Genomic DNA, 55763 nt, shown 5'->3' with positions numbered 1-55763 from the left:
CGGCGGGCGTGGCGGCGGCAGCGGTCGTCCTGCCGCTCACCAGGACCGTGCAGCACCACACCGACCAGGTGCTGGAGGTGTGGCTGATCCTGGTGGCCACGCTGTCCGCGGCCCGGGTCATCGCGGGTCTGGTGCAGACGTTCACCCAGTCCCGCTCGGGCGTGGCGGGCTCGGCGACCATCTTCGTCAACATCACCCGGGTGCTGGTGCTGGCGATCGGCTTCCTGGTGGTGCTGCAGACCCTCGGGATCTCCATAGCGCCGCTGCTCACCGCACTGGGCGTCGGCGGCCTCGCGGTGGCCCTCGCCCTCCAGGACACGCTGGCCAACCTGTTCGCCGGCATCCACATCCTCGCCTCCAAGACCGTCCAGCCGGGCGACTACATCCAGCTGAGCAGCGGCGAGGAGGGGTACGTCGTCGACATCAACTGGCGCCAGACGACGGTCCGCCAGTTGTCCAACAACCTGGTGGTGATCCCCAACGGCCAGCTCGCCAAGGCCAACATGACCAACTACACCCGGCCCGAGCAGCGGCTCACGGTGCCGGTGCAGGTGGGGGTGAGCTACGACTCCGACCTGGAGCAGGTGGAGCGGGTGACCGCCGAGGTGGTCGAGGAGGTCATGCACGAGGTCGGCGGCGCCCTGCCGGACCACGAGCCCGCGATCCGCTTCCACACCTTCGGCGACTCCCGGATCGGCTTCACGGTGATCCTCGGCATCGGCGAGTTCAGCGACCAGTACCGGATCAAACACGAGTTCATCAAGCGCCTGCACCGCCGCTACCGCGAGGAGGGCATCCGCATCCCCTCCCCCGTCCGTACCGTCGCCATCCAGCAGGGCACCCTCCCGATCCCGCAGCAGCGCAGCGCGGAGGAGGTGCCCCGGAGGGCCGCGGACTAGGGGGTGCCCGGCGGATCTTGGTGGAGGGAAGCCACGGCACGGTTCTGACCCAGGTGAGCGGGGTCTGGTGCGTCGAGATGCAAGGCGGAGGAGGGAGTCGACGATGGGGGCGCCCCCGCGCGAGCGAAGCCGAGCGTGGGGGAGTCGGCGACCGACGACAACGCCGCAGATCGGCGTGCCGGACCCCGCGTCTGCGCCAAGATCCGCCGGACACCCCTAGGGCGGGCGTCGCGAAGGCGGAAGCCGACGCGGAAGCCGACGCGGACGCAAAGCGGAATGCCGGTCACCGGCGCGGTCTCCGCTCGGCGGGGCGGCGGCCGAGGCGATCGCCGAGCCGGGTTCGAGGGTGGAGGCGGCGGCCGGGGCAGAAACCGGAAGCCGGCCCGAGGCGCCGCCCGGCGCCGAGAGCGACCACCCCGGCGGCGGTCCGCAGCATGGCCGGAAACCGCCGAAGGCGGCGGCCGGCCGCCGCCGCGAGACGCCGGGGCCGGCGCGGGGGCCGGTCGCCGTGACGCAAGCGGAAGCCGGCCGGTCCCGGCGGCCGGGCCCGGGACCGGCCGCCGGGACCGACGCGGAGGGCGGGGCTGAAACCGGGGCCGGGGTGATCGACGGGGCGGACCGTATGCTCGTAGCGGTATGACCGATTCACCCGATCCCCGCCCGATCGACCGGCGCCTGGACGCCCTCGCCCGCCAGCCGTTCCGGGCGGGATTCCACCTGCGCGGGCGGGACCGGGCCACCGCCGAGCTGAAGGGGCCGGCCACCATCCGGTGGCACGCCTATGACCTGGTCGCGCGGCGTCTCGCACCGGCCGCGCCGTACAAGGACGGCAAGCAGACGCCGTACCGGGGGCACCCGGTCTTCGTCGCCCAGCACGCGACCGCCACCTGCTGCCGGGGCTGTCTGTCCCGGTGGCACGGCATCCCCCGGGGCCGGCAGCTCACCCGCGCCGAGCACGTGTACGTGGTGGAGGTGATCTGCCGCTGGATCGAGCGCGAGATGACCGGCGGGTCCGGCGGGACAAGCGGAACCGGCTGACCGGGCACGGGGCCGGTCGGCGGAAAACAGTGTTCCCGGGGGCCACCCCTGTCGAGACCGCCCCCGGCACGAGATATCTTGATGTCGAGCAATGTTGCAGACGTGGAGCGGAGCACCCGGTGACTGACTCGACCATCATCTACACGTACACAGACGAGGCCCCGGCCCTGGCGACGCATTCGTTCCTGCCGGTGGTCCGGGCGTACGCCTCGCAGGCCGGTGTGCCCGTGCAGACCCGCGACATCTCGCTGGCCGGGCGCATCATCGCCGTCTTCCCGGAGTACCTGAACGAGGACCAGCGCATCGCGGACGCGCTGACCGAGCTGGGTGAGCTGGCCAAGACCCCCTCGGCCAACATCGTCAAGCTGCCGAACATCTCGGCGTCCATCCCGCAGCTCAAGGCCGCCGTCGCCGAGCTGCAGGCCAAGGGCTACGCCCTGCCGGACTACCCGGACGACCCGAAGACCGACGAGGAGCGCGAGATCCGCGCCCGCTACGACAAGGTCAAGGGCTCCGCGGTCAACCCGGTGCTGCGCGAGGGCAACTCCGACCGCCGTGCCCCGGCGTCGGTGAAGAACTACGCCAAGAGCCACCCGCACCGCATGGGCGCCTGGACCCCCGAGTCCAAGACCAACGTGGCGACCATGAGCGAGAACGACTTCGCCGGCACCGAGAAGTCCACGGTGATCACCGAGGACACCACCCTGCGCTTCGAGCTGGTCGGCGCCGACGGCACCGCCACCGAGCTGCGCGCCCCGCTGAAGGTCATCGCGGGCGAGGTCGTGGACGCCGCCGTACTGCGCGCCGCCGCCCTGAACGAGTTCCTCGCCGCGCAGGTCGCCCGCGCCAAGCAGGAGGGCGTGCTGTTCTCCGTGCACCTGAAGGCCACGATGATGAAGGTCTCCGACCCGATCATCTTCGGTCACGTGGTGCGCGCCTTCTTCCCGAAGACGTTCGCGAAGTACGGCGAGACGCTCAAGGCGGCCGGTCTCTCCCCGAACGACGGCCTCGGCGGCATCTACAAGGGCCTGGAGAGCCTGCCCGAGGGCGCCGAGATCAAGGCGTCCTTCGACGCCGAGCTGGCCGACGGCCCGGCGCTGGCCATGGTCGACTCCGACAAGGGCATCACCAACCTGCACGTCCCCTCGGACGTCATCGTGGACGCCTCCATGCCCGCGATGATCCGCACCTCCGGCCACATGTGGGGCGCCGACGGCCAGGAGCACGACACCCTCGCGGTGCTGCCGGACCACAGCTACTCCGGCGTCTACCAGGCCGTGATCGAGGACTGCCGCGCCAACGGCGCCTTCGACCCCTCGACCATGGGCTCGGTGCCGAACGTCGGCCTGATGGCGCAGAAGGCCGAGGAGTACGGCTCCCACGACAAGACCTTCGAGATCCCGGCCGACGGCACGGTCCGCCTGGTCGACGCGGCCGGCAACGTGGTGCTGGAGCAGGAGGTCGCCGCCGGCGACATCTTCCGCGCCTGCCAGACCAAGGACGCCCCGATCCGCGACTGGGTCAAGCTGGCCGTCACCCGCGCCCGCGCCACCGGCGACCCGGCCGTGTTCTGGCTGGACGAGAACCGCGCCCACGACGCGCAGCTGATCGCCAAGGTCAAGCAGTACCTGCCGGAGCACGACACCGAGGGCCTGGACATCCGCGTCCTGTCCCCGGTCGAGGCCACCAAGCTGTCGGTGGAGCGCATCCGCCGCGGCGAGAACACCATCTCGGTCACCGGCAACGTGCTGCGTGACTACCTGACCGACCTGTTCCCGATCCTGGAGCTGGGCACCAGCGCCAAGATGCTGTCGGTCGTCCCGCTGATGGCGGGCGGCGGCCTGTTCGAGACGGGCGCCGGCGGCTCCGCGCCCAAGCACGTCCAGCAGCTCGTCAAGGAGAACTACCTGCGCTGGGACTCGCTCGGCGAGTTCTTCGCGCTCGTGCCCTCCCTGGAGCAGTACGCGACGGCCACCGGCAACACCCGTGCCAAGGTGCTCGCGGACGCGCTGGACCGCGCCACGGCGACGTTCCTCAACGAGGACAAGTCCCCGACCCGTCGCCTCGGCGGCATCGACAACCGCGGCAGCCACTTCTACCTGTCCCTGTACTGGGCGCAGGAGCTGGCCGGGCAGACCGACGACGCCGACCTGGCCAAGGCGTTCGCGCCGCTCGCCGAGGCCCTCGCGGCCGACGAGCAGAAGATCGTGGCCGAGCTGAACGCCGTCCAGGGCAAGCCGGCCGACCTCGGCGGCTACTACCGCGTCGACCAGGAGAAGGCGGACGCGGTGATGCGCCCGTCGGCCACCTGGAACGCGGCGCTGGCCTCGCTGAGCTAGTACCGGTTCGTACCGGCGCTTCGCCCCATCGCCGCGCGGTGGGGCGAAGCGCTGTCCGGGTCGGCCGGGCCGTCGACGCGGTAGAAGAAGTACCGGCTGTCGGCGAGCGGGTGGTCCACCAGCCACGCCGTGGTTCGTCCATGACCATCCCCGGCCGCCCCGCGTGTCGGGGGCATTGCGGCCGTGTGTCCTCCGTGACGTCCTCATGTCGCCCTGTGCGTAAGCCTGTTGAGCGGTGCACCCGCGTGGTTGCCTCGTGCCACGTCACCGCCTCCCGCGCACGAGGAGCACGCACCATGAGCACGCAGCCCGGCACCGACGCCTGGTCCTTCGAGACGAAGCAGATCCACGCGGGAGCCGCCCCCGACCCCGCGACCGGCGCACGGGCCACCCCCGTCTACCAGACCACCTCGTTCGTGTTCCGGGACACCCAGCACGCGGCCGACCTGTTCTCGCTGGCCGAGCCCGGCAACATCTACACCCGGATCCACAACCCCACCACGGACGTGTTCGAGCAGCGGATCGCCGCCCTGGAGGGCGGGGCCGGGGCGGTCGCGGTGGCCTCGGGGCAGGCCGCGGCGACCCTGGCGATCCTGAACCTGGCGGGCGCCGGCGACCACATCGTCTCCAGCACGGCGCTGTACGGCGGGACGTACAACCTCTTCCGGCACACGCTGGCGCGGCTCGGCATCGAGGTGTCCTTCGTGGACGACCCGGACGACGCCGAGGCCTGGCGCGCGGCGATCCGGCCCGGCACCAAGGCGCTGTTCGCCGAGTCGCTCGGCAACCCGCGCGGCAACGTGCTGGACGTGCGGGCGGTCGCGGACGTGGCGCACGCGGCCGGGGTGCCGCTGATCGTGGACAACACCGTGCCGACCCCGTATCTGCTGCGGCCGATCGAGCACGGCGCGGACATCGTGGTGCACTCGGCGACCAAGTTCCTCGGCGGGCACGGCACCGCGATCGCGGGTGTGGTGGTGGACGGCGGCACCTTCGACTTCGGCGCGCAGGGGGACCGGTTCCCGGGCTTCACCGAGCCGGACCCGAGCTACCACGGGCTGCGCTACTGGCCGGCGCTCGGTCCGGGCGCGTTCGCGGTGAAGCTGCGGGTGCAGCTGCTGCGCGACCTCGGCCCAGCGCTCGCCCCGCACTCGGCGTTCCTGCTGCTCCAGGGCGTGGAGACGCTGAGCCTGCGCCTGGAGCGGCACACCGCCAACGCGCAGGCGCTCGCCGAGTGGCTGGAGCGGCGGGACGAGGTGGCGGTCGTCCACTACCCGGGCCTGGAGTCCAGCCCCTGGTACGAGGCCGGGCGGACGTACCTGCCGCGCGGGGCCGGTGCCATCGTCTCCTTCGAGCTGCGCGGCGGCATCGAGGCGGGCAAGCGGTTCGTGGACGCCGTCGAGCTGTTCAGCCACCTCGCCAACATCGGCGACGTACGCAGTCTGATCATCCACCCGGCGTCCACCACCCACAGCCAGCTCACCGAGGAGCAGGCGGCGGCCACCGGTACCGCGCCGGGACTGGTGCGGCTGTCGGTCGGCATCGAGAACCTGGCCGACCTCAAGGCGGATCTGGAGGCCGGCTTCCGCGCGGCGAAGGGCGTGTAGGTGAACGCCGTCACCACCGCCGAGCAGGTGCCGGTCACCGGGGCCTGGCGGGCGGGCGACCCGCCCGGCCGGCGCCGGTGGCACGCGCCCGGACGGCCGCTGGCGCTGGAGGCGGGCGGTGAACTGCCCGGCCTCCGGCTGGCGTTCGAGACGTGGGGGCGGCTCGCGCCGGACGCGTCCAACGCGGTGCTGGTGCTGCACGCGCTGACCGGTGACAGCCATGTCGCCGGTCCGGCCGGGCCCGGACACCCCACGCCCGGCTGGTGGGAGCCCCTGGTAGGGCCAGGACGGCCGCTGGACACCGACCGGTGGTTCGTCGTGGCCCCCAATGTGCTGGGCGGCTGCCAGGGCAGCACCGGGCCCGCCTCGCCGCACCCGGACGGCCGCCGGGCCTGGGGCGGCGCCTTCCCCTTCCTCACCCAGCGGGACCAGGTCGTGGCGGAGGCGGGCCTCGCGGACGCGCTCGGCATCGGCCGCTGGGCGCTGGTGGCGGGCGGCTCGATGGGCGGGATGCGGGCCCTGGAGTGGGCGGCGACGTACCCGGAGCGCACCGGGGCGCTGCTGCTGCTCGCCACGACGGCGGCGGCGAGCGCGGAGCAGATCGCCTGGGCGGGCATCCAGCTCCGCGCCATCCGCGAGGACCCCCACTGGCAGGGCGGCGACTACCACGACACCGGCCGCGGCCCCCACACCGGCCTCGGCCTCGCCCGCCGCCTCGCCCACGTCACCTACCGCAGCGAACCGGAACTGGCCGCCCGCTTCGGCCGCGCCCCGCAGGGCACCGAACACCCCTGGCGGGGCGGCCGTTACCAGGTGGACTCCTATCTGGACCATCACGCGGCGAAGCTGGTGCGGCGCTTCGACGCGGCGAGCTACGTCGTCCTGACGGAGGCGATGAACGCCCATGACGTCGGCCGCTCCCGCGGCGGCCCGCGGTCGGCCCTCGCCCGCGTCACGGCCCCCACCCTGGTCGCCGGCGTCGACTCCGACCGTCTCTACCCCCTCGCCCAGCAACGGGAGCTGGCCGCGCTGCTCCCGGGCGCGGACCGGACGCGGGTGGTGGAATCGCCGTACGGTCATGACGGGTTCCTGATCGAGACGGAGCAAGTGGGAGGGCTGGTCCGCGAATTGCTGGGCTGACTCACGTGGCACTGTGATCAGGCAGACCATCACCTCACGGAGCGGCCATGACCTCCTTCGAACTCTTGCCAGGTGCCCCCGAGTCCCCCGTGCTCCTGCACGTCCCCCACTCCGCACGCGCCGTCCCCGGCGACGTCCGGGACGGGATCGTGCTGGACGACGCCGCGCTGGAGCGGGAGCTGGACCACATCACGGACGCGCACACCGCGGAGCTGGCCGAGCGGGCGGCGGGGCTCGCGGGGCGGACGCCGTGGCGGTTCGTGAACCGGTTGTCGCGTCTGGTGGTGGACCCGGAGCGGTTTCCGGACGAGCGGGAGGAGATGCTCGCCGTCGGGATGGGCGCGGTGTACACGCGGACCACGCACCGAGGGGAGCTGCGGCCCGCGGACACCGATCCGGGGCCGCTGGTCGAGCGGTACTTCCGGCCGTACGCCGAGGCCATGACGCGGGCCGTGGCCGAGCGGCTGGCGGCGACCGGGCGGGCGGTGATCGTCGACGTGCACTCGTACCCGGCCGAGGCGCTCCCCTACGAGCTGCACGGCCATGGCCCGCGGCCGCCGGTGTGCCTGGGCACCGACCCCTTCCACACCCCGCCGAAGCTGCTCGGCGCCGCCCGCGAGGCGTTCGCGCGGTGCGGGGAGACGGGGCTGGACAGCCCGTTCGGCGGGGCCTACGTGCCGCTGGAGTACTACGGCACCGATCCCCGGGTCGAGGCGCTGATGATCGAGATCCGGCGGGACACATATATGCGCGAGCCCGGCGGACCGGCCGGAGCGGGGCTCGACCGGCTCGCGGCCGCGCTGGGCGCGCTGGTCGACGCGCTGTAACCGGGACGGCCCGTACCGTGCGGCCGGGCCGGCCGGCCCCGCGCGCGCCCTCCGCCTGGAGCAGTCCGGCACGACACCCGCCGCGCCCCGCTCCATGGTGGAGGGCATGACGACCATGGAGACCAGCGCGCCCACCGGCCAGGAACCGCCTCCCGTGCGGGACTGGCCCGTGCTCGACCTGGACGGCACGGAGTTCGACCCGGTGCTCGCGGGACTGGTGGGTGAGGGTCCGCTGACCCGAATACGGCTGCCGTTCGGCGAGGGCTGGGCCTGGCTGGCCACCCGGTACGAACACGTGCGGCTGATCACCAATGACCCGCGGTTCAGCCGTGCGGAGGTCGCCCGCGGCCGGGTCACCCGGCTGGCCCCGAACTTCGCGCCCCGCCCCGGCTCGCTCGCCTGGGCCGACCAGCCGGACCACAACCGGCTGCGCAAGCCCATCGCCGGCGCGTTCACGGTCGGCGCTATGAAGCGGCTGCGCCCCCGCGCCCAGGAGATCCTGGACGAGCTGGTGGACGGGACGGTCCGCGAGGGGCCGCCCGCCGATCTGGTCGAGCGGGTGCTGGAGCCGTTCCCGTTGTACGTCGTCAGCGAGGTGATGGGCGTCCCGGACACCGACCGGGACCAGGTGCACGCCTGGACCCGGCAGATCATCTCCCTGTGCGGGGGCGCGGAGGCCGCCGACCGGGCCAAGAACGGCCTGTACGGCTGGATCACCGACATCGTCCGGGCCCGCGCGCGCAGCGCCGGCGAGGACGTCTACTCGCTGCTCGCCGGGGCGGTGGCGCGCGGCGAGATCGGCGAGGAGGAGGCCGTCGGGCTCGCCGGCCCGCTGCAGATCGGCGGCGAGGCGGTCACCCACAACTGCGGACAGATGCTCTATCTGATGCTGACCCGCCCGGAGTTGATGGAGCGCATGCGCGCCCGGCCCGGCGAACGTGGCCCGGTGCTGGACGAGTTGCTGCGCTGGATACCGCACCGCAGCACGGTCGGGCTCGCCCGGATCGCCCTGGAGGACGTGGAGATCGCCGGGCACCGGATCGCCGCGGGCGAACCGGTCTACGTCTCCTATCTGGCCGCCAACCGCGACCCGGAGGTCTTCCCGGACCCGGACCGCATCGCCCCGGACCGGGAGCCCAACCCGCATGTCGCCTTCGGCCACGGCCACCACTACTGCACCGGCGCGGTGCTGGCCCGCCTCCAGCTCGAACTGCTGGTGGGCACGCTCCTCGACCGGTTGCCGGGGCTGCGGCTCGCCGTGCCGCCCCAGGAGGTCGAGTGGCGGCGGCAGACGATGATCCGGGGTCCGCGCACCCTGCCGGTGACCTGGTGAGCCGGCCCCCTGCTCAGGCCCGCAGCCACTGCGTGACGATCACCTCCGCGCCGGTGCGCAGCCGCAGGGCGAAGGGCCCGGACGGCGGGTCGTCGCTGGTGAAGCGGCCCAGGGTGTCGACGGCGACCGGGCGGGCGGCGCCGGGCCCGCCGAGCACCTCGATCCGCGCCGGACCCGGCGGCAGCACCTGTCCGATCAGCCCGTCCTCCGTGACCTCGACGTCGACGGTGAGCGGACCCGCGCGGAAGGTCAGCATGCGCGGCGCGTCCATGACCCCGCGCACCGGCAGCGCGTCCACCAGCGAGTCGAAGGTCAGCTCGGCGATCTTCGCGTCCAGGTCGTGCAAGGCGTAGGCGTCCAGGGCGAGTTGGCACAGCGCCTCGGGCACGGGGTCGAGGACGGCCGCCGCCTGGCGCAACTCCTCCTCCAGCAACGCGTCCGCCGCGAGGGCGGCGTGCTCGTCGAGAGAGTCCTCCGTGAGGGAGTCCTCGGCGAGAGGGTCCTCGTTGAAGGCGTCCTCGCTGAAGGGGTCCTCGCTGAAGGAGTCGGGCTCGCCTGCCTCCGTCTCCTCCCGGGGAAACCGCTCGTCACCGTTCATCTCACCGTTCACGCCGCACCCCGTTGGTCCATCCGGGCCCGCAGCCGGCGCAGACAGCGCTGGCGCAGGGGGCCGATGCTGCCGACCGCGATGCCGAGCGCGGCCGAGATCTCGCCATAACTGGGCGGCGGCGAGGCGATCAGCACGCGCAGCAACTGCCGGCAGCGCTCGCCCAGTTCGTCCAGCTCCTGCCACACGCGGCGGATCCGCTCGGCCCGGTCCGCCGCCTCCTCGGAGTCGATCAGGGTCTGTTCCGGCGTACGGTCGTCGCTGGCCCGGTCCAGGACCTGCGGATCATCCGTAAGGGTGAGCCGCGTCATGCCCTTGATCACCTTCAGGCACTCGTGGCGGGCGGTGGTGGCCAGCCAGGCGCCGGTCTTGTCGGGTTCCCGGATCCGCCCCAGGTGCTGGGCGAAGCGGAACCACACGGTCTGGTAGACCTCGTGCCCGTCGGCGTCGGAGAGCCGGTGGGCCCGCACCACCGACCACACCAGCGGGCTCATGCCTTCCACCAGCGCCTTCCAGGCCGCGGCGTCCCCGTCGACGGCGGACCGGACGAGCGCGCCGACCTCTGTTCGGTCCACGGCCCCACCCCTCGTATAGGGCTCGTCATGGTACGCCGTCAAGCGGAGGGTTCCGGCGCTCACGCGGGCAGCGCCGGGGCCGGTACCGGGACGGGGCGCCAGGTGGGCGGGCGCAGCGCGCGGACCTTCGCCCCGCGTACGTCGGCCCGGCGGGGCGCCTCCGCCAGCAGCCGGGCGCCGGCCCTGCGCGGGTCGCGTTCGCGCTCCGCCGTCATCAGGGCGGCGACGAGTCCGGCGGCGACCGGGGTGGCGAAGGAGGTGCCGCTCCACTGCGCGAGCCCCTCGAACATCACCTGGTCCGGCTTGCTCCCGGTGCTCTCCCGGCCCTCGCTCAACGCGCCGGTGTGGCGCGGGAACTGGCAGGTGCAGGAGTAGTCGAAGCCGAACCGGCAGTCGTCGTAGGTGGAGTGCTGGTAGTGGTACGGCACCGGGGTGCCGAAGCCGGTGAGGGCGCTGGTGAGGCGCTCGCCGGGGGCGAAGACGCGTACCCAGCGGCCGTGGTTGCTGAAGCACGCGGGGCCCTCGCCGTCCGAGCGCAGCGCCCCGACCGACACCACGCTGTCCGCGTACTCGGGCAGGGCCGCGTAGGCGGCGGGCCAGAACGGGACGTCGCTCGCGTTGTTCCCGGCGGCCGCGACCAACAGGGTGCGCCGCCCCCGCAGTTCGCGCATGAAGGCGTCCAGGCCGAGCAGCCCGTGCGGGCCCGGGGCGGGGCTGCCCGCGGAGAGGCTGATCACGTCGGGCCAGCCGCCCCGGTCGACGGCCTCGAAGAGCCGGGTGCCGAACTCCGACTCCAGTACGGCGCCCGCATCGTTGAGGGTGCCGCGGACGGTGATGTCCGTGTTGGGCGCGACGGCCGCGAGGATGCCGGCGATGAACGTGCCGTGGCCGACGTACTGGCGCAGCAGTCCGCCGTCGTCGGTCTCGGCCTCCTGGAGGTCGCCGGTGGTGTGGGCGAGCGGCGGGTAGGCGCGGTGGTCGTGCACCAGGCCGGTGTCGACCACCAGGACGCGGACGGCGGTCCCGGGGTCGTGGACGGCCTGGGCGGCGGCCGGGTTGGGCCGCGCGGTGCGCGCGACGGGCACCGGTTCGTCCCCGGGGCAGGCGTTGACCGCGATGTGCACCACGTGGTTGCGGCCGACCAGCCGGCGTCCGTGCCGCTCCTCGGCGGCCCGCAGGGCACCCAGGGCGTGCGGCACGGCGTCGTCGCCGAGGTCGGGGGCGCCGACCCGGATGCGGGTGACCCCGCCGCGGCCGTCGTCCGGGCCCTCGCGGCGCACGTGTTCGGGCAGCAGGCCCCGCGTCTCGGTGAAGTGGGCGCGCACCGCGTCCTCGACGGCGCGGGCCTCCTCGCCGGACCGGGCGAGGACGACCCCCTTCTCGTACAGCGGATGGGCTTCGTGGTCCGGGCCCATGGCCAACGGGACGTCGGGCATCGAACGCTGGATATGGTCGAACTGCTCGCTGAATCGCTGGGGTGCCATGCCGTGTCCTCCCCCTGAAAGGCGGTGTACGAGAGTGAGAGCCGCCGGTCCGCCATCTGATACAGGCCACTACCATGCGAGGCGTGACAGCGGGAAGCGAGCCGGCCCTCCAACTGCTGCCCCTGGTGTTCGCCGACCCGGGCGAGGCGCGGGCACGCGCCGAACTGCTGCTCGAAGCCGGCCCGGCGCCGCTGGCCGCCAGCATCGCCCACCAGGTACTCGGCATCTGGCAGCGGGACTTCGGCGATCTGCGGATCGCGCTCACGCATCTGCGCCGGGCCCGGGACCTGGCCGCGCGCGCCGAGTCCGCCGACCGCGAGGCGGATGTGCTGGCGACGCTGGGGGTCGCACTGGTGCACGCGGGGCGCACCCGGCAGGGGCTCGCCGCCTTCGAGCGGGGTGTCGCGCGGGGCACCGGACACACCCGGGCCCGGGTGCTGTACCGGCGGGCGTACGTCTGGTGGGTGCTGGGCCGGCACCGGGAGGCGCTGGAGGACGTGCGGCGGGCGCTGCCGGTGCTCAGGCAGCTGCGCGACGACATCTGGACCGCGCGGGCGCTGACCCTGCGGGCCACGGTGCATCTGGCGCTCGGCGCGGTGGAGCGGGCCGACGCGGACTTCACGGCGGCGGAGCGGCTGTGGGACACCACCGGCCAGGAGCACGACAAGGCGGACGCGGTGGAGAGCCGGGGTCTGGCCGCGTTCCGCTCCGGGGACGTCCCGGCCGCGCTGCGCCTGCTGGACGAGGCCGAGGAGCGGTACGCGAAGCTCGGCACGCCCACCTACATGCTGTCGGTGCGGCGCTGCGAGGTGCTGATGGCCGCGGGGCTCGCCCCGGAGGCGCTGGCCGAGGCGGACGCGGCGATCGCCCTGCTCGACCGGATCGGCGGGCAGTCCACCCGCAAGGCCGAGCTGCTGCTGGCCGCCGCGCGGGCGGCCCGCTCGGCGGGGGACCCGCACACCGCGATCGCCCGCGCGGCCGTCGCCGTACGGCTGTTCGCGGCGCAGCGGCGGCCGTGGTGGGAGACGCACGCCCGGCTGGTGCTGATCGAGGCGCGGGTGGCGGCCGGGCGCCGCTCGGGGCGGCTGGTCGGGGACGCGGCGGCGGTGGCCGACCGGCTGGCCTCCTTCGGCTCGCCCGCCGCGCCGGAGGCGTCGCTGCTCGCGGGCCGCATCGCGCTGGCCCTCGGCTGGACGGCGGACGCGGAACGGCATCTGGCGAAGGCGGCCCGCAGCCGCCGCAACGGGCCGCCGCCGGCCCGGATGACCGGCTGGGCGGCGCAGGCGCTGCGGGCCCGCGCGGCCGGCTCCCGGCGGGGCGTCCTGGAGGCGTGCCGGCGCGGCCTGGACGTCCTGGACGACCACCGGATGACGCTGGGCGCCTCGGAGCTGCGCGCGCACGTGAGCGCCCAGGGCGCCGAACTGGCCGCGCTGGCCCAGGAGGTGAGCCTCACCCACGGCGGGCCCCGGCGGCTGCTGGAGTGGAGCGAGCGGTGGCGGGCGACCGTGCTGTCCACCCCGCCGACCCGGCCGCCGGCCGACGCGGCGCTGCTCAGCGGCCTCACCGCGTACCGGGAGATAGCGGCCCGCGCGGAGGAGGCCCGCATGGAGGGCCGCCCGGTGCCGGCCCTGGAGCGTGAACAGCGGCGCCTGGAGCGGGAGATCCGCTCCCGCACCCGCCACATCCGCGGCTCCGCCCCGCACGAGGGGACCCGCTTCGACGTGCCCCGGCTGCTGGACCGGCTCGGCGACGGCAGGCTGGTCGAACTCGCCGTCGTGCGGGGCCGGGTGCATGTGCTGCTGTGCGGTCAGGGCAGGGTGCGGCGGTTCGTCGGCGGTCCGCTCGCGGACGCGGTGGCCGAGGCGGGGTACGTCCAGGCCGGGCTGCGGCGGCTCGCGCACCCGGGGGCGGAGGCGCGGCTGCCGCTGGTGGAGGCGGCGGGCGCCCGGCTCCAGGAGCTGCTGCTCGCCGGGGCCGTGCCGCATCTGGGTACGGGACCCGTGGTGGTCGTGCCGCCGGGCGCGCTGCACCGGGTGCCCTGGGCGCTGCTGCCCGCGCTGCGCGACCGGGTGCTCAGCGTGTCGCCGTCGGCGGGCAGTTGGCTGCGCGCCCGCGAGACCGAGCCGCCCCGCGACGGCCGCACCGTGCTGGTGCGCGGCCCCGGCCTCGCCACGGGCGGCGCGGAGGTGCCCGAACTCGCCGGCCGCTACGGCACGGCGACGGTCCTGGAGGGCGACGACGCCCAAGCTCCGCGCGTGCTCGCCGAGTTGGACGGCGCCGGTCTCGCCCACCTCGCCGCCCACGGCACCTTCCGCGCCGACAGCCCGCTCTTCTCCGCCCTGCGCATGTCCGACGGCCCCCTGATCGTCCACGACTTCGAGCGCCTGGCCCGCAGCCCCTACCGCATCATCCTCTCCAGCTGCGACACCGCCCGTCTCGCCTCCGTCGGTGCCGACGAACTCCTCGGCCTGGTCACGGCATTGCTCCCGCTGGGCACGGCCGGGGTGGTCGCCAGCAGCGCCCCGGTCAACGACGCCGCGGTGGTCCCCCTGATGCTCGCCCTGCACAAGGGCCTCACCGCGGGCCTCTCACTGGCCGAATCCCTCCGCGACGCCCGCACCACCCTCCCGTCCGACCCGGTGCACCGGGCGACGGGCTGGGCGTTCGCGGCGTTCGGCGCCGCTTAGACCGGCCGGGCGGCGGGGCATCCGGCTACGCCGGTCTGTCGAGCAGGCAGGGCAGCGCCCCGCGGTCCCCGGTGCCGAGCCGCGTGTACGCGCTGTACAGATGGTTCCCCACCGTGCGCACGGACAGCGTCAGCCGTTCGGCGATCTCCCGGTTGCTCAGTCCCGCCGCCGCCAGCGCCACGATCTGCCGTTGCCGGGCGGTGAGTTCCCCGAGCACCAGCCCGGCCAGCGCGGGCGTGCGCGCGCCCTGGCAGCGGCGGGCGAGCGCGAGTGCCCGTGTGCGGGAGCGCCGCGCGGCACAGGGGTCGCGATGGACGCGTACGGCCTGCGCGTGCGCCTCCGCCGCGAAGAGCAGGTACCCGCGCTCCTCCAGAGCGGCCGCGGCGAGGTCCAGCGCGACCCCGTCCCCGCGCGCCAGCGCCTCGGCATGCCGGGCGAGCACGCTGCCGCCCGGCAGCGAACCGGCGGCCCGTCCGGGCTCACCGAGGCGTACGGCCCCGTACCGCGCGTACGCGTCGCCCTCGGCGAAGCCGTGCCGCGACTCCTCCAATTCGACGTCGGCCAGGGAGAGTTCGGTGCCGCACCCGGCATCCCCCGGCGCCCACCGCAGCCCCTCCCGCGCCCACGCCGCGGCGTCCCGCACCGCACCCCCCAGCCGGGCGAACCGGGCCCGTACGGCCGCGTACCGGGCCGGCAGCGGGCGTCCCTCGGCCACCGCCCACTCCCCCACCGGCGCGGCCACCGGCCGGACGTCCATCCGGTCCAGGCGGCTTTCCAGGAGCCGCCGTTCGGCTTCGAGTGCCGTGGCGTGACCGTCCGTGTCGCCGCTGAGCCGGCGCGCCCGCAGCCGACCGGTCACCGCCCGCAGCGCCGGTCCGTGCAGCGGGTCGGCCAGCGCGACGCCGCCCGCGTCGTCCACGGCGATCAGGCCGGCCGCCTCCAGCCGTTCGAGGGCGTCGAGGCCGAGGCCGGACAGGGGCAGCCGCCCCGGTTCGGCGAAGGCGAGGCGTTCGAGGATCTCGCGTTCGCCGGGCGCGGTGCGCTCCAGCACGGGCGCGAGGCGGGCGCGGACGGCCGAGGTGACCGGCAGCGGCCCGCGCCAGGCGCGCTCGCCGGTGCCGGGCACGGCGACCAGGTCCTCGCCCGCCGCGAGCGCGGTCACCAAGGACCGCAGCAGCCGCAGATCCCCCTGGCACAGCCGGTGCAGCCGCCGCACGGTGAGCGCTTCGAGACCGGCGGCGCCGAGGAGCCGGGCGGTGTCCTCCAGCGGCAGCGGGGCCAGGGCCAGCCGGGGCAGCAGCTCCCCGGTCCACAGCCGGGTGACCGCGCCGGGCGCCGGCGCCTCGTCGGTCGCGGCGACGACCAGCCGGGTGCGGCCGTGCACGGCCAGTTGGTGGACCAGCGCGGCGGAGGACTCGTCCAGCAGATGGGCGTCGTCCACGACGAGGAGCCGGACGCCGGACAGGGCCCGCACCGCGCCGTGCAGCGAGCCGGTGTCGGCGAGCAGGTGTGCGAAGGCCGCGAGCGGCAGGTCGCGGGCCTCCGGGGTGCCGGTCACCCGGGCGTGGTCGGTGCCCCGGACCGCCTCCGTGATCAGCCGGGTCTTGCCGCGTCCCGCCGGGCCGGTCACCACGATGCCGGGCCGGCCCGCTGCCGACGAGCCGCGCACCAGCTCCAGTTCGTCCTCCCGGCCGGTGAACGGCCAGGGCAGTTCGAGGGTCTTCGCGTGCTGTTCGTAAGTCCTCACACCCATCAGAGCTCCCGTACTCAGGTTTGATACAGGCGACTTGAGTAGCCCCCGACTCAGGCGCCCGCACCCGTGGGCCGGGCACGCTGGCCGCATGACCCGACGCCTGTGCTCGCTGGCACGGCAGCCGGCCCCGTCCTTCGGACCGGGGCTGACCGCCGAGCGGCAGGGCGCGCTGCTCGCCGGGCGGCGCATGTGGGTCAACGGCACGGTGCTGCACTACTGCTTCCTCGACGCCGACCACGACGCCTCGGTGATCCCGGTCCCCGGGACCGGGGAGCTGCGCCGGGTGCCGTGGGCGGGGGGCAAGGAGCAGCAGGACGTGGTCCGCGAGTGCTTCGCGCAGTGGGAGGCGCTCGGCATCGGCGTCGCCTTCGCGGAGGTCGGCGACCGGGGGGAGGCCGAGCTGCGGATCGGGTTCCAGGCCGGCGGGGGTTCCTGGTCGGCGGTGGGCCGCGAGGCCCTCGCGGTCGGCCGGGGCGAGCGCACCATGAATCTCGGCTGGGACGTGACCGCGCCGGGGGAGCGCGGCACGGTGCTGCACGAGATCGGGCACGCGCTGGGCCTGGTGCACGAGCACCAGAACCCCTGCGCCGGGCTGCACTGGGACGACGAGGCCGTCTACGCGGAGCTGGCGGGCCCGCCGAACCACTGGAGCCGGGAGACGGCCTACACCAACGTCCTGCGGGCGCTGGACACGGGGGAGTCCAGGGGCGCGGTGTGGGACCCGCTTTCGGTGATGGCCCTGCCGTTCGGTCCGGGGCTCGTGCTGGAGCCGGAGCAGTACCGCGGGGGGCTGTGTCCGGCCGGCCGGCCCTCGGAGGGGGACCGGGAGGTCGTCCTGCGCTGGTACCCGCCGGGCACCGCGTCCGGACCCGGCCCGCTGGTGCCGTTCCGGTCGGCGCCGCTGGGCCTGGGTCCGGGCGAGCAGGCGGACTTCGTCGTCGAGCCGGCGCAGACCCGCGACTACACCGTGGGGGTCTTCGGCGACGCCGACACCGTGCTCGTGGTCTTCGAGGAGCGGGACGGGGAGCCGCGTTTCCTCGCCGGCCACGACGACGGCGGCACCCCGGACAACGCGTCCGTACGGGTACGGCTCGTCCGGGGCCGCCGCTACTTCGTCCGCGTCCGCCTCTACTCCGCGTGGGGGTCGGGTCAGACGGCGGTGATGTGCTGGTGAGCACACGCGGACGGCACGGCCCATAGTCCGGCGCCGGGGGAGCGGGCGGGTACGTCACCCACGGGGGAGGTGACGTACCCGCCCGCGCCGGCGCCACGCGGTGCCTACGAGGCGGCCCGCTGGGCCGGGGCGGCGGAGTCGGGGTGGGCCAGGCCCAGGTGGTCGCGCAGGGTGGTGCCCTCGTAGTCGGCACGGAAGACGCCCCGTTCCTGGAGGAGCGGGACCACCTGGTCGGCGAACGGGTCGAGGCCGCCCGGGGTGAGGTGCGGGACGAGGATGAACCCGTCGGAGGCGTCCGCCTGCACGAACTCGTCGATGGAGCGGGCCACGGTGGCGGGGGCGCCCACGAAGGTCTGCCGGTTGCCGGTATTGATCACGAGGTCGCGGATGGACCACTTGTTGGCCTCGGCGAGTTCACGCCACTCGCGCGCGACGGCGAGCGGGTCCCGGTACATCCGCACCTGGGCGCGGCCCCGGGAGATGTGCTCCTCGCTCACCAGCGGATCGACCTCGGGCAGCGGGCCCTCCGGGTCGTAGCCCGACAGGTCGCGGTTCCAGACGAACTCCAGGTGCCTGAGGGCCGTGGCGCCGCTGACCTGTTGCCTGCGCACCTCGCGGGCGAGTTCGGCGGCCTCGGCGTCCGTGTCGCCGAGCACGAAGGTCGCGGCGGGCAGGATGAGCAACTGGTCGGGGCGGCGGCCGTACTTGGCGAGGCGGCCCTTGACGTCGGCGTAGAAGGCCCGGCCCTCCGCCAGCCCCGCGTACCTGCTGAAGATCGCGTCCGCGCCCTCGGCGGCGAACTCGCGGCCCTCGTCGGAGTCGCCCGCCTGGAAGATCACCGGGCGGCCCTGCGGGGAGCGGGGCACGTTGAACCGGCCGTGGATGTCGAAGTGCCGTCCCCGGTGCTCGAAGGCGCCGGCCCGGGTGTCGCGCAGGAAGGCGCCGGTGGCCTGGTCGGCGAGGATCTCGTCGGGGCCCCAGGAGTCGAAGAGTTCGCCCGCGGTGGCGAGGAACTCCCGTGCGCGTGAGTAGCGTTCGCCCTGGGGCAGGAATCCGCCGCGGCGGAAGTTCTCGCCGGTGAAGGCGTCCCAGGAGGTGACGACGTTCCACGCGGAGCGGCCGCCGGAGAGGTGGTCGAGGCTCGCGAACTGGCGGGCCACTTCGTAGGGTTCGTTGAACGTGGAGTTGATGGTGCCGGTCAGGCCGATCCGCTCGGTGACGGCTGCGAGCGCGGCCAGCACGGTGAAGGTGTCGGGGCGGCCGACCACGTCCAGGTCGTATATCTTCCCGCCCTGTTCGCGCAGGCGCAGGCCCTCGGCGAGGAACAGGAAGTCGAACTTGGCGCGTTCGGCGGTGCGCGCGAAGTGCGCGAAGGAGCTGAACTCGATGTGGCTGCCGGCGGCCGGGTCACTCCACACGGTGGTGTTGTTGACGCCGGGGAAGTGGGCGGCCAGGTGGATCTGCTTCAGCGGCTTGCTCATGGTCGTACGGTCCTCCGGCTCAGACGGCTGCGGCATAGCGGTTGGCGGGGCGGGCGAGGCCGAGCAGGCCGCGCAGGGTGTCCGCGCCGTAGGCGGTGCGGAACCGGTCCCGGCGCTGGAGTTCGGGCACCAGGTCGCGGCTGACGCGGGGCAGGTCGTGTCCGGCGACGGCGGGCCGCAGCCGGAATCCGGTCAGCCCTTCGGCCGCCAACTCCTCAAGCAAGTCCGCGAGTTCGGCGGCCGTCCCGGTGAAGATCCGGGCGTCGCTGGTGTACGGCTCCCCCGCGAGCGCGTCCAGCCGCTCGCGCCGCGCCTCGGCGGCGGCCCGGCTGTCGTCCAGGAAGACCACGAGGTCCCCGAAGACGTGCAGGGTCTCCCCCGCCCGCCCGGCCGCCTGCTGCTCGGCGCGGACCTCGGCCACGATCGCGCGGGCGCCCGCCGCGTCGTGCGGGGTGACGTAGCCGACGTCGGCCTGGCGGCCCAGCAGCCGGTACGGCACGGTGTCATGGGCGAGCGCCGTGACCAGTGGCTGCCCCTGGGGCGGGCGGGGCGTGATGGAGGGGCCCTTGACGCTGAAGAAGCGGCCCTCGAAGTCGATGTAGTGCAGCTTGTCCCGGTCGATGAAGCGGCCCGTCGCCCGGTCGCGGATCTCGGCGTCGTCCTCCCAGCTGTCCCAGAGCCGGCGCACCACCTCCACGTAGTCGGCGGCCTCGTCGAACAGGTCGGTGACCTGCCCCCGGGAGTCCGGGCTGCCGTAGTCCTCGATCCGGTCGACGGTGCGGCGGCCGAAGTGGGCCGCCTCGTTCGGCCGGGCGGTGATCTGCACCCGCAGGCCCGCGCGGCCGGTGCTGACGTAGTCCAGGGTGGCGATGGCCTTGGAGATGTGGAACGGCTCGGTGTGCGTGGCCACCACGGTCGGGACCAGGCCTATGTGCCGGGTGAGCGGGGCGACGCGGGAGGCGATGAGGACCGCGTCGAGCCGGCCGCGGACCTGGTCGGTGCGGTCGTCGGGGTCCAGCCGGTGCGCGGACTGGGGGCCGAGGCCGTCCTCGATGGTCACGAAGTCGAGCAGTCCCCGCTCGGCCTCGGCGACCAGGTCGGCCCAGTATCCGGCGGTGAACAGGTCTCCGGGGCGGGCGAGGGGCTCCCGCCAGGAGGCGGGGTGCCAGCCGGTGCCGTCCAGGGCGACGGCGAGGTGGAGGTGGTGGTCGGGATGGTCGAAAGCAGCGGCAGAGGACACGAGTCGGGCGCCTTCCTGGGTGTCCGTACGAGGGCGTGCCGGGCCGCGCCGGTGGCGGGGCACGGCGGTGGGCCGGCGCGGCGGGCCGGGAGATCCGCGCGGCCGGGGAGAGCGGGCTGAACGGGGAGCGGCGTCAGGAGCGGCAGCGCGCGCCGGCCGCGCGCCGCAGGTCCGCGCGGGACCGGGAGCACCGCACGGCGGAACAGCCCCTGACCGGGTGTTCCCGGACGTGGTCCAGGGTGTCGGGAGACGTGCCGTTCGGGGGCGCCCCGGCGAGGGAGGCGGCGGCGTCTGGGGATCGGCTCATGGCGGACTCCGGGGAAGCGCGGGCGTGAGGGGTACGACGGGCCGGGCGCGGCCCGCGGCGCGGCTCGGTGCGCACGGCGGCGCCGCACGGGAACGCGCGGGAACGCGGCGGGAGTTGGTCCGGGCGGACCGGGGCCGCGGGGCGGCGCACCCCGGCACGCGGGGTTACGGCCGGCGGGGCGGTGAGGTGGGGGTCAGCCCCGGCGGCCGCGGGCCGCGCCCGGCGCGGTACACAGCGCGCTGCTGACGCGCAGCAGGTCGACGGCGCGGTCCGCGACCAGGGCGGCGCGCGGCGGTACGCAGCCCTGGGGGCGGCTCGGGGCCGTCCTGGGAGCTGCGTACATGGCGTCACCTGTCACTGTCCGGCCCCGTGGGGCTCGCGCGAGTCGTCGTCCGGTCCGGTCGTCATTTGGGGCACCCGACGCGTCGCGAGGGCTGCCGGTCAGCGAGCCGGGGCTTGGCGCTGACGCTCATGACCGTTCTCGGGCCGAGAGTAGTCCAGTGGGCGCCGCGGATGTCAACGCCCGTCCGCCACCTGGACATCCGCGGGCCGCGCTCAGGGGCGGGAGGTGTCGGGGGAACCGGCGGTGTGGGCGGCCCAGTCCAGGATCTGCACGGCGGCTCCGGCGGCCTCCAGGCCCCGGCAGCGGCCCTGGTGGCGGCGTGCGATGCCGTCGAGGTCGAGGTGGCGGCCGAAGGCGGGGTGGGCGGCGAGCCGGCGGGCGTAGGCCCACAGGGCCCGGTGCCCGGCGACGCGCTGCACGGCGGACGCGTCGAGGTGCAGGCGGTGCACCAGGTCCAACTGCGCCAGGGCGACCCAGAGTTCGACGTCGGCCGCGGTGAGCCGGCCGTCGACCAGGTACTCCTCCCCCGCCAGCCGCCGCTCCAGGCGGTCCAGGGTGTCCAGCAGCACGTCGAGCGCGGCGGCCCGCTCGGCCGGTCCGGCACCGGCCCGCCCCGCGCGCTGGGCGGCCTCCTCGATGCCCTCGGCGCACATCCGCTCGACGGCCGCGGTCACGGACTCCAGTCCGGGCGGGTACAGGGGACCTCCGCCGGTGCGCGGGAAGCGGTCCAGGTCGCGCAGGATGTCGCGGGCGTGGGTGCTGACGATGCGTCCGGACCAGTCATCGCTGAGCGCGGGCGCGAGGGCGGGGCCCCGGTAGTGGTGCGCACTGGCCTCGTACAGCGGGCGCAGCTCGGCGTGGCCGCCGTCGTCACCGTCCGGGAGGGCGGGCAGGAAGGTGACCGGACAGCTGCCGGCCAGGCCGAGCAGGCTGTGGCCGACGGCGAGCCGGAGTCCGTCGGGACAGGCGGTGGACAGGTGGAGGCGGTAGCGGTGGGGCACGGCGTAGTGGCCGCTGCGCGCGTCCCGGCCGAGCCGGCCCCGGAAGACGGGCGCGGCGCGGTGGGCGGGCGGGACGGCGGCGAGCGGAGTGATGGACATGCGTCTCCCCGGGTCGTGGGCGTACGAGGGGCGCGTCGGCGGGAGCCGTCGGGCGGTGGCCGCGAGGGCCGGGGCGGCCGGGGTGCGCGGGCCCTGGCGCGGCGCGCGGCACGGCGCCTGGTCCGGCGCGGGGCCGGCGTCGGGCGGGAGGGCGCTCGGCCCGGGTCCGACGGCGGGCCCTGGATCAGCGCGGGTCGCCCAGGGCGCTGCAGACGCGCAGCAGATCGATGTGCCGGCGGGAGGTGAGCAGCGGGGTGCGCGTCGGCGTCCGGCCCGCTCGGCCGGTGACCGCTTCGAGGCGCGCCATGATTCCCTACCCGTTCACTAGGATTCCCTACGAGGAGTGTCGATCCCGCTCCGCGCGGCGTCAAGAGGTTGTCCACCGTCAGGGACCTGGCTGGCCGGCGGCGGTCGTTCGGGGCTCCCTCCTCAGGGCTCCCGCCCTCAGGGCTCCCGGTGCTCGCCGGCCGCCCGCTCCAGTTCCTCCGCCTCCGCCCGGGCCAGCCGCGCCTCCGCCTCGACGTCGAGGGAGCGGGTCAGCCACCAGTACAGGACGGCGGCGACCGGCAGCCCGACGAACAGGGAGATGTCCGCGCCGCCGAGCGCCTTCGCGGCGGGGCCCACGTACAGGGTGCCGACGGAGAAGAACGGCACCATGGCCGCGAAGCCGGCCAGGTAGGAGATGATCCCGTGCCGGCCCCAGCGGCCGTAGATGCCGCGGGGATCGAAGATCTCGGCGACGGCGTAGTGCCCGCGGCGCACCACGTAGTAGTCCATGAGGTTGACCGCGGTCCACGGGATGAACAGGTAGAGGACCAGCAGCAGGAAGTCGTTGAAGTCGGCGAGGAAGTGGGCGGTGGCGGCGAGCGCGCCGATCACGGAGAGCGCGGCGGTGAGGCCGAGGGTGAGCAGGCGCACGGCGAGCGTCGGCCGTACCCGCCGTACGGAGTCGATGGCGCTGATGAGGGTCAGCGAACCGCCGTACATGTTGAGCGCGGTGACGGAGACGAGGCCGAGGGCGGCGAAGAGCAGCACGATCGCCCCGAAGCCGTCGAACACCTTGTCGCCGGCGGCGTCGATCGAGGCGATGGTCTCGAAGCGCGGACCGGCCCAGGCCGCGAGCAGTGCGCCGAGCACCATCATCCAGATGCCGCCGAGCGCCGAGCCGAAGTAGGTCCAGTAGAAGGTCCTGCGGACGGTCACGTCCGGCGGGAGGTAGCGGGAGTAGTCCGAGACGTAGATGGCCCAGCTGATCTGGTAGCCGGCGACCACGCCGAACTGGGCGAGGAACGGCGTCCAGGCGAAGGCGCCGAGGTCGAAGGAGCCGGCCGGGTAGTGCAGGGTGAGCAGGATGCCGACGGTGAAGATCCCGAAGACGACCAGGAAGACGTAGGTCAGGATCCGCTCGGCCTTGTGGATGACGTCGTAGCCCACCAGGGCGATGACGAGCGCGGCCACGGTGACCGCGAGGACCCAGGGCTTCACCCCGCCGTGCACGGTGGTGTGCAGGGCGTCGGCGGCGAGGATGCCGTTGAAGACGTTGAACCCGGCGTACTGCACATAGGCGAAGAGCCACACCAGGAGCGCGCCGACATAGCCGAACTGCGGCCGCGACTGGATCATCTGCGGCAGGCCCAGCTGGGGGCCCTGGGCGGAGTGGAAGGCCATGAAGAAGGTGCCGAGGAGGGTTCCGGAGACGATGGCCAGCAGCGACCAGACGAGGTTGCCGCCGCCGGTGACGCCGATCAGCCCGACGGCCAGGGTGGCGATCTGGGCGTTGGACATGAACCACAGGGGCCCCAGGTGCCACAGCCGGCCGTGCCGTTCGTCCAGCGGGACGTAGTCGATGGACCGGACCTCGATCCCGGAAACCCCGCCCCGTGCCGACATGCCCATGCCGCCTCCCGAGCCCGCTCCGTACCACGGTGTCCCGCGCGTCACATGGTGCACCGGCGGGGCCTCGGTGACGAGACCGCGGACGGCGGCACCGCAGATATCGCGGCCGAAAAGGACCCCAAGCTCACTTTTTGCGTGCGCGGAATGCCCGGACAAGACAAGAATCGGCGATTTTGCGACAGGTGGGGGCATCACCGACCATGGCTGAGTCCCGGCGATCCCGGGACATCGGCTTGATGAGAGGCGCACCACCCATGCACGTCACCGGAACCGCTCCCCGGCCGGCTCCGGCCCCCTCGGAGACCCCCGCGGCCCCCGTCGGGGACCCCCAGGGCTCGCCCAGCCGGCACGCGCGCCGGTTCGGGCTCCCCGTGGCCACCGCGCTGGTCATGGGCAACATCATCGGCGGCGGCATCTTCCTGCTGCCCGCCTCCATCGCCCCCTACGGCACCGTCAGCCTGGTCGCCTTCGGCGTGCTGACCGTCGGCGCCATCGCCCTCGCGCTGACCTTCGGCAAGCTCGCCGCGCGCGATCCGCGTACCGGCGGCCCGTACGTCTACGCCCGCGGGGCGTTCGGCGACTTCGCGGGCTTCCTCGCGGCATGGTCGTACTGGATCACCACCTGGGTGTCGAACGCCGCGCTCGCCGTGGCCGCCGTCGGCTATCTGGACGTGCTGATCCCGGTGAGCGGTCATCGCTGGACCGCGTGTCTGGCCGCGCTGGTGATCCAGTGGCTGCCCGCGCTCGCCAACTTCGCCGGCACCCGCTACGTGGGCGCCGTCCAGCTCGTCTCCACGGTGCTGAAGTTCGTGCCGCTGCTGCTCGTGGCGGTCGGCGGACTGTTCTTCTTCGACCCCTCCCGGCTCGGGCCGTTCAACTCCAGCGGCCAGGGCGCGATCGGCGCGGTGTCCGCCTCCGCCGCGCTGCTGCTCTTCTCCTACCTCGGGGTGGAGTCCGCCGCGGTCAGCGCCGGTGAGGTCCAAAACGCCCGCCGCAACGTGGGCCGCGCCACCGTGATCGGCACCGCGGGCGCCGCGCTGGTGTACCTGCTGGGCACGCTGGCCGTGTTCGGCACGGTCGCGCACCACCGCCTGATCCACTCCACCGCGCCGTTCTCGGACGCCGTGAACGCGATGTTCGGCGGCAACTGGGGCGGCTGGGCGGTGGCGATCGCGGCCCTGGTGTCCATGACCGGCTGCCTGAACGGCTGGACCCTGCTCAGCGCCCAGACCTCGTACGCCGCCGCGCGCGACGGGCTCTTCCCGGCCACCTTCGCCCGGCGCCGCCGGGGCGTGCCGACGACCGGCGTCGCCGTCACCGTGGTCCTGGCGTCCCTGCTCACCGCCTACAACTACCTCTCCGGCTCCGGCAGGGTCTTCGAGGTGCTGGTCCTCGTCACCACCTTCACCGCGACCGTCCCCTACCTGCTGGCCACCGCCGCCCAGCTCTTCCACCTCGTCTCCGGCCGCTCCGCCTCGGTGGACCGGGGGCGGCTGGTGCGGGACGCGGTGGTCACCTCGATCGCGGCCGCCTTCTCGATCTGGCTGATGGCGGGCGCCGGCTACGCGGCGGTGTACCAGGGCGCGCTGTTCCTCTTCGCCGGCGTCCTCGTCTACGCGGTGATGACGGCCCGCCGCCACCGCACGGCCACCCCGGCCACCCAGGCCACCCCGGTCGCCCCGGTCGCCGACGGGCACACCCCGTAGCCCGACCGCGCCGGGGGCGACGGCTCGCGCCGGCTGGCAGGCTGACGTCCGCCGGCCGCGGTCACCCCCGCCGTTCGCGGGCCCGGCGGAACCGGTCCAGGCCCTCGGCCAGGCCGACCACCGGATCGGGGTAGCCGAGCGCGGCCCGCTCCGCACCGGGCAGTTTCCACGGCTCGTGGACGGCCGGGGCGGCGACGCCCCGCAGCTCGGGCACCCAGCGGTGCACGTAGCTGCCGTCGGGGTCGTGGCGCCTGGCCTGCGCGACGGGGTTGAGGACCCGGTTGGGCCGGGTGTCGGTGCCGGTCCCGGCCACCCACTGCCAGTTGAGCTGGTTGCTGGCGATGTCCCCGTCGACCAGCCAGTACAGGAAGTGGGCGGCACCGATGCGCCAGTCGACGTAGAGCGTCTTGGTCAGGAAGCAGGCGGTCAGCAGCCGGGCCCGGTTGTGCATCCAGCCCTCGTGGCGAAGCTGCCGCATCGCCGCGTCGATCACCGGGTAGCCGGTACGGCCCTGCCGCCACGCCTCGGCGTCGGCGCGCGCGGCACTCCCCGTGCGCCAGCGGTCGTCCTTGGCGCGGTAGTCGGCGCGGGCGGCGTCGGGGCGGGCGGCGAGGACCTGGAGGTGGAAGTCACGCCAGGCGAGCTGCCGTACCAGCGCCTCGGCGCCCGGTCCGCCGTGGCGGCGGGCCCGGTGCACCAGTTCCACCGGGGACAGGGTGCCGAAATGCAGATGCGCGGAGAGCCGGGAGGTGGCGTCGGCGGCCAGGTCGTCGCGGGTGTCGTCGTAGGCGTCCAGGCCCGCGCGCCAGTAGGCGCGCACCCGCGCCCGGCCCGCGCACTCGCCGCCGGCCGGGAGGGCGGGCGAGACGCCGGTGACGTCGGCGCGGGCGGGCAGCGGTTCGCCCCGCACCCGGTCCGGCACGCGCACCCGGCGCGGGGTGGCCAGCGGCGCGCGCAGCCGGGCTCGCGCCCAGTGCCGGTGGTACGGCGTGAAGACGGCGAAGTGATCGGAGGCGGCGGGAGTCAGCTCGCCGGGCGGCACGGCCACGGTCACCGCGTCGTGCACGACCAGCCGGCGCCCCTCGGACTCCAGCGCCCGCCGGAGCCGGTCCTCCCGGCGCGTGGCGAAGGCGCTGTGCGCGGCCGCCAGGTGCACCTCGCCCGCGTCCGCCTCCGCCGCCACCGCGCGGACCTGCGCCACCAGATCGCCGGACCGCACCACGAGCCGCCCGCCGCGCTCGCGCAGGGACGCGTCCAGGTCGGCCAGGCAGTCGGCGAGGAAGGCGGTGCGGTTCGGGGTGGCGAACCCGGCCGCCTCGACGGCGCGGTCGCGTACGAACAGCGGGACGATCTCGTCGGCGGCCGCCAGCGCCGCGCACAGCGGCGGGTGGTCGTGCAGGCGCAGGTCGGAGGTGAACAGGACGACCGAGACGCGCGGGGCGGTCATCTCGCCTCCGGTGGCCGGCCGGCGGCGCCGTCACCGTCGTGCTGATCCTGCCGGATGCGGGCGGCGGCGCGCACGATGTTGCGGGCCATGCCCCCGAAGACGATCGCGTGGAAGGGCGAGACGCTCCACCAGTACAGGTGGCCGAGCAGTCCGCGGGGGTGGAACAGCGCCCGCTGCCGGTACCGGACGCCGTCGTCGCCGTCGTCCACCCGCATCTCCAGCCAGGCGAGTCCCGGCAGCCTCATCTCGGCGCGCAGCCTCAGCAGCCGGCCGCGCTCGATCTCCTCCACCCGCCAGAAGTCCAGCGAGTCGCCCACCCGCAGCCGCCGCGCGTCCCGCCGGCCCCGGCGCAGGCCCACGCCGCCGACGAGCCGGTCGAGCCATCCGCGCACCGCCCAGGCCAGCGGGAAGGAGTACCAGCCGTGCTCCCCGCCGATGCCCTCGACGACCCGCCACAGGGCCTGCGGCGACACGTCCGCCGCGCGCTCCCGCACGTCCGTGTACAGGCTGCCGCCCGCCCAGTCCGGGTCGGTCGGCAGCGGATCGCTCGGGGCGCCCGGCACGGAGGCGGACGACCAGCGGGTGTCGACCTGGGCCTCGCGGACCCGCTGGAGCGCCAGGGCGACGGCCCGGTCGAAGCCGAGGGGGTGGCCGGGCGGGTTCGGCACGTACCGTTCGATGTCGTGCTCCTGGCAGACGACCTCGTGCCGCAGCGACTCGGTCAGCGGCCGCGCGATGGCGGCCGGCACCGGGGTCACCAGCCCGACCCAGTAACTGGACAGGCCCGGCGTGAGCACCGGCACGGGCACGATCAGCCGCCGGGGCAGGCCGGCCACCGCGGCGTACCGCCGCATCATGTCCAGGTAGGTGAGCACCTCGGGGCCGCCGATGTCGAAGGCGCGGCTGACGTCCGGGGGCAGCCGCGCGCAGCCCACCAGGAGGCGCAGCACGTCCCGTACGGCGATGGGCTGGATACGGGTGTGCACCCAGCGCGGGGTGACCATCACCGGCAGCCGCTCGGTGAGGTACCGCAGCATCTCGAAGCTCGCGGAGCCCGAGCCGATGATGACGGCGGCGCGCAGGACGGCGGTCGGCACGCCCGAGTCGAGCAGGATGCGGCCGGCCTCGGCCCGGGAGCGCAGGTGCGGCGACAGCTCCCGTCCGGGAACCCCGGCGGGGGTCAGCCCGCCGAGGTACACCAGGCGTCCCACTCCGGCCCGGCGGGCCTGCTCGCCGAAGACGCGGGCCGCCTCCCGGTCGGTGCGCTCGAAGCCGCGGCCCGTGCCGAGCGCGTGCACCAGGTAGTAGGCCACGTCCATGCCCGCCATCGCCCGCGCCACCGACTCCGGGTCCGTGACGTCGCCCGGGACGATCTCGACCCGGCCGGCCCACGGGTGGTCGCGCAGCTTGCCCGGGGTGCGGGCCAGACAGCGCACCCGGTACCCGGCGTCCAGCAGTTCCGGCACGAGCCGGCCGCCGATGTACCCGCTGGCCCCGGTGACCAGACAGGCCGGCGCCCCGGTCCCGGGCGCGGTCCCGGCCGCTGTTCCGTCCGCTGTCCGGTCCGCCACGGGTCCGCCCTCGTCCACGTTCGTGTCCCGGTGCGTCGGATCGCTCCCGGCTGTCTCCAGCGTGGCGGCCAGCTCACGGAAACGCGCCCGGGGCGGGTGCCGATCGGGTGACGTCCGCGGCGGCCCCGCCGGGAGGGCTGTCACTCGCTCGGTTGCAGCGGGCTCCCGTCCCCCACGCCCAGCCGCGCCTGTTCCTCCTCGACGATGCGGCGGGCCAGCTCGGTGTCCGAGACGTCGACCGCGTCCGCGCTGGCCTCGGCCACGGCACTGCGGCGCGCGTAGGCGTCGAACAGGCGGGTCTTGGCCTCCAGCATTTTCACCAGGCGTTCGTCCACGCCTCCGGTGGCGAGCAGGCGGTACACCCGCACCGGCCTGACCTGCCCCATGCGATGGGCCCGGCCCACCGCCTGGTGTTCGACGGTCGGCTTGAGCTGGGGTTCGCAGATGACGACGACGGAGGCGGCCTGGAGGTTGAGGCCGACCCCGGCCGCCTGGATCTGCGCCAGGAGCACCGCGGGGCCCGTGACGGCCGCTGGAGGCTCGGCAGTTCCGTCAGCACGTCCACCTGGTTGCGCCGCAGGTAGACGGGGGCGACGGCGTCGCGGAACGCCACCGATCCGGCCGGCGCGTCCCCCTCGCCCAGGGCGTCCGCCATCTCCCGGTGCAGCATCCCGACCAGGTCGCGGAACTCGGCGACCCGGTTCTCCATGGGGGTTCCGGTCATGAGCAGCACGCGCTCGCAGTGCTCCGCCCACCGGGCCACGGCCTGGGACCGCTTGGCCTTCGGGTTCTTCACGCAGTGGGCCTCGTCGACGACGAGGAGTCCGACCTCCGCGCCGCCCGGCGCCGGAAACCCGCGCAGCGCCTCGAACGTGGTCACCCCGACCCCGCCCCGGTCCTGCCAGTCGGCGAACGCGTCCTGCCGGTCGGGCCCGTGGAGCACCTGGACGCGCAGTGCGCTGCGGGCCTCGATCTCGCGGGTCCAGTTGACGAGGACGCTCGCCGGGCAGACGACCATGAAGTGGCTCTGCCCCTCGGCGGCGAGGTGCGCCAGCACGGCGATCGCCTGGATGGTCTTCCCGAGTCCCATCTCGTCGCCGAGTATCACCTTGCGCTGCGCGAGGACGAACCGCGCGCCGAACGCCTGGTATCCGCGCAGGGAGACCCGCCGGTGCGCGTCGGCGAGCCGCTGGGTCCGCACCCGCTCGGCGATCTCCCGCGGCAGGAAGCCCTCGGCGGCGGCCGCGTCCGGCAGCCGCCCGGAGATCTCGGCGAGCAGGCTGTAGTACTCGGCGGAGCGGAGCTCGAAGTCCACCCACGCCTCGATGCCGGACGGCGTTCCGCGCAGCAGGTCCACCGAGGTCTGGGCCAGCGTCTCGGGCAGGCCCGCCCGTTCCGCCCCGTCCACCAGCGAGCGGATCCCGGCGAGCGCCGTCAGGGCGCGCGCCCTCTTCTGCCGCCCGGCCAGCAGCATCCTGAGCCGTCCGGCGGCGGGCCTGGCGTCGGCCAGCAGCGGGCCGAGCCGCTTCGACAGGGCCGCGGCCTCGTCCACCGCGCGCCGGGCCCGCGGGCCCGCGCCCACCAGGACGTGGAGGGCCTCGACGAGCGCGGTGGTCGCCGGTTCCGGCCGGTCCACGTCGAGGTGGACGGCCACCGTCTCGTGCACGGCCTCGGACAGGCGTCGGGCGGCGGCGAGCATCTGGTCGACGGTGCGCTGCCCGACGCCGGGAATCTGGCGCAGCCGGTAGGGGCCCGCTTCGAGCACGCGGCCCACCGTGCTCAGGCCGCTCTTGTCGATGTTCCCGAGCCGCAGGCGTCCCTCGGTGACGTCCTGGAGCCGGGCGACCGGGATGGCGTCGAGTTCCCGCTGGACCGCCGCGTCGTGGATCGGCTTCAGCGCCGCCCGCACCGCTTCGACCGCCCCGGCATGGTCGCCGGCCACCGCCTGTGCCGCCTCGTACAGCCGCGCGCCGCGCGCGAATGCCTCCCGCCCGCCGTGCCCCACCCTCGTTCGCCCCCGCTCTTCGCCACCGGACTCGGGCGGAACGGCCGAAGGGCAGTTCCGGATCTCTCCGAAACTGCCCTGACCTGCGACTCCATCGAGTCGGGACGACAGGATTTGAACCTGCGACCCCTTGACCCCCAGTCAAGTGCGCTACCAAGCTGCGCCACGTCCCGTCGCGGTCTCACGCCGTTTCCGCGTGATCACGCAGGTCAACCCTACCGTATGCGCGCGGGTGCCCGGTGCCGCGGCGGGCGGGGTCACTTGATGAGGGCGTTGGCCACGACGACGACCAGACCGAGGAGGGCGTCCCCGAGGCCCACGAGGACGGCGGCGGGCCAGGGCCGTGCCGCCTGGCGGGCGGTGGTCAGGCCCAGGGTGAAGAGGATCAGGATGTTCAGGGTGAAGGCGGGGTACTCGACGCCCTTCGGGGGCCACCACCCCCAGCCCGCGCCCGCGAGCAGGAAGACCGTCGGCAGTACGGCCGCGACCAGCGGCCACTCGTTGCGCAGGGCGCGCACGCCGTCCCAGCGGCGGTGCGGGGCGCGCTCGGCGATGTAGTGGGCGTAGCCGTGGGCGAGGGCGGAGGCGAAGGCGGTCACCAGCAGCCAGAGGGCGTCGTAGCGGCGGCTCGCCGGCGTGGTGGTGCTGTAGCGGCTGAGGGCGGCGATCATCGAGCTGGCGAGGACGGCGCCGTAGACCCCGCCGAACAGGAGCGCCTCGCGGGCGCTGTGCCCGCCGGGGCCCGGCCCGCCCGCCGCCTGCCCAGGGGGGTCCGCCGCGGTCGAGTCGGCCATGTCTCCCACGATCACCCCCGCCGCGGGCGCCCGCCAGTCCGCGGCCCGACGATGTGTCCTTCGACCAGGCCCGATGCCCCACACTCTGTCGACGGCGGCGGGGGCGCGGGCCTGGCTAGGGTCGGCGCATGACGCACAGCTTCGCGCTCCACATCCCCGACGCCGAACTCGAACCCGAGCCCCTGGACCCCGGGCAGATCGTCTCCGGCAGCCCCGAGGTCACCGGGAAGGTGGTCTGGGAGTCGGCGGACGGCCGACAGCTCCGCGGGATCTGGCAGATCACCCCGGGCGTGGTCACCGACACCGAGGCCGACGAGCTGTTCGTCGTGGTCAGCGGCTCGGCGACGATCGAGTTCGAGGACGGTCCGACGCTGCGGGTCGGCCCGGGTGACATGGCGGTGCTGCGCGCGGGCGACCGTACGACGTGGACCGTGCACGAGACGCTCCGCAAGGCGTACGTCATCAACCTCTAGCAAGTGGCCGGACCGGCGATGCCGACACCCCGGTCCGTGCGGGGGCGTTGACAGTCCGCCATGTCAGGACAAAGGTGACCGGAAGAGGGGCCGGTCCCACGGCGCTGACGCGGAGAGGCTGTCATGGTGGAGGAGCTGGGTGTCGCCGTCGTCGGGTTCGGCTGGATGGGCCGGGTGCACACGCGGGCGTACGCCCGTCTCCCCCACCACTATCCCCGGCTCCCGCTGCGGCCCCGGCTGATCGCCGTCGCCGAGGAGGTGCCGGGCAGGGCCGAGGAGGCCGCCGGGCGGTTCGGGTTCGCCCACGCGACCCGCGACTGGCGGGAGGTGGCCGCCGATCCCCGGGTGCGGGCGGTCAGCGTCACCGCGCCGAACTTCCTGCACCGCCGGATCGGGGTGGCGATGGCCGAGGCGGGCAAGCACCTGTGGATGGAGAAGCCGGTGGGCCTGTCCGCCGGGGACGCCCGCGCGGTCGCGGCCGCGGCCGCGCAGGCCGGGGTGCAGGGCGCGGTCGGCTTCAACTACCGCAACGCGCCCGCCGTGGAGGCCGCCCGCGAGCTGATCGCGGAGGGCGGGATCGGCACCGTCACCCATGTGCGCATCCGGCTGTTCAGCGACTACGCCGCCGACCCGGACGCCGCCCTGACCTGGCGCTACGAGCGGGAGCGCGGCGGCAGCGGAGTGCTCGGCGACCTGGCCTCGCACGGCGCCGACCTCGCCCGTTTCCTGATCGGCGACATCACCGCGCTCACCGCCGACACCGCGCTCTTCGTCCCCGAGCGCGCCCGCCCGACCGGCGCCACCGCCGGTCACGCCCGCGCCCCGGGCGGCGCGCGCGGCCCGGTGGAGAACGAGGACTACGTCGGCTGCCTGCTGCGCTTCGCCTCCGGCGCCCGGGGCGTGCTGGAGGCCTGCCGGGTCTCGGTCGGCGAGCAGAACGCCTACGGCTTCGAGGTGCACGGCACCAGGGGCGCCGTGTTCTGGGACTTCAGGCGGATGAACGAACTCGCCGTCAGCCGGGGCACGGCCTACCAGGACCAGCCGGTGAGCACCGTGTACGTCGGGCCGGGCGCCGGCGAGTTCGCCGCGTTCCAGCCGGGCGCGGCCAACGCGATGGGCTACGACGATCTCAAGGTCATCGAGGCCTACCGGTTCGTGCGCTCCATCGCCGAGGGCACACCGTACGGCGCGACGCTCGCCGACGCGGTGCGCGGCGCGGTCGTCCTGGAGGCGATGGCCGAGTCCGCGGCCAGCGGCAACTGGGTCGCCCTGTAGGCGGGTCGCACGGCCCGCTCGCCCCTTCGTCCACCGACTCCGAGGAACGGCGGCCCTCATGCGTATCGGAATCCTCGGCCTCGGCCGCGTCGGCGCCTTCCACGCCGAGACCCTCTCCGGCCTTCCCGCCGTCGAATCGCTCGTGGTGGCCGACCCGTTCGCGGACGCCGCCGAGGCCGCCGCCGGGCGGTTCGGGGCCGAGATCGCGAGTTCGCCGCGGGCGCTGCCGGCCGCCGGGGTGGACGCCCTGGTCGTGGCGGCGGCCACGGACGCCCATCCCGCGCTGATCCGGGCCGGTGTCGAGGCCGGGGTCCCCGTCCTCTGCGAGAAACCCCTGGCCCGCACCATGGCGGAGGGCGTGGCGGTGCGCGACCTCGTGCGCGACAGCGGGGTGCCGGTCCAGATCGGCTACCACCGCCGCTTCGACGCGGGCTTCGCCGCCGCCCGGGCCGCGGTGCGCTCGGGCGAGCTGGGGGCGCTGCACACGGTGCGCTGCACGACGCTGGACCCGGCGCCGCCGCCGGCCGCGTACATCGCCGCCTCCGGTGGCATCTTCCGGGACTGCTCCGTGCACGACTTCGACGCCGTCCGGTGGGTGACGGGCCGTGAGGTCACCGAGGTGTACGCGACCGGCGGCAACCGGGGCGCCGGCCACATCAGGCGGGCCGGGGACGCCGACACCACCGGGGCGATCCTCACCCTGGACGACGGCACGATCGCGCTGGTCTCCAACTCCCGGCACAGCGGCCGGGGTTACGACGTGCGCATGGAGCTGCACGGCCTCGCCGACGCCCTCGCCGTGGGCCTGGACGAGGGACTGCCGCTGCGCTCGGCCGAGCCGGGAGTCGGCTTCCCGTCCGGCACCCCGCACACCTTCTTCATGGACCGCTTCGCGGACGCCTACCGAGCCGGACTCGTCGCCTTCACCGAGATGGCGGCCGGCACCAGGCCGTCCCCGTGCACCGTCGAGGACGCCCTGGAGGCGGGGTGGATCGCCGAGGCCTGCACGCTCTCCCGCGCCGAGCACCGGCCGGTGCGGGTCGCGGAGGTGCGGCAGGCCTGACCGGCGCGGTGCCGGTGGCCTTCGTCAGCCGCAGTACCGCACCAGCCATTCGTCCGCGTGGTACCGGTCGCGGGCCGGGTCCGGCAGGGTCGCCGGCTTGGTCTCGACCGTGTCCTCGGGACGTATCCGCTCGGGCAGGGTGCCGAAGCGGTCCCGGCGCAGCGCCGCCGCGTCTGCGGTGTCCTGTACCGTCTTCCGGGGTTCCGTCTGGTGTGTCATCCTCGTCCTCCCGTCTGCGCGGGCGCCCCCGTTCACCTCTACAACGCCCGCGTGCCCCCGGTTGGTTCCCTGCCGCGCCCGGCCCGAATCCGTCGGGGTTGCGCAGGAACGAGGCCCGGCGTCACGGCCGGCAGCGCCGGAGCAGCCCGGCGAGGACGCCCTCGGGGTCGTACAGCGGCAGCGCACCGTCGGTGACGACGCGGCGGGTGCCGGGGTCGACGGGGTCGGTCCGCGCCCACCGCGGGGTGCTGATGCCGAACTCCACCTCCAGGCCCGGGGCAAGGGTGTGGCGCCGTTCGGTGACCGGTCCCCACGCGCGGGTGCGGACCAGTTCGCCGAGGCCGAGTTCGCCGGCCCCGACCGCCCAGGCGTCGTCGGCGAGGTACGGCGCCGGGTCGGCCGTGAGCAGCACCACGTCGACGTCGGAGCCGGGGCGGGCGGCCCCGCGGGCGTAGGAGCCGACCAGGAGGAGGCCGGCGACGTCCTTCCGGTCCGCGGCCCAGCGGACGAGGCGCTGGACGAACTCCCGTACGTCGGCGAGGCGTTCGGGTGGAATCGCGCGCTGGTCCGGCACGTCCTCCGTCCGGGCCATGACGATCACGCCCCGCAGGACCGCAGGAACCGCCGCGTCCGCACCGCGATCGGCAGGGGCTTGTCCGGGTCGCACGGATACATGTCCTGCTCCACGATGGCGAAGAGATCCACCCCGAGCTTCTGTGCCGCCTCCAGCACCGGACCCAACTCCGGTACCCCGTGCGGCGGTTCGCACATGACGCCGCGCTGCACGGCGGGCCCGAACGGCACCTCGTGCGCGACCACCTCGGCGAGGACGTCCGGGTCGACCTGCTTGAGGTGCAGATAGCCGACGCGCTCGCCGTACCTCTCGATCAGCCTGACGCTGTCGCCGCCGCAGTAGGCGTAGTGACCGGTGTCCAGGCAGAGGCCGACCGCGCCGGGGTCGGTCGCGTCGAGGAAGCGTTCGACATGCGCCTCGGTGTCGAGGTGGGTGTCGGCGTGCGGGTGGACCACGATGTCGAGGCCGTACGTCTCCTTCACCCGGCGGCCCAGGCGTTCCATGCCCTGGGCGAGGTGGCCCCACTGCTCGGCCGTCAGCTCGGGCGGCTCCAGGATCTCGGCGGTCTTGTCGTCGCGCCAGAAGGACGGGATCACCACGAGGTGCCGGGCGCCCATCGCCTGGGTGAGCGCGGCGACCCGGCCGACGTGCGCCCAGGTGTCCGCCCAGACGGCGGGGCCGCGGTGCAGGGCGGTGAAGACCGTGCCCGCGGAGACCTTGAGGTCGCGGCGGGCCACCTCCTCGGTGAGCCGCGCGGGGTCGGTGGGGAGGTAGCCGTAGGGGCCGAGTTCGATCCACTCGTAGCCGGCCTCGGCGACCTCGTCCAGGAAGCGTGCCCAGGGCACCTGTCGCGGGTCGTCGGGGAACCAGACGCCCCAGGAGTCGGGGGCGGAGCCGACCCGGATGCGGTCGAGGGCGTGCGCCATGGTCAGGTGTTCCCTTCGGCAGAGGTGTCGCTCGGGTCCTCGGGCAGCCCGTCGGCGTCCACGCCGCGCACCCGGGCCAACTCATGTCTGAGCGCGTCGAGTTCGGCGCCGCCGGCCATGTGGTCGGTGAGCTCCTCGACGGTGGTGTCGGCGCGGTCGGCGGACAGTTCCAGGGTGCCGAGGCGCAGCACGCTGAAGTGGTCGCCGACCAGGTAGGCGTGGTGGGGGTTGTGGGTGATGAGCACGACGCCGAGGCCGCGGTCGCGGGCGGCGGCGATGTACCTGAGCACCACACCGGACTGTCTGACGCCGAGCGCGGCGGTCGGTTCGTCCAGGACGAGGACCCGGGCGCCGAAGTGGACGGCGCGGGCGATGGCCACGCACTGGCGCTGGCCGCCGGAGAGGGTGCCGACGGGCTGCTCCAGGTCGTCCAGGACGATGCCCATGCGGCGCAGTTCCCGGTCGGCGGTCTCCTTCATGCGGGCGATGTCCAGGCGGCGCAGCGGCCAGGGGCCCCGGGTCAGCTCGGAGCCGAGGAAGAAGTTGCGCCACACCGGCATCAGGGGGATGGTCGCCAGGTCCTGGTAGACCGCGGCGATGCCCCGGTCGAGCGCCTCGCGCGGGGTGCCGAAGCGCACCGGCCGGCCGTCCACCAGGAATTCGCCCTCGGTGTGCCGGTGCAGCCCCGAGATGATCTTGATGAGGGTGGACTTGCCCGCGCCGTTGTCGCCGAGCACGCAGGTCACCCGGCCGGCCCGCACCGTGAGGTCGACGCCGTGCAGGGCGCGGACGTTGCCGTAGGACTTGCCCGCCCGGCGCAGCTCGACCAGGGGGGTGCCGACGGGGGGCGGGGTGCCGGGGAGAAGGGCGTCGCGGGTGCCCGCTCCGTTGTCGTTCATCGGTTACCTCCGGCTCGCCGTGCGCTGTACCCACAGGTTGACCAGGACGGCGCCGAGCAGCATCACGCCGAGGAACGCCTTGAACCAGTCGGGGTTCCAGCCGGCGTAGACGATGCCCTGGTTGACCATGCCGAACATGAAGGCGCCGAAGAGCGGGCCGATCGCGCTGCCCTGGCCGCCGGTGAGCAGGCAGCCGCCGATGACCGCCGCGGCGATGTAGATCAGTTCGTTGCCGACGCCCTCGCCGGACTGCACCGTCTCGAAGGAGAACAGGTCGTGCATGCCGACGAACCAGGCGCCGAAGCCGACCAGCATGAACAGGGTGATCTTGGTGAACCGCACGGGGACGCCGACCGCGCGGGCGCTGTCCTGGTCGCCGCCGACGGCGAAGACCCAGTTGCCGTACCTGGTGCGCAGCAGCACCCAGGTGGCGAGGGCGGCGAAGGCCAGCCACCACACCACGGTGATCTTCACCTGGACGCCGCCGACGCCGAAGGAGGACGCGAAGATCCGCCTCGCCTGGCCGAAGCCGTCCATGTCGCCGATGCCGTCGGTGGCGACGTTGCCGGTGACCAGCTTGGTGACGGCGAGGTTCACTCCCTGGAGGACCAGGAAGGTGCCGAGGGTGACCAGGAAGCTGGGCAGCCCGGTCTTCACCACCATCCACCCGTTGAGGGCGCCGACGGCGAGCGAGACGACCAGGGCGGCGATCACGCCGGTCCACACGTTCAGGGTGAGCTGGTAGCTGAGCATGCTCGCGGTGAGCGCCGAGGCGATCACGGCGACGCCGGAGGACAGGTCGAACTCGCCGCCGATCATCAGCAGGGCCACGGGCAGCGCCATGATGCCGATGGTCGAGGACTGGTAGAGGACCGTGGCCATCGAGCCGCCCTGGCGGACCGCGGGCGCGGCGGCGAGGAAGAAGACCAGGACGGCGACGGCGCCGAGGAGGACGCCCACCTCGGGCCGGGCCAGCAGCCGCAGGGCGGGTGGGCGCCGGGCCGTACGGCCGTCCCGCTCGCCCGTCTCGGGTCCGGGTGCCGGCGGCGTGCCGACGGCCTGTCCGCCGCCGCTCGTCACCGGGTCCCCTTGGCGGCGAACCCGGCCACCGTGCCGACGTTGGACTTGTCGACGAAGGCCGGTCCGGTGAGCACCGGTGCGACGCCGCCGCCGCTGTAGTTCCCGTTGTACTTGTAGAGCCAGAGCGCGTCGACGGCCAGATAGCCCTGGAGGTACGGCTGCTGGTCCACGGCGAACTCGACGCTGCCGTTCCGCACGGCCCGCACGAGGTCCTTGTCCAGGTCGAAGGTGGCCACCTTGGCCTTGCTACCCGCATCGCCCACCGACCGCACCGCGGTGGCGGCGAACGGAGCACCGAGGGTGACGACGGTGTCGATCGAGGTGTCCTGCTTCAGCTTCGCCGTGACGGTCGCCCGTACGGAGGGCATGTCGGTGCCGTTGACGTACAGCGTCTCGGTGGTGCCCTTGAACGTCTTCCTCAGTCCGTCGCAGCGCTGGGTCAGGCCCACGTTTCCCTGCTCGTGCACGACACAGACGACTTTCCTGGCGCCGGCCGTGTTCAGCTTGTTCCCGAACGCCTCGCCGGCCACGCTCTCGTCCTGGCCGAAGAACTCCAGCAGGCCGAGCCGCCGCCAGTCGGCCAGTCCGGAGTTCAGGCCCACCACCGGGATGCCCGCCCGTTCCGCCTTGCCGAGCACGTCCTTCAGCGCGTCCGGCTTGGCCAGGGTGACGGCGATGCCGTCGGCCTTCTGGTCGACCGCGTTCTGCACGAGGTTCGCCTGGTTTCCCGCGTTCGGGTCGGCGGAGTAGACGAGCTTGACGTTGTCCTTGGCCGCGGCCGCCTCGGCGCCCTTGCGGACGGTGTCCCAGAAGGTGTCGCCAGGCGCCTGGTGCGTGACCAGGGCGACGGTCATCCGGGGGGTGTCCGCCTTGCCCGCGGCGGCGTCCGCCCCGGACTCCTCGGCCTTCTTGCCCCCGTGGCCGCTGGAGCAGCCCGTGAGGGCCAGCGCCGCGGCGGCGGCCACCGCCACCAGCGAAACCAGTCTGCGCGAACCCGAGCGAGAAGAGCGATCCATCGTTCTTTGCACCTCACTGTGCGTGCGACGGGAAGGGCGCTGTTGCGTCGGGAGGCGATCCAAGTCCCCGCCGGAGCCACTGTCAAGACTTTGTCCAGACATAGTCGAACCATCAGGTCCGGATGTCCGTACAAATCACGGACGAGCCGGGGACCTCACCGACCGGCGGCGACGGTGACATTTCGGGCAGGACAACTCCCGTTGCGCACCGCCCTATTGACGCCTGTGCGGTTACGAGGGTGTCATTACGGCCACACTGTTCGGTCGAGTTGGTTTATGAGCGGTTTCGACGACTCCGCGGCGATCGACTCATCCCGTGGCCGAACCCTGTATCCCTCGGGAGCCGCCATGAGTCCGTCCCATACCGGCCCGTCCGTCCCGTCTCCCAGCCGCCGCACGCTTCTGCGCGGGGCGTCCTCCGCCGCCCTGCTCGCCGGGGCCGGCGTCCCCCTGCTGTCCGCCTGCGGGGGCAGCGGTGCCGCCGCCGACCCGAAGACCGTCACCGTCGGCTCCAACGCCTCGGACGCGGTGCCGAAGAAAGCCTTCGAGAACGTCTACGCGGCCTTCCGGAAGCAGTCCGGGATCACCGTCCACGTGAACACCAAGGACCACAACACCTTCCAGGAGCAGATCAACTCCTACCTCCAGGGCACCCCGGACGACGTGTTCAACTGGTTCGCCGGGTACCGCATGCAGTTCTTCGCGGCGAAGAAGCTGGCCACGCCGGTCGACGACGTGTGGGCGAGGATCGGGGACAACTTCCCCGACGCCATGAAGAAGCTGAGCAAGGGCGAGGACGGCAAGTACTACTTCGTGCCGATGACCACCTACCCCTGGGCCGTCTTCTACCGCAGATCCCTCTTCCGGCGGCACGGCTACGAGATACCCACCAGCTGGGACCAGCTCGTCGCCCTGTGCAAGCGGATGAAGCGCGACGGCCTCGTGCCGATCGCCTTCGGGGACAAGGACGCCTGGCCCGCGATGGGCACCTTCGACCAGATCAACTTCCGGCTCAACGGGTACGACTTCCACGTCCAGTTGATGGCCGGCAAGGCGTCCTGGACCGATCCGAAGGTCAGGGCGGTCTTCGACCACTGGGCCGAGCTGCTCCCCTACCACCAGGACGGCTTCATGGGCCGGATCTGGCAGGACGCGGCCCAGTCCCTGGCGGCCGGACAGGCCGGTATGTACCTCGTCGGCTCCTTCGTCGCCCAGCAGTTCACCGACAAGTCCGCCCTGGACGACCTGGACTTCTTCCCCTTCCCGGAGATGAACCCCGCCTACGGCCAGGAGACGGTCGAGGCGCCCACCGACGGCTACATGGTGAGCAAGGCGCCCAAGAACCACGCGGGCGTGGTCAAGCTGCTGGAGTACCTGGGCACCCCGGCGGCCGAGGAGCTGTACCTGAAGGGCGACCCGAGCGTGGTGGCCGCCTCCAACAAGGCCGACACATCCGCCTACTCGCCGTTGCAGAAGAAGGCGTTCGACATGATCGGCAGCGCCAAGAACCTCACCCAGTTCATGGACCGCGACTCCCGCCCGGACTTCACCTCCACGGTGATGCAGCCGGCCTTGCAGAAGTTCTTGCAGGACCCCAAGGGCGTGGACGGCCTGCTGTCGTCCATCGAACGCCAGAAGAAGACGATCTTCACGTCCTCGTGAGCGCCCGCATGCCTACCAAGAGACGCCTGCTGACCCGCCGTGACCGGTTCACGCTCGCCTTCATGGCGGGCGTGCCCACGGTGCTGCACGTGGCCCTCGTCTGGGTCACCGCGCTCGCCTCCATCGCCCTCGCCTTCACCACCTGGGACGGCATCGGGTTCGCCGCCATCAAGTGGGTGGGCCTGGACAACTTCCGGCAACTGTTCACCGACAACCCGCAGTTCTGGCCGGCCGTCGAGCACAACGTCGTCTGGTTCGTCGTGCTGATCCTGCTCCCGACCCCGTTCGGCCTGTTCCTGGCCACCCAGCTGGACAAGCGGATCCGCTTCAGCCGGGTCTACCAGACCGCGTTCTTCCTGCCGGTCGTCATCTCCATGGCGTGCATCGGGTTCGTCTGGCAGCTCGTCTACAACCCGGACACCGGCCTGATCAACAGCGTCATCGGCGCCAACAGGCCCGGCCACTACATCGACTGGATCGGCGATCCGCACCTGAACCTGTGGGCGGTCCTGATCGCCGCGTCCTGGCGGCACACCGGCTACATGATGATCCTCTACCTGGCCGGCCTGAAGAGCGTCGACCCCTCCCTGCGGGAGGCGGCCGCCCTCGACGGCGCGAACGAGTGGCAGACCTTCCGCAGCGTCGTCTTCCCCACCCTGCGCCCGACCAACACGGTCGTCCTGGTCGTCACCGTCATCGAGGCCCTGCGCGCCTTCGACCTGGTCTTCGTCTTCAACAAGGGTTCCCAGGGAACGGAGTTGCTGTCGATCCTGGTGACGAACAACATCATCGGCGAGTCCAGCCGCATCGGGTACGGCTCCGCGATCGCCGTCGTCCTGCTGGTCATCTCCCTCGCGGTGATCGTCCCGTACCTGATCGCCACCTTCCGCAAGGAGCGGCGCGCATGAGCGGCGGCACCCTCCCGGAAAAGCGCCGCGCCCCCGTCCGTCCGGCCCGCGTGGTGCTGCACGTCTTCCTCGCCGGGACGGCCCTGGCCTGGCTCGCCCCGCTGCTGTGGGCCGTCTACTCGGCGCTGCGGCCGTACAGCGAGACCAGCGCCAAGGGTTACCTCTCCTGGCCCGACAAACTGAGCTTCGACAACTTCACGAACGCCTTCCGGCAGTCGGACATGCTGCACTACTTCGGCAACACCCTGGTGATCGCCGTACCGGCCGTCCTGCTGACCCTGTTCCTGTCCTCCTGCGTCGCGTTCTACGTCAGCCGCTTCGACTTCCGGCTGAACCTCGCCCTGCTGCTGGTCTTCACGGCCGGCAACCTCCTGCCCCAGCAGGTCGTCATCACCCCGCTGTACCGGCTCTATCTCCTGACGGACCTGCCGGGCATCACGGCGAGCGGCAAGCTGTACGACTCCGCGCTCGGCCTCGTCCTCATCCATGTGGCGTTCCAGTCCGGGTTCTGCGCGTTCGTGCTGAGCAACTACATGCGCTCGCTGCCGCACGAGCTGACCGAGGCGGCGCTGGTCGACGGCGCGTCGGTGTGGCGGCTCTACTGGCAGATCACGCTGCCGCTGTGCAAACCGGCGATGGCGGCGCTCGCGACCCTGCTGTCCATCTGGATCTACAACGACTTCTTCTGGGCCCTCGTGCTGATCTCGACCGGCGCCAACATGCCGATCACCTCGGCCCTGAACAACCTGTCCGGCGAGTACTTCACCGATCCCAACCTGGTGGCCGCGGGCTCGCTGCTGACCGCCATCCCGACCCTGCTCGTCTACTTCGTGCTCCAGCGGCAGTTCGTCAACGGGCTGACGCTCGGCTCGAACAAGGGGTGAGGGGCGGACTCGCGGTCAATGTTCAATTCACTGTTTCCAGCCCTGAATTACCCATACACAAGCCCGCTAATATGATTTACGAATTCGCCCCCTTCATCTCCCCGTCGCACTTCGGGGTGGTGAAGAGGGCGCAAATTCTGGGCCACTCATCGAATCCGGCCAGAGGTGGATCATAATTGGCCGGAGAATTCACCGGCATGGCAGCCGGACCAGCGGCAGGACATACTGGCGGCGTGCCACTCCGCTCCCGGACCGGATGGCCGGAAAGGCCGCAACGGTGGATTCGGAAACGCTGCTTTCGTCGCTGTTCACTGCCGAGGGGAAGGAAGACCCCTTTCCGGCACTGGCCGAACTGCGCCGTATCGCCCCCGTCTATTACCACGAGAAGCTCGACACCTATTTCCTGACCCGGTTCGCGGACTGCCAGCAGGTCCTCAGCGACCCTTCCTGCCTCACTCCCGACCTCATCTGGTGCGAGACGGAGTTGCCCGACTGGCGGGACCATCCGGCCGCCGTGTTCTTCTATTCCTCGCTGCTGCGCGCCAACGGCACCGACCACGTGCGGCTGCGGCGGCTGGTGGCCGACCGGTTCGGCGCCCGCCGGATCGCCGCCCTCGCGGAGCGCATCGAGTCCACCACCACCGCGCTCCTCGACCAGTTCGCCGACGCCACCCGTGACGGCGGCGCGGCCGACTTCCAGGAGATGGTGGGATACCCGCTGCCCGTGGCCGTGGCGGGCGATCTGATCGGGGTCCCGCACGCGGACCAGGACCGGTTCCACCACTACGGGCAGGACGCGAGCCGGCTGCTGGAGCCGGTGCGCACCGAGGAGGACTGGAAGCGCGCCGACGAGGCCGTGACCGCCCTGCGCGGGTACTTCGCCCAGTTGGTCGCCCGGCGCCGGCGCGAGCCCGCCGACGATCTGGTCTCCGCGCTGCTCGCGGCGCTCGGCAGCGACGACGGCAGGCTCGGCGAGAGCGAGATGCTCGACCTGCTGCTGCTGGTGTTCGTGGCCGGCTTCGAGACGACCGCGGGGCTGCTCGGACTGACCGTGCACGCCCTGCTCAGCCATCCCGCCCAGCTCGCCCTGCTGCGCGAGGACCCGGCCCTGGTGCCCAACGCCGTGGAGGAGTCGCTGCGCTGGGACACGCCCGTGCGGATGACCGAGCGGATCGCCACCCGCCCGCTGACCGTGGGCGGCGTCGCGATCCCCCAGGGCGGCAACATCACCACCGTGCTCGCCGCCGCCGGCCGGGACCCCGCCCGGCACCCGGACCCCGACGCCTTCGACGTGCTGCGGCCCGACATCCGGGTGCTCAGCTTCGGCGCGGGCGCGCACCACTGCCTGGGCGCCGCGCTGGCCCGCCTCGAAGGCGCCGCGGTCGTACGGCAGTTGCTCGCGCGCTTTCCCGCCCTGGCGCACGCCCGCCGCCCGGTGCGCCGGGACAGCATCAGCCTGCGGACCTTCACCCGCCTGCCCCTCGTCACCTCGGGCTGAGCGCCCCCGTCGGGCCGCGGCCCACAGAAGGGACGTCCGTGAACTTCCTGCACACCGAACGCGCCGTGCTGGACCGGTTGCTCCCCGGCCTGGACACCGCGCTCGCCGCTCATCCGCTCAGCGAGCTGGAGCGCGTGCCGAGCCCCGCGATCGGGGCGTTCCGCGAGGCGGGCGGCCCCGGGCTGCTGGTGCCCGCCGAGCACTCCGGCGCCGGTGCCACCGTGCTCCAGGCGGTCCGGGCGCAGCGGGCCGTCGGCGCCCGGTGTCCGTCCCTCGCGGTCGCCACCACCATGCATCACTTCTCGGTCGCCGGCCTGATCGAGGCCGCGAAGCACGGCACCGGCACCGAGGGCCTGCTGCTGACGGCCGTCGCGCGGGAACGGCTGCTGCTGGCCTCCGGGTTCGCGGAGGGCAACACCGGCCAGAACATCCTGCGCCCGCACATCAGGGCCGAACTCCGCGGCGGCCGGATGGTGCTGAACGGCAGCAAGAAACCGTGCAGCCTCTCCCGTTCGATGGACCTGCTCACCGCCTCCGTCGCGCTCACCGGGGACGACGGGGTGGAGCGGCTGGCGGTGGCGCTCGTACCGGCGAAGACCCCGGGGCTCGCCGTGCGGCCGTTCTGGGGCAGTCCGGTGCTGGCCGGGGCCGAGAGCGACGAGGTGGTGCTCACCGACGTGGAACTGGACCCGCAGATGGTCGTCGCCACCGAGGTCACGGCCGACGCGGTACCCGACTCGCTGCATGTCGCGGGCTTCCTCTGGTTCGAACTCCTGCTGACCGCCGGATACCTGGGCGTGGCCAGCGCCCTGGTCGAACGGGTGCTGGCCAGACCGGGCGGCTACGGCGGCGATCCGGCGCCGTTCCTGGTCGACGTCGAGGCCGCCATGCTCGCCGTGGAGGCCGTGGCGACGGCCATGGAGACCCAGGCGTGGGACGACACGCTGCTGGTGCGGGCGCTGCACGCCCGGTACGCGGCGCAGGACGCCATCGCCCGCACGACGCCCCGGTGTCTGTCGGCCCTCGGCGGGAGCGCGTTCATCGGCTCGCCCGACGGCACCTACCTGGCCTCGGCCGCCTCCGGTCTCGCCTTCCACCCGCCGTCGCGCCACCGCATGGCCGGGCCGCTGCGGGACCACCTCGCCGGCGCCCGGCTGCGCATCGGCTGAACCACACGGCGCGCACGGCCCCCGGCCGTCGGCCCCACCCGCTGAGGAGGTACCCATGAGGCGAGAGCGCGGCGCGGCACCGCGGCCCGGCGAACCGCCGCCCGCCCCGGCCGGAGCGCCCTACCGGGTCGAGGTCGCGGACACCGTCCACGCCGTACCGCCGGGGGTGTGGCGGGGACTGGCACCGGCGGACGACCCGCTGTGGTCCCAGGGCGTGTTCGCGGCGATGGAACGCGGCCACCTCGGCCCCGAGGGCTACCGCTACCTCCTGCTGCGCCGCGGCGGCGAGGTGGTGGCCGTGCTGCCGCTGTGCCTCTTCCCCGGGCTGCGCCTGGACGACGTGGTGGGCCCGCGCGAGCGCCGGCGGCTGCGGCCGCTGCGCGCCCTGTGCCCCGGGCTGCTGCGCGTGCCCATGCTGTTCTGCGGCCATCTGCTGGGCCGGGGCCATATCGCGGCGGCCGGTCCGCTGCCGCCCGAGGCCGTGCGGCCGCTCGTGTCGGCGGCCGGGGAGGTGGCCGCCCGGGCGGGGCTCGGGACCATCGTGTTCAAGGACTTCGGCGACGAGGAACTCGCCTGGCTGCGGCCCGAGCTGGAAAGATCCGGGTACTTCTTCACGCGCGCCCTGCCGGACACCGAACTGCGGCTCGGGCACGCGTCGTTCGAGGCGTACCTGCGCGCGCTGCCCCCCAGGCCGCGGCGCAACGCCCGCAGCAAACTGCGCAAGTTCGAGACCTGGCCGGGCGCGCGCATCGAGATCGTCGAGGACTTCGCGCCGCTCGTTCCCGACGTACTCGCCCTGTACGAACAGGTGATGGCCCGCGCTGACCAGACGCTGGACCGCCTGGACGCCTCCTTCCTCACCGCCCTGGCGGGTTCCGCCGAACCCCGGCGGGCGCTGGTCTGCGCGTACGAGGGCGACCGGCTGGTGGCCTTTCTGCTGTGCCTGTTCCGGGGCACCGGTGCGACCGGGGCGCGGATCGGCCTCGACTACCGGATCGCCCACGAGGCACGGCTGTACCACGCCGTGCACTACGCGGCGATCCGGCTCGCGATCGAGTCCGGCTGCGCCCGGATCCGCTTCGCGCAGACCGCGTACACGCCGAAGGTGGAGCTGGGCTGCGGCCTGGTCCCCCAGTCCTACGCCCTCACCCACCGCCGCCCGCTCCGCCGCGCGCTGCTGCGCGCCCTGCTGCCGCGCGCCCTGGACACCGCCTTGGCCGAGGCACTCGGCCGCCACGCCGGCCTGCTCCCCCAGCCCGCCGCCGCCCCGTCGCGCGCGCCCGAGAAGAGGACTCCGCATGCCCCGAGTTGACGTGGAACTGCGCATCGCCGCCCCGCCCGACCAGGCCTGGGCCGCCGTGGCCGACGTCGAGTCCTATCCGGGCTGCATGGACAACGTGGAATCGGTGACGGTGGTCGAGCGCGGCGACGCCCGGCACCGTACGACGGCCTGGTCGGTCCGGCTCAAGGGCTCGGTCCTGCGGTGGACCGAGGCGGAGGTGCTCGACCACGGAGCGCGGCGCTTCGACTTCCGCCAAGTCGCGGGCGACCTCGGGGACTTCTCGGGCCACTGGGCCGTGACGCCGGCCGGGGAGGGCCACAGCACGGTGTCCCTGCGGGTCGACTTCGACATCGGCATCCCGTTGCTGGCCGAGATGCTCAACCCGGTCGCCTCGGACGCGCTGCGGGAGAACGCGGCGCAGATGCTGCGGGCGCTGGAGCGACGGCTGGGGGCGGCGGACACGGGGGTGCCGCGGTGACGGGGGATCCGGCCGCGGCGGTCGGCCGGGAGGGCGAACTCCCCGACGCCCGGCGCACCTTCGACCTCGTCCGCCGGCACTTCTCGCCCCGGCTCGCCCTGACCGGCAGCTTCGCCGGACGGGGTGCGGTGGAGGTCGGCGCCGAGGGGTGTCGGGTGACCCTCTCGGACGGCCGCAGCGTGCTCGACTTCGGCTCCTACGCCGTGCCGCTGCTCGGCCACCGGCACCCGGCGGTCGTGGCGGGCGTGCGCCGGGCGCTGGACACCCTGCCCACCGCCACCCGCAGCCTCGCCAACCCGGTGACGGCGCGGGCGGCCGCCATCCTGGTGCGGTACTTCGAAGACGCCCTGCCGAAGGTGTACTTCGGGCTGAACGGCGCCGACGCGGTCGAGGTGGCGGTCAAGCTGGCCCGGCTGGCGTCGGGGCGCGGCCGGGTGCTGGCGGTGCGCGGCGGGTTCCACGGCAAGTCCACCGGCGCGCTGGCGCTGACCCACAGCCCGCTCTTCCGCAGCGGGCTGCGCGGCAGCGTGATCGACGTGGCGCACGCGGACCCGGAGGACGCCGGGGCGGTCGGACGTGCCGCGGCGTCGGGGGAGTTGGCGGCCGTCGTCTTCGAACCGGTGCAGGGCGAGAACGGCGTCGTACCGCTGTCCCCGGCCGTACTGCGGCGCTGGTGCGCGGACGCCCGGCGGCACGGCGTGTTCGTCATCGCGGACGAGATCCAGTGCGGGCTGCGGCGCTGCGGCGAGCGGTCGGTCGCGCTCGCGGAGGGGCTGCCCGTGGACGCGGTCCTGGTCGGCAAACCGCTGGGCGGAGGCGTCGTACCCCTGTCGGCGGTGGTGTGTTCCGAAGAGCTGTACGCGCCGCTGGAGGCGGACCCGTTCCTGCACTCGGCGACCTTCGGCGGCCATCCGCTGGCCTGCGCCGCGCTGCCGCCGGCCCTGGCGGCGATCGAGCGGCTCGCCGGTCACGGGCGGGAGTTGGCGGACGCACTGTCCGAAGGACTCGCCCGGCTCCGCGGGCGCCATGCCGACGCGGTGCGCGAGGTGCGCGGCCGTGGGCTGCTGTGGGGCGTCGACTACGCCTCCCCGCACCTGGCCGGCGACGTCGTCCTCGGGCTCGCCGACGCCGGACTGCTGGTCTCCCCCTGTCTGAGCCGCCCCACCACCGTGCGCCTGCTGCCCTCGCTCGCCTGCGGCCTTCCGGAGGTGGCGGAGGCGCTGGCCGCCCTGGACCACGCCACAGCCGAGGCCGCGGCCCGGTGTACCGAGAGATGAGCGCGACGCCCGTCCGCGCCGCGCCGAAGGAGAACGGAACCCCCATGCCCACCCGGACCCGTGAACAGCTCGACCTCCTGCTGCGCACCGTCGTCTGCGACGTGATCGGCACCGAGCCGGAGGAACTCCACGCCGCCACCAGCCTGCTGGACGACTTCGGGATCGACAGCCTCGAACTCATGGAGATCGGCTCCCGGTTGGAGTCGGCCCTCGGGCTGCGCATCCCGGTGGGGGACCTGACGGCCGCCGACACCCTGGGCCAGGCCGTGGACCTGCTGGAGACGCGGCTGGCGGCGTCGCGATGACCGCCCGGGACGCGCGCGGCCGGTTCCGGGTGGCCGTCACCGGCATCGGGGTGAAGTCGCCCGCGGGCAACACGCCTCAGGAGGCGTACCGGACCTTCCTCGCGGCCAGGTCCACGGCGGCGGTGGTCGACCGGCTGGCGGCCGACGCCGTACCCGTGCGTTTCGCGTGCCTGGTGCCGCCGTTCGAGCCCGGGGCGTATCTGACCCGCCGCGAGGCCCGGCAGATCGACCGGGTGACCATGCTGGCGGTGTGCGCGGCGGCCGACGCCGTGGCCGACGCCCGGCTGCCCGGCGATCTGGCCCCGGACCGCACCGGGGTGCAGCTCGGCACCGGCATCGGCGGCCTGCCCAGCATGGAGGCGACCGCGCTCGACCACGGCGGCTTCCCGATGGGCATGCCGGTGCACACCGTGCCCCGGACGATGACCAACTCGCCGGCCTGCCGGATCGCCATGCGGTTCGGGTTCCGCGGCTCGTGCACCACGTACGCCACCGCGTGCGCCGGCGGCACCACCGCGCTCGGCGAGGCGGCCCGCAAGATCCGGTACGGGGAGCTGGACGTGGCGCTCGCGGGCGGTGCCGACGCGCCGGTCACGACCGTCATCATGAGCGGCTTCGCCCGGATGCGGGCGGTGTCCCTGCGCAACGAGGAGCCCCGGCTGGCCAGCCGGCCCTTCGACAAGGACCGCGACGGGTTCGTGGTCGGCGAGGGCGCGGCGATGCTGGTGCTGGAGCGCTGGGACCTCGCGGTGGCGCGCGGGGCGGTCATCCACGGGGAGATCACGGGCTACGCGGACAACTGCGACGCCTTCCACATCGTGGCCCCGCACGAGGACGGCTCCGTCGCCGCGGCCTGTATGCGCGCGGCGCTCGCCGACGCGGGGCTGGCGCCGCGGGACATCGGCCATGTCAACGCGCACGGCACCTCCACGCTGCTCAACGACCGGGCCGAGGCCGCCGCGATCGACCGCTGTTTCGGCGGCCAGTCCCCGCCGGTCACCGCGCTCAAGGGCGTCACCGGCCATCTCATCGGCGGCTCCGGCGCGCTGGAGGCGGCGCTGGCGCTGCGCTGCGCGTCGGCGGGGCTGGTCCCGGCGATCGCCAACACGCTGCGCAGTCCGGAGGCGGACCTCGTGGACCTGGTCACCGGCTCGCCCCGGACGGTGCGTCCGGCCCCCGTGCTGTCGAACTCCTTCGGTTTCGGCGGGCAGAACGCCTGCCTCGTCCTCTCCCCCACCCCCTGACCCCTCGCGCCCGCTCGGAGACGGAACCATGCGCATCCTCGTCACCGGTGCCACCGGTGTGATCGGCACCGAGACCGTCGACACCCTGCGCGCCGCCGACGCGCCCCCGCACGTCCTGGTGCGTACGGCACGGCGCGCGACGGACGCCGGCCTCGTGCCCTGGCCGATCGGGCGGCGGCCGGTGCCGGCGGAACTCGGCGGTCACTGGGACGTCATCGTGCACACCGCGGCCTCCACCCGCTGGACGATGACCCGCTCCGAGGCGCTCGCCGCCAATGTGGAGCCGCTGCGCGCGGTCCTCGCCCTCGCCGGCCGCGACACCCACCTCGTGCACGTGTCCACCGCGTACGTGGCCAGGGAGCCGGAGGAGCGGCGGGAGCGGACGGCGGGCGGCGCGGAGTTCGAGGGCTACCGCAACGGCTACGAGTGGTCCAAGGCGCTGTGCGAGGAGGTGGTCCGCCAGGAACACCCCGGCCCCCTGACGATCGTCCGCCCCCCGCTGGTCGTCGGCCGGCGGGGCGACGGCCGCATCGCCCGCTTCTCCGGCCCCTACACCCTGCTGCACGCCCTGGTGTCGGGCCTCGCCGCGGTGGTCGTCGGCGACCCGGACGGTTTCGCGGAGATCAGCCCCGTGGACGAGGTCGCCGCCGCGATCGCGGACGCGGCCCTCGGCTCACCGCCCGGCCGCGTCCGCACCGAGACCGTGGCGGCCGGACCCGCGAGCCTGCGCCTGGCCACCCTGATCGACGTGACCTGCACGGCGCTGAACACCTTCCGCGCCGCCCACGGCGCCCCGCCGGTCGCCCGGCCCCCGATCATCTCCCCGGACGCCTGGACCCGCTTCTTCCTCCCGCTGGCCGACCGCTGGCTCTCCCCCTTCCAGAGCGAGGCGGTCAAGCTCCTGGCCATGTTCCAGGGCTACACCAGCATGGCCGTCCCCTTCGTCCCGACCCGCCCCGTCCGGGACCCGGCCGACGCGATGACGGCGGCGGTCCGCCACTGGGCCGTCCGCAGACCCCGGCTGGCCCTGGCGGAGCCGCGGCCGTGGACGCTGCTGACGACGCCGGGAGGGGCCGCCGGGAAGGCCCCCTGATCACCGGCCCCGGTGTCCCGCCCGGGGGGCTACCTTGTCGGTATGGCAGACGTATTCTGGCGGCCCGGGCGGCTGCGCCGGCACACCGGATTCGACGGGCGGGCCGGGCAGGCGGCCTTCGAGGCGCTGCACCGTGCCTCCCTCGCGGCGCCGGCGTTGCGCGGCGGGCTGACCGAGACGTCGGCCGCGGCGGCCGGGCGCCATCTGCGCGAGCTGCTGGGCGCCCCGGCGCTCGCGCTCACCGACACCGAGCGGCTGCTGGCCTGGGACGGTGGCGGGCGGCACCATGCCGCGGCCGCGGCGGAGCTGGCGAAGGACGTGCTGGCCGGCGGTGGGAGTGCCGTGCTGAAGGCGGACCGGGTGTGGTGCGGCGAGCTGGGCTGTGAGCTGCGGGAGGCCGTCGTGGCGCCGCTGGTGGTGGAGGACCGGGTCGAGGGCGCGCTGCTGGCCTACGCCCCGGGGATGTCGGCGGGCCTGGTCCGGGCCGCCGGCGAGGTGGCGCGCTGGACCTCCGGCCAGCTTGAGCTCGCGGAGATGCACCGTTCCCGTACCCGCCTGGTGGAGGCCGAGCTGCGGGCGCTGCGCGCGCAGATCTCGCCGCACTTCTCGTGCAACGCGCTGACCGCGATCGCCTCGCTCGTGCGGACCGATCCGCAGCGGGCCCGTGAACTGCTGCTGGATTTCGCCGACTTCACGCGCTACTCGTTCCGCCGGCACGGCGAGTTCACCACGCTGGCGGAGGAGTTCCGCTCGATCGGCCAGTACCTGGTACTGGAGCAGGCGAGGTTCGGCGACCGGCTGTGCGTCGACGTCCAGGCGGCCGTGGAGGTCCTGCCGGTGGCGGTGCCCTTCCTGTGTGTGCAGCCGCTGGTCGAGAACGCGGTGCGGCACGGTTTCGAGGGCAGCACCGGGCCCGGACGGATCACGGTGCTCGCGTGGGACATGGGTGCCGAGGCACACATCACGGTGGAGGACGACGGGGCCGGCATGGACCCCGAGAAGCTGCGGCGCATCCTGGTCGCGGGCGGGGAGGCCGCGTCGGGCGGCAGCGGTTCGGGCGGGGTGGGCCTGGGCAACGTCGACGCCAGGCTGCGACGGGTCTACGGCGACGCGTACGGGCTGGTGGTCGAGACCGCGCCCGGGGCGGGCACCAAGGTGCGCCTTCGGGTGCCCAAGTACCGGGCGGGGGTGACGGCTCCGCCGGTCGCCGAGGGAGAGCAACTGTCCCTCATACAGGAAGCACTCGACTGAAACAAACCCCTCACACATGTGGCCAATCCCACACGCCTCAAGAGATTGACCAACTATGTGTGGAATGTTCATCTTCTCGCATGCTGCGCATCCTGGTGGTCGACGACGAGCCACACGCCCGTGACGAGCTGGTCTACCTGCTCGGGCTGAACGAGGGCGTCGGCCCCGTGGAATGCGCGGCGGACGGCGCCGCGGCCCTGCTGGCCCTGGACCGCGCGCTGGCCCAGGACTGCGCCGTGGACGCGGTGTTCCTCGACATCCGGATGCCGGGCCTGGACGGGCTGGAGGTGGCCAGGGTCCTGTCCCGCTTCGCCGAGCCGCCGCTGATCGTGTTCGTCACCGCCTACGACGACTTCGCGGTGCCCGCCTTCGAGGTGCGGGCCCTGGACTACCTGCTCAAGCCCGTCCGCGCCGAGCGGCTCGCGGAGACCGTCCGGCGGATCGCCGAGCGGCGGACGCCGGCCCCCGCGCCCGGGGAACCCGCCCCCGGGCCGCCCTCCGCGCCCGTGCCGCCCGCGCCCCCGGCGCGGCCACCCGCCGGCGACGAGACGATCCCCGTGGAGATATCCGGCGTGACCCGTTTCGTGCAGCGCTCCGAGGTGCGGCACGTGGAGGCGTGCGGCGACTACGTGCGCCTCCACCTCGCGTCCGGGAGCTGTCTGCTGCGGGCCCCGCTGTCCAGCCTGGAGGAGCAGTGGCAGGACGCCGGATTCGTGCGGGTGCACCGCCGCTACCTGGTCGCCACCGGCCACATCGAGGAACTGCTGGCCGACTCCGGGCGGCTGTCGGTCCGGGTGGCCGGCACCGTGCTCCCGGTCAGCCGCCGCAGCAGCCGCCGGCTGCGCGAACTGATGCTGTCCCCCTCCGGCGCCCCGCGCGGAAGGGCCGCACATGGGTGACCCGTCCCGGCGCGTGAGCGTCACCCACCCCCGTACCCGCGCCGCCCGGCCCGGCCGGCGGGACGCGGCGGTGCGCGACATCCACGAGCAGACCCCGCTCGGCGAGGTGTACATGAAGGAGCTGATGCGCACCCAGCTCCGGCTGGGGCTGCTGGTCTGCGCCGCGGTCTTCCTGCCGCTGGCCGCCCTGCCGGTGCTGCTCGGGCACATAACGGTGCCGCACTGGGCGCGGCCGTGGGGCGCCGGACTGCCGTGGCTCGTCCTGGGACTGCCCGTGTACGCGCTGCTGGTGGCGGCCGGGGCCGCTTACGTCCGCCGGGCCGAGCGCAACGAACGCGACTTCGACGAACACGTCCGCCGCTCATGAACGCATGCCGATGAACGCGCCGGCGAACCTGACCGCCGTCCTCCTCGTCGTGGCCGTGACGGTGGGCATCGGCGGCTACGGCCTGCGGTCCCGCTCCACCCCCGACTTCTACGTCGCCTCCCGCACGGTCTCGCCGCTGCGCAACGCGGCCGCCGTCAGCGGCGAGTACCTCTCGGCCGCCTCCTACCTGGGCATCGCCGGGCTGCTGGCGGCCTACGGAAGCACGATGCTCTGGTACGGCATCGGATACACGGCCGGCTATCTGGTGCTGCTCGTCCTGGTGGCCGCCCCGCTGCGCCGGTCGGGGGCCTACACCGTCTCCGACTTCGCCGAGGCACGCCTCGGTTCGATGGCGGTGCGGCGGACGGCCACCGTGTTCGTCGTCCTCATCGGGCTGCTCTACCAGGTGCCGCAGTTGCTGGGCGCGGGACTCGCCCTGCACACGGCCCTCGGCGCGCCCGCCTGGTCGGGCACCGTGCTGGTGACCGCGGTGGTGCTGGTGAGCGTGGTCACCGGGGGCATGCGCAGCGTCACGCTCGTCCAGTCCGTCCAGTACTGGCTGAAGCTGACCGCGCTCGCGGTCCCGGCGCTGGTCCTGCTGCTCGTCTGGCGCGGCGTCTGGCACCCGGCGGGCGGTCCGCCGCCCCCCGTGCCCGCCGCGCACGCCGCGACCGGGCACGGCGGCGGGCAGGAGCTCTACGGCGTCTACTCCCTGATGGTGGCCACTTTCCTCGGCACGATGGGCCTGCCGCACGTCACCGCCCGCTTCTACACCAACCCGGACGGCCGCGCCGCCCGCCGCACGACGGTGGGCGTCCTCGGTCTGCTCGGCGTCTTCTACCTGCTGCCCGAGGTGTACGGCGGGCTCGGCCGGCTCTACGCCCCCGGCCTGGCCGCGGCGGACCGGGCGGACACCGAGGTGCTGCTGCTGCCCGGACGGCTGGTGCCGGGCGCCACGGGCCAGTTGCTCACGGCGCTGGTGGTCGCGGGCGCCTTCGCCGCGTTCCTGTCGGTCTGTTCCGGGCTGGCCCTGTCGGTGGCCGCCGTGCTCTCGCAGGACCTGTTCGGCGGGGACGTACGGGGATTTCGCCGGGCCGCCGCGCCAGCGGTCGTGGTGCCCTGCGGGATCGCGCTGCTGCTGTCGGGCAGCGGCATGTCCGTGGCCCACGAGGTCGGCCTGGTCTTCTCGCTGGCCGCCTCCACGTTCTGTCCGCTGCTGGTGCTGGGCATCTGGTGGCGGCGGCTGACCGCGGCCGGCGCCGTCGCCGGGATGCTGGTCGGCGGCGGGCTGTCGGCGGGGGCCCTGACGTTCACGCTACTGGGGGTGGGCGGCCACGGCTGGGCGGGGGCGCTGCTCGCCGAGCCCGCGGCCTGGAGCGTTCCGGCGGCGTTCCTGACCATGGTGGGCGTCTCCCTGCTCACGCCCGGCAGGGTGCCCGCGGTGGCCTCCGTGATGCTGGCCCGGCTGCACCTGCCGGAGGCGCTGGCGGCGGGTGCCGCGGACCGCTCGGCGCCGGAAGGCGACCGTTCGTCTCCGGTCCCCGTCCGTTCGTCGCGCAACGGCCGCCACTGATCGACAAGTTCCGCACGGGGACTCCCCGGCGCGGCACGCGTGCCGCACAGTAACCGACCAGAGAAGGCACCGCGCAAGCGCTCCCGGACGGGAGTGGCAGCCGGGCCCCTCCTGTCCGTCCGCGCGTTTCGCGACCCCCGGCACAGACCCGCAGCCCGGCGTACGCCGCCCTGCGTGCCGTCGGCGCGTCCGCGCTCCGCGCCACCGGCTCCGGGACCCGTGTCCGAGCCCCCTTCGACCCAAGGACCGCACCATGACCGACACCCAGCCGACCGCCCCGAAGATCGCCGACCCCGGTCCCCTGGGCCTGGCGGCCTTCGCCCTCACCACCTTCGTGCTCTCCGTCTTCAACGCCGGCCTGATCAAGGACGGCGCGCTGGAGGCCGTGGTGCTGCCGCTCGCGCTGTTCTACGGCGGCATCGCCCAGGTGCTCGCCGGCATGTGGGAGTTCCGCAAGAACAACACCTTCGGCGCCGTGGCCTTCACCTCCTACGGCAGCTTCTGGCTCTCCTTCGCGGCCTACGTCCAGTTCGTCGCCCCGAAGCTGCCGCCGGCCCACGCCAACCAGGCCACCGGCCTGTTCCTGCTCGCCTGGGCCATCTTCACCCTCTACATGACGGTCGTCGCGACCCGCATCAACGGTGTCCTGCTCGCCGTGTTCACCGTGCTGTCGCTGACCTTCGTGCTGCTCGCCGCCGGAGAGCTGGGACAGAGCACCGGGGTGTCGCACGCCGGCGGCTGGGCGGGCCTGGTCACCGCGGTGCTGGCCTGGTACGGCTCGTTCGCGGGCGTGGCCAACGCCACCTGGAAGGACAAGTCCCTGCCCACCTGGCCGCTCGCGGGCTGATCCCGCCGCCGCTGACCGCCCGACCGACCCCGACGGAGTCTTGATGAGTAACAAGAGCCTGGCCAACCTGCTGAAGGAAGAACGCAGGTTCGCGCCCCCCGCCGACCTGGCCGCACACGCCAATGTCACGGCGGAGGCGTATGAGCAG

Annotated in this window: 50 protein-coding genes, 1 tRNA gene, 1 pseudogene and 1 riboswitch (1 of these 53 running past the window's edge); of the genes and pseudogenes, 29 read left to right on the top strand and 23 right to left on the bottom strand. The window is 73.9% G+C overall.

Going from position 1 to position 55763, the window contains the following annotated elements; all coding sequences use genetic code 11:
• The 3 genes from AB0927_RS19775 to AB0927_RS19765 all read left to right on the top strand — a co-directional run.
• Positions 1 to 899: the 3' portion of a mechanosensitive ion channel family protein gene (locus AB0927_RS19775; protein WP_366668922.1), read on the top strand. It extends 187 nt beyond the left edge of the window; 899 of the gene's 1086 nt are visible here — the last part of the coding sequence; its start codon lies off the left edge, out of view; it ends in the stop codon at positions 897 to 899.
• 636 nt (positions 900 to 1535) lie between these two features.
• Positions 1536 to 1937, top strand: a complete 402-nt coding sequence (locus tag AB0927_RS19770; RefSeq protein ID WP_366668921.1) for a DUF4186 domain-containing protein — start codon at positions 1536 to 1538, stop codon at positions 1935 to 1937.
• A gap of 119 nt (positions 1938 to 2056) precedes the next feature.
• Complete coding sequence (locus AB0927_RS19765; protein WP_366668920.1) at positions 2057 to 4276, top strand: NADP-dependent isocitrate dehydrogenase; 2220 nt, start codon at positions 2057 to 2059, stop codon at positions 4274 to 4276.
• Here the strand turns inward: AB0927_RS19765 and AB0927_RS19760 are convergent.
• Complete coding sequence (locus AB0927_RS19760) at positions 4273 to 4452, bottom strand: hypothetical protein (protein ID WP_366668919.1); 180 nt, start codon at positions 4450 to 4452, stop codon at positions 4273 to 4275. The genes AB0927_RS19765 and AB0927_RS19760 overlap by 4 nt on opposite strands.
• A 120-nt stretch (positions 4453 to 4572) precedes the next feature.
• Between AB0927_RS19760 and AB0927_RS19755 the strand changes: the two genes are divergently transcribed.
• From AB0927_RS19755 to AB0927_RS19740, 4 genes are all read left to right on the top strand, one after another.
• The gene (locus AB0927_RS19755) at positions 4573 to 5883 is read left to right on the top strand and encodes a bifunctional o-acetylhomoserine/o-acetylserine sulfhydrylase (RefSeq protein WP_366668918.1); all 1311 of its coding nucleotides are present in this window, start codon (positions 4573 to 4575) and stop codon (positions 5881 to 5883) included.
• Positions 5884 to 7023, top strand: a complete 1140-nt coding sequence (locus AB0927_RS19750; protein ID WP_366668917.1) for a homoserine O-acetyltransferase — start codon at positions 5884 to 5886, stop codon at positions 7021 to 7023. It begins immediately after the preceding gene.
• Positions 7024 to 7070: 47 nt separating this feature from the next.
• Entirely contained in the window at positions 7071 to 7850 is a 780-nt protein-coding gene (locus tag AB0927_RS19745) for an N-formylglutamate amidohydrolase (protein WP_366668915.1), read from the top strand.
• Between the two features lie 106 nt (positions 7851 to 7956).
• Positions 7957 to 9183 (top strand): cytochrome P450, encoded by a 1227-nt coding sequence (locus AB0927_RS19740; RefSeq protein ID WP_366668914.1) that lies wholly within the window; start codon positions 7957 to 7959, stop codon positions 9181 to 9183.
• A 13-nt stretch (positions 9184 to 9196) separates the two neighbouring features.
• Here the strand turns inward: AB0927_RS19740 and AB0927_RS19735 are convergent, their stop codons facing one another.
• From AB0927_RS19735 to AB0927_RS19725, 3 genes are read right to left on the bottom strand one after another with little or no spacing between them, the layout of a single operon-like run.
• Positions 9197 to 9781 carry a hypothetical protein gene (locus AB0927_RS19735; protein ID WP_366669014.1) on the bottom strand — a complete coding sequence of 195 codons (585 nt, stop codon included), beginning with the start codon at positions 9779 to 9781 and terminating at the stop codon, positions 9197 to 9199.
• An 8-nt stretch (positions 9782 to 9789) separates the two neighbouring features.
• Complete coding sequence (locus tag AB0927_RS19730; RefSeq protein WP_366668913.1) at positions 9790 to 10365, bottom strand: sigma-70 family RNA polymerase sigma factor; 576 nt, start codon at positions 10363 to 10365, stop codon at positions 9790 to 9792.
• Between the two features lie 59 nt (positions 10366 to 10424).
• Positions 10425 to 11849: a S8/S53 family peptidase gene (locus AB0927_RS19725; RefSeq protein WP_366668912.1), complete on the bottom strand. Its 1425-nt coding sequence runs from the start codon at positions 11847 to 11849 to the stop codon at positions 10425 to 10427.
• A gap of 74 nt (positions 11850 to 11923) precedes the next feature.
• Between AB0927_RS19725 and AB0927_RS19720 the strand changes: the two genes are divergently transcribed.
• Positions 11924 to 14536, top strand: coding sequence for a CHAT domain-containing tetratricopeptide repeat protein (locus AB0927_RS19720; RefSeq protein WP_366668911.1), 2613 nt, complete (start codon positions 11924 to 11926; stop codon positions 14534 to 14536).
• 25 nt (positions 14537 to 14561) lie between these two features.
• Here AB0927_RS19720 and AB0927_RS19715 read toward each other — a convergent pair whose 3' ends face one another.
• Positions 14562 to 16289, bottom strand: coding sequence for a LuxR C-terminal-related transcriptional regulator (locus AB0927_RS19715; protein WP_366668910.1), 1728 nt, complete (start codon positions 16287 to 16289; stop codon positions 14562 to 14564).
• Between the two features lie 88 nt (positions 16290 to 16377).
• Here AB0927_RS19715 and AB0927_RS19710 point away from each other — a divergent pair, with 88 nt between their 5' ends.
• Complete coding sequence (locus AB0927_RS19710; protein WP_366668909.1) at positions 16378 to 17463, top strand: M12 family metallopeptidase; 1086 nt, start codon at positions 16378 to 16380, stop codon at positions 17461 to 17463.
• Positions 17464 to 17567: 104 nt separating this feature from the next.
• Here AB0927_RS19710 and AB0927_RS19705 read toward each other — a convergent pair whose 3' ends face one another.
• The 7 genes from AB0927_RS19705 to AB0927_RS19675 form a co-directional block, all read right to left on the bottom strand.
• Positions 17568 to 18944 (bottom strand): NtaA/DmoA family FMN-dependent monooxygenase, encoded by a 1377-nt coding sequence (locus AB0927_RS19705; protein WP_366668908.1) that lies wholly within the window; start codon positions 18942 to 18944, stop codon positions 17568 to 17570.
• Between the two features lie 19 nt (positions 18945 to 18963).
• Complete coding sequence (locus AB0927_RS19700) at positions 18964 to 20184, bottom strand: LLM class flavin-dependent oxidoreductase (RefSeq protein ID WP_366668907.1); 1221 nt, start codon at positions 20182 to 20184, stop codon at positions 18964 to 18966.
• 133 nt (positions 20185 to 20317) lie between these two features.
• On the bottom strand, positions 20318 to 20491 hold the full coding sequence (locus tag AB0927_RS19695) for a hypothetical protein (RefSeq protein WP_366668906.1): 174 nt from the start codon (positions 20489 to 20491) through the stop codon (positions 20318 to 20320).
• Between the two features lie 193 nt (positions 20492 to 20684).
• Positions 20685 to 20834, bottom strand: a complete 150-nt coding sequence (locus tag AB0927_RS19690; protein ID WP_366668905.1) for a hypothetical protein — start codon at positions 20832 to 20834, stop codon at positions 20685 to 20687.
• A 30-nt stretch (positions 20835 to 20864) separates the two neighbouring features.
• Positions 20865 to 20968: riboswitch (SAM riboswitch) on the bottom strand.
• Positions 20969 to 21046: 78 nt separating this feature from the next.
• Positions 21047 to 21934 carry a glutathione S-transferase C-terminal domain-containing protein gene (locus AB0927_RS19685; RefSeq protein WP_366668904.1) on the bottom strand — a complete coding sequence of 296 codons (888 nt, stop codon included), beginning with the start codon at positions 21932 to 21934 and terminating at the stop codon, positions 21047 to 21049.
• Positions 21935 to 22118: 184 nt separating this feature from the next.
• Complete coding sequence (locus AB0927_RS19680) at positions 22119 to 22241, bottom strand: putative leader peptide (protein ID WP_365203796.1); 123 nt, start codon at positions 22239 to 22241, stop codon at positions 22119 to 22121.
• A 137-nt stretch (positions 22242 to 22378) separates the two neighbouring features.
• Positions 22379 to 23830 (bottom strand): cytosine permease, encoded by a 1452-nt coding sequence (locus AB0927_RS19675; protein WP_366668903.1) that lies wholly within the window; start codon positions 23828 to 23830, stop codon positions 22379 to 22381.
• A 254-nt stretch (positions 23831 to 24084) separates the two neighbouring features.
• Between AB0927_RS19675 and AB0927_RS19670 the strand changes: the two genes are divergently transcribed.
• A complete protein-coding gene (locus AB0927_RS19670) occupies positions 24085 to 25536 on the top strand; it encodes an amino acid permease (RefSeq protein ID WP_366668902.1) in 1452 nt (483 codons plus the stop codon).
• 61 nt (positions 25537 to 25597) lie between these two features.
• Here AB0927_RS19670 and AB0927_RS19665 read toward each other — a convergent pair whose 3' ends face one another.
• The 5 genes and pseudogenes from AB0927_RS19665 to AB0927_RS19645 form a co-directional block, all read right to left on the bottom strand.
• The gene (locus AB0927_RS19665) at positions 25598 to 26983 is read right to left on the bottom strand and encodes a deoxyribodipyrimidine photo-lyase (RefSeq protein WP_366668901.1); all 1386 of its coding nucleotides are present in this window, start codon (positions 26981 to 26983) and stop codon (positions 25598 to 25600) included.
• Positions 26980 to 28488 (bottom strand): SDR family oxidoreductase, encoded by a 1509-nt coding sequence (locus AB0927_RS19660; protein ID WP_366669013.1) that lies wholly within the window; start codon positions 28486 to 28488, stop codon positions 26980 to 26982. Before AB0927_RS19660 ends, AB0927_RS19665 begins: the two co-directional genes overlap by 4 nt.
• Positions 28489 to 28694: 206 nt before the next feature.
• A pseudogene (locus AB0927_RS19655) lies at positions 28695 to 30559 on the bottom strand (DEAD/DEAH box helicase).
• Between the two features lie 99 nt (positions 30560 to 30658).
• Positions 30659 to 30732 (bottom strand) — tRNA-Pro (locus AB0927_RS19650).
• Positions 30733 to 30816: 84 nt separating this feature from the next.
• Complete coding sequence (locus AB0927_RS19645) at positions 30817 to 31353, bottom strand: hypothetical protein (RefSeq protein WP_366668900.1); 537 nt, start codon at positions 31351 to 31353, stop codon at positions 30817 to 30819.
• A gap of 128 nt (positions 31354 to 31481) precedes the next feature.
• Between AB0927_RS19645 and AB0927_RS19640 the strand changes: the two genes are divergently transcribed.
• From AB0927_RS19640 to AB0927_RS19630, 3 genes are all read left to right on the top strand, one after another.
• Entirely contained in the window at positions 31482 to 31826 is a 345-nt protein-coding gene (locus tag AB0927_RS19640) for a cupin domain-containing protein (protein WP_366668899.1), read from the top strand.
• A 123-nt stretch (positions 31827 to 31949) separates the two neighbouring features.
• Positions 31950 to 33101, top strand: a complete 1152-nt coding sequence (locus tag AB0927_RS19635; protein WP_366668898.1) for a Gfo/Idh/MocA family oxidoreductase — start codon at positions 31950 to 31952, stop codon at positions 33099 to 33101.
• Positions 33102 to 33159: 58 nt separating this feature from the next.
• Positions 33160 to 34164 (top strand): Gfo/Idh/MocA family oxidoreductase, encoded by a 1005-nt coding sequence (locus AB0927_RS19630; protein ID WP_366668897.1) that lies wholly within the window; start codon positions 33160 to 33162, stop codon positions 34162 to 34164.
• Positions 34165 to 34188: 24 nt separating this feature from the next.
• Here AB0927_RS19630 and AB0927_RS19625 read toward each other — a convergent pair whose 3' ends face one another.
• From AB0927_RS19625 to AB0927_RS19600, 6 genes are all read right to left on the bottom strand, one after another.
• Complete coding sequence (locus tag AB0927_RS19625) at positions 34189 to 34383, bottom strand: hypothetical protein (RefSeq protein WP_366668896.1); 195 nt, start codon at positions 34381 to 34383, stop codon at positions 34189 to 34191.
• 121 nt (positions 34384 to 34504) lie between these two features.
• Entirely contained in the window at positions 34505 to 34975 is a 471-nt protein-coding gene (locus tag AB0927_RS19620; protein WP_366668894.1) for a nucleotidyltransferase domain-containing protein, read from the bottom strand.
• Between the two features lie 5 nt (positions 34976 to 34980).
• Complete coding sequence (locus AB0927_RS19615; protein WP_366668892.1) at positions 34981 to 35883, bottom strand: sugar phosphate isomerase/epimerase; 903 nt, start codon at positions 35881 to 35883, stop codon at positions 34981 to 34983.
• A 2-nt stretch (positions 35884 to 35885) separates the two neighbouring features.
• Entirely contained in the window at positions 35886 to 36782 is an 897-nt protein-coding gene (locus tag AB0927_RS19610; RefSeq protein WP_366668891.1) for an ATP-binding cassette domain-containing protein, read from the bottom strand.
• Between the two features lie 3 nt (positions 36783 to 36785).
• Positions 36786 to 37862, bottom strand: coding sequence for an ABC transporter permease (locus AB0927_RS19605; protein WP_366668890.1), 1077 nt, complete (start codon positions 37860 to 37862; stop codon positions 36786 to 36788).
• Positions 37859 to 38878, bottom strand: a complete 1020-nt coding sequence (locus AB0927_RS19600; RefSeq protein ID WP_366668889.1) for a sugar ABC transporter substrate-binding protein — start codon at positions 38876 to 38878, stop codon at positions 37859 to 37861. Before AB0927_RS19600 ends, AB0927_RS19605 begins: the two co-directional genes overlap by 4 nt.
• A 348-nt stretch (positions 38879 to 39226) precedes the next feature.
• Here AB0927_RS19600 and AB0927_RS19595 point away from each other — a divergent pair, with 348 nt between their 5' ends.
• From AB0927_RS19595 to AB0927_RS19520, 16 genes are all read left to right on the top strand, one after another.
• The gene (locus AB0927_RS19595; protein ID WP_366668888.1) at positions 39227 to 40540 is read left to right on the top strand and encodes an ABC transporter substrate-binding protein; all 1314 of its coding nucleotides are present in this window, start codon (positions 39227 to 39229) and stop codon (positions 40538 to 40540) included.
• 8 nt (positions 40541 to 40548) lie between these two features.
• Complete coding sequence (locus AB0927_RS19590) at positions 40549 to 41448, top strand: sugar ABC transporter permease (RefSeq protein WP_366668887.1); 900 nt, start codon at positions 40549 to 40551, stop codon at positions 41446 to 41448.
• The gene (locus AB0927_RS19585) at positions 41445 to 42332 is read left to right on the top strand and encodes a carbohydrate ABC transporter permease (RefSeq protein ID WP_366668886.1); all 888 of its coding nucleotides are present in this window, start codon (positions 41445 to 41447) and stop codon (positions 42330 to 42332) included. Before AB0927_RS19590 ends, AB0927_RS19585 begins: the two co-directional genes overlap by 4 nt.
• A gap of 277 nt (positions 42333 to 42609) precedes the next feature.
• Entirely contained in the window at positions 42610 to 43830 is a 1221-nt protein-coding gene (locus AB0927_RS19580) for a cytochrome P450 (protein ID WP_366668885.1), read from the top strand.
• Positions 43831 to 43868: 38 nt separating this feature from the next.
• Positions 43869 to 44999, top strand: a complete 1131-nt coding sequence (locus AB0927_RS19575; RefSeq protein ID WP_366668884.1) for an acyl-CoA dehydrogenase family protein — start codon at positions 43869 to 43871, stop codon at positions 44997 to 44999.
• 55 nt (positions 45000 to 45054) lie between these two features.
• Positions 45055 to 46311, top strand: coding sequence for a GNAT family N-acetyltransferase (locus AB0927_RS19570; protein WP_366668883.1), 1257 nt, complete (start codon positions 45055 to 45057; stop codon positions 46309 to 46311).
• Complete coding sequence (locus AB0927_RS19565; RefSeq protein WP_366668882.1) at positions 46298 to 46759, top strand: aromatase/cyclase; 462 nt, start codon at positions 46298 to 46300, stop codon at positions 46757 to 46759. Before AB0927_RS19570 ends, AB0927_RS19565 begins: the two co-directional genes overlap by 14 nt.
• Positions 46756 to 48036, top strand: coding sequence for an aminotransferase class III-fold pyridoxal phosphate-dependent enzyme (locus AB0927_RS19560; RefSeq protein ID WP_366668881.1), 1281 nt, complete (start codon positions 46756 to 46758; stop codon positions 48034 to 48036). The genes AB0927_RS19565 and AB0927_RS19560 overlap by 4 nt, the downstream gene beginning before the upstream one ends.
• Before the next feature lie 44 nt (positions 48037 to 48080).
• Positions 48081 to 48341 (top strand): acyl carrier protein, encoded by a 261-nt coding sequence (locus tag AB0927_RS19555; RefSeq protein ID WP_366668880.1) that lies wholly within the window; start codon positions 48081 to 48083, stop codon positions 48339 to 48341.
• The gene (locus AB0927_RS19550; RefSeq protein ID WP_366668879.1) at positions 48338 to 49585 is read left to right on the top strand and encodes a beta-ketoacyl-[acyl-carrier-protein] synthase family protein; all 1248 of its coding nucleotides are present in this window, start codon (positions 48338 to 48340) and stop codon (positions 49583 to 49585) included. Before AB0927_RS19555 ends, AB0927_RS19550 begins: the two co-directional genes overlap by 4 nt.
• A gap of 28 nt (positions 49586 to 49613) precedes the next feature.
• Positions 49614 to 50678 (top strand): SDR family oxidoreductase, encoded by a 1065-nt coding sequence (locus AB0927_RS19545; protein ID WP_366668878.1) that lies wholly within the window; start codon positions 49614 to 49616, stop codon positions 50676 to 50678.
• A gap of 42 nt (positions 50679 to 50720) precedes the next feature.
• Positions 50721 to 51929 carry a histidine kinase gene (locus tag AB0927_RS19540; RefSeq protein ID WP_366668877.1) on the top strand — a complete coding sequence of 403 codons (1209 nt, stop codon included), beginning with the start codon at positions 50721 to 50723 and terminating at the stop codon, positions 51927 to 51929.
• Positions 51930 to 52009: 80 nt separating this feature from the next.
• Complete coding sequence (locus AB0927_RS19535; protein ID WP_366668876.1) at positions 52010 to 52828, top strand: LytTR family DNA-binding domain-containing protein; 819 nt, start codon at positions 52010 to 52012, stop codon at positions 52826 to 52828.
• Complete coding sequence (locus tag AB0927_RS19530; protein ID WP_366668875.1) at positions 52821 to 53195, top strand: hypothetical protein; 375 nt, start codon at positions 52821 to 52823, stop codon at positions 53193 to 53195. Before AB0927_RS19535 ends, AB0927_RS19530 begins: the two co-directional genes overlap by 8 nt.
• 10 nt (positions 53196 to 53205) lie before the next feature.
• Positions 53206 to 54768, top strand: coding sequence for a cation acetate symporter (locus AB0927_RS19525; protein ID WP_366669012.1), 1563 nt, complete (start codon positions 53206 to 53208; stop codon positions 54766 to 54768).
• A 253-nt stretch (positions 54769 to 55021) separates the two neighbouring features.
• Positions 55022 to 55615 carry an acetate uptake transporter gene (locus tag AB0927_RS19520; protein ID WP_366668874.1) on the top strand — a complete coding sequence of 198 codons (594 nt, stop codon included), beginning with the start codon at positions 55022 to 55024 and terminating at the stop codon, positions 55613 to 55615.
• Positions 55616 to 55763: the final 148 nt, after the last annotated feature.

It is taken from the genome of Streptomyces sp. NPDC048106, assembly GCF_040706415.1.
In the GTDB taxonomy this organism is placed as follows: Bacteria; Actinomycetota; Actinomycetes; order Streptomycetales; family Streptomycetaceae; genus Streptomyces.
The sequence above is the reverse complement of the archived record's forward strand: the minus strand, read 5'-3'. Positions and strand labels throughout refer to the sequence as shown.

Coding starts and splice junctions, on each gene's coding strand:
- AB0927_RS19770 (WP_366668921.1), top strand. CDS start 1,536: ATGACCGATTCACCCGATCCCCGCCCGATCGACCGGCGCCTGGACGCC.
- AB0927_RS19760 (WP_366668919.1), bottom strand. CDS start 4,452: ATGCCCCCGACACGCGGGGCGGCCGGGGATGGTCATGGACGAACCACG.
- AB0927_RS19755 (WP_366668918.1), top strand. CDS start 4,573: ATGAGCACGCAGCCCGGCACCGACGCCTGGTCCTTCGAGACGAAGCAG.
- AB0927_RS19745 (WP_366668915.1), top strand. CDS start 7,071: ATGACCTCCTTCGAACTCTTGCCAGGTGCCCCCGAGTCCCCCGTGCTC.
- AB0927_RS19740 (WP_366668914.1), top strand. CDS start 7,957: ATGACGACCATGGAGACCAGCGCGCCCACCGGCCAGGAACCGCCTCCC.
- AB0927_RS19735 (WP_366669014.1), bottom strand. CDS start 9,781: ATGAACGGTGACGAGCGGTTTCCCCGGGAGGAGACGGAGGCAGGCGAG.
- AB0927_RS19725 (WP_366668912.1), bottom strand. CDS start 11,849: ATGGCACCCCAGCGATTCAGCGAGCAGTTCGACCATATCCAGCGTTCG.
- AB0927_RS19720 (WP_366668911.1), top strand. CDS start 11,924: ATGCGAGGCGTGACAGCGGGAAGCGAGCCGGCCCTCCAACTGCTGCCC.
- AB0927_RS19715 (WP_366668910.1), bottom strand. CDS start 16,289: ATGGGTGTGAGGACTTACGAACAGCACGCGAAGACCCTCGAACTGCCC.
- AB0927_RS19710 (WP_366668909.1), top strand. CDS start 16,378: ATGACCCGACGCCTGTGCTCGCTGGCACGGCAGCCGGCCCCGTCCTTC.
- AB0927_RS19705 (WP_366668908.1), bottom strand. CDS start 18,944: ATGAGCAAGCCGCTGAAGCAGATCCACCTGGCCGCCCACTTCCCCGGC.
- AB0927_RS19695 (WP_366668906.1), bottom strand. CDS start 20,491: ATGAGCCGATCCCCAGACGCCGCCGCCTCCCTCGCCGGGGCGCCCCCG.
- AB0927_RS19690 (WP_366668905.1), bottom strand. CDS start 20,834: ATGTACGCAGCTCCCAGGACGGCCCCGAGCCGCCCCCAGGGCTGCGTA.
- AB0927_RS19685 (WP_366668904.1), bottom strand. CDS start 21,934: ATGTCCATCACTCCGCTCGCCGCCGTCCCGCCCGCCCACCGCGCCGCG.
- AB0927_RS19680 (WP_365203796.1), bottom strand. CDS start 22,241: ATGGCGCGCCTCGAAGCGGTCACCGGCCGAGCGGGCCGGACGCCGACG.
- AB0927_RS19675 (WP_366668903.1), bottom strand. CDS start 23,830: ATGGGCATGTCGGCACGGGGCGGGGTTTCCGGGATCGAGGTCCGGTCC.
- AB0927_RS19670 (WP_366668902.1), top strand. CDS start 24,085: ATGCACGTCACCGGAACCGCTCCCCGGCCGGCTCCGGCCCCCTCGGAG.
- AB0927_RS19665 (WP_366668901.1), bottom strand. CDS start 26,983: ATGACCGCCCCGCGCGTCTCGGTCGTCCTGTTCACCTCCGACCTGCGC.
- AB0927_RS19645 (WP_366668900.1), bottom strand. CDS start 31,353: ATGGCCGACTCGACCGCGGCGGACCCCCCTGGGCAGGCGGCGGGCGGG.
- AB0927_RS19640 (WP_366668899.1), top strand. CDS start 31,482: ATGACGCACAGCTTCGCGCTCCACATCCCCGACGCCGAACTCGAACCC.
- AB0927_RS19635 (WP_366668898.1), top strand. CDS start 31,950: ATGGTGGAGGAGCTGGGTGTCGCCGTCGTCGGGTTCGGCTGGATGGGC.
- AB0927_RS19630 (WP_366668897.1), top strand. CDS start 33,160: ATGCGTATCGGAATCCTCGGCCTCGGCCGCGTCGGCGCCTTCCACGCC.
- AB0927_RS19625 (WP_366668896.1), bottom strand. CDS start 34,383: ATGACACACCAGACGGAACCCCGGAAGACGGTACAGGACACCGCAGAC.
- AB0927_RS19620 (WP_366668894.1), bottom strand. CDS start 34,975: ATGGCCCGGACGGAGGACGTGCCGGACCAGCGCGCGATTCCACCCGAA.
- AB0927_RS19615 (WP_366668892.1), bottom strand. CDS start 35,883: ATGGCGCACGCCCTCGACCGCATCCGGGTCGGCTCCGCCCCCGACTCC.
- AB0927_RS19610 (WP_366668891.1), bottom strand. CDS start 36,782: ATGAACGACAACGGAGCGGGCACCCGCGACGCCCTTCTCCCCGGCACC.
- AB0927_RS19600 (WP_366668889.1), bottom strand. CDS start 38,878: ATGGATCGCTCTTCTCGCTCGGGTTCGCGCAGACTGGTTTCGCTGGTG.
- AB0927_RS19595 (WP_366668888.1), top strand. CDS start 39,227: ATGAGTCCGTCCCATACCGGCCCGTCCGTCCCGTCTCCCAGCCGCCGC.
- AB0927_RS19590 (WP_366668887.1), top strand. CDS start 40,549: ATGCCTACCAAGAGACGCCTGCTGACCCGCCGTGACCGGTTCACGCTC.
- AB0927_RS19585 (WP_366668886.1), top strand. CDS start 41,445: ATGAGCGGCGGCACCCTCCCGGAAAAGCGCCGCGCCCCCGTCCGTCCG.
- AB0927_RS19570 (WP_366668883.1), top strand. CDS start 45,055: ATGAGGCGAGAGCGCGGCGCGGCACCGCGGCCCGGCGAACCGCCGCCC.
- AB0927_RS19565 (WP_366668882.1), top strand. CDS start 46,298: ATGCCCCGAGTTGACGTGGAACTGCGCATCGCCGCCCCGCCCGACCAG.
- AB0927_RS19555 (WP_366668880.1), top strand. CDS start 48,081: ATGCCCACCCGGACCCGTGAACAGCTCGACCTCCTGCTGCGCACCGTC.
- AB0927_RS19550 (WP_366668879.1), top strand. CDS start 48,338: ATGACCGCCCGGGACGCGCGCGGCCGGTTCCGGGTGGCCGTCACCGGC.
- AB0927_RS19545 (WP_366668878.1), top strand. CDS start 49,614: ATGCGCATCCTCGTCACCGGTGCCACCGGTGTGATCGGCACCGAGACC.
- AB0927_RS19540 (WP_366668877.1), top strand. CDS start 50,721: ATGGCAGACGTATTCTGGCGGCCCGGGCGGCTGCGCCGGCACACCGGA.
- AB0927_RS19535 (WP_366668876.1), top strand. CDS start 52,010: ATGCTGCGCATCCTGGTGGTCGACGACGAGCCACACGCCCGTGACGAG.
- AB0927_RS19530 (WP_366668875.1), top strand. CDS start 52,821: ATGGGTGACCCGTCCCGGCGCGTGAGCGTCACCCACCCCCGTACCCGC.
- AB0927_RS19525 (WP_366669012.1), top strand. CDS start 53,206: ATGAACGCGCCGGCGAACCTGACCGCCGTCCTCCTCGTCGTGGCCGTG.
- AB0927_RS19520 (WP_366668874.1), top strand. CDS start 55,022: ATGACCGACACCCAGCCGACCGCCCCGAAGATCGCCGACCCCGGTCCC.